Annotated in this window: 59 protein-coding genes and 1 tRNA gene (2 of these 60 only partly in view); 27 read left to right on the top strand and 33 right to left on the bottom strand. The window is 66.7% G+C overall.

Features of this window, described 5'->3' with window-relative positions:
- On the bottom strand, nucleotides 1-822 hold the 5' portion of the coding sequence (locus BLS74_RS10520; protein ID WP_093105392.1) for a LysR family transcriptional regulator. 75 nt of this gene lie to the left of the window's left edge; 822 of the gene's 897 nt are visible here — the first part of the coding sequence; its start codon is at nucleotides 820-822; its stop codon lies beyond the left edge, outside the window.
- A 96-nt stretch (nucleotides 823-918) separates the two neighbouring features.
- On the opposite strand from BLS74_RS10520, the gene BLS74_RS10515 reads away from it, so the two are divergent.
- Nucleotides 919-2,379 (top strand): cysteate racemase, encoded by a 1,461-nt coding sequence (locus BLS74_RS10515; RefSeq protein ID WP_170855564.1) that lies wholly within the window; start codon nucleotides 919-921, stop codon nucleotides 2,377-2,379.
- A 36-nt stretch (nucleotides 2,380-2,415) separates the two neighbouring features.
- Here the strand turns inward: BLS74_RS10515 and BLS74_RS10510 are convergent, their stop codons facing one another.
- The gene (locus BLS74_RS10510; RefSeq protein ID WP_212733653.1) at nucleotides 2,416-3,384 is read right to left on the bottom strand and encodes a 2-hydroxyacid dehydrogenase; all 969 of its coding nucleotides are present in this window, start codon (nucleotides 3,382-3,384) and stop codon (nucleotides 2,416-2,418) included.
- Nucleotides 3,385-3,505: 121 nt separating this feature from the next.
- Here BLS74_RS10510 and speB point away from each other — a divergent pair, with 121 nt between their 5' ends.
- Nucleotides 3,506-4,483, top strand: a complete 978-nt coding sequence (speB, locus tag BLS74_RS10505; protein ID WP_093105386.1) for an agmatinase — start codon at nucleotides 3,506-3,508, stop codon at nucleotides 4,481-4,483.
- An 18-nt stretch (nucleotides 4,484-4,501) separates the two neighbouring features.
- Here speB and gcvA read toward each other — a convergent pair whose 3' ends face one another.
- Nucleotides 4,502-5,443, bottom strand: a complete 942-nt coding sequence (gcvA, locus tag BLS74_RS10500; RefSeq protein WP_244503824.1) for a transcriptional regulator GcvA — start codon at nucleotides 5,441-5,443, stop codon at nucleotides 4,502-4,504.
- Between the two features lie 175 nt (nucleotides 5,444-5,618).
- On the opposite strand from gcvA, the gene argH reads away from it, so the two are divergent.
- The 10 genes from argH to BLS74_RS10450 are packed head-to-tail and all read left to right on the top strand — an operon-like array spanning nucleotide 5,619 to nucleotide 15,454.
- A complete protein-coding gene (argH, locus tag BLS74_RS10495; RefSeq protein WP_093105384.1) occupies nucleotides 5,619-7,058 on the top strand; it encodes an argininosuccinate lyase in 1,440 nt (479 codons plus the stop codon).
- A complete protein-coding gene (locus BLS74_RS10490; RefSeq protein WP_093105382.1) occupies nucleotides 7,052-7,927 on the top strand; it encodes an amino acid ABC transporter permease in 876 nt (291 codons plus the stop codon). The genes argH and BLS74_RS10490 overlap by 7 nt, the downstream gene beginning before the upstream one ends.
- A gap of 2 nt (nucleotides 7,928-7,929) precedes the next feature.
- Nucleotides 7,930-8,703 (top strand): amino acid ABC transporter ATP-binding protein, encoded by a 774-nt coding sequence (locus BLS74_RS10485; RefSeq protein ID WP_093105380.1) that lies wholly within the window; start codon nucleotides 7,930-7,932, stop codon nucleotides 8,701-8,703.
- Between the two features lie 33 nt (nucleotides 8,704-8,736).
- Nucleotides 8,737-9,567 (top strand): ABC transporter substrate-binding protein, encoded by an 831-nt coding sequence (locus tag BLS74_RS10480; RefSeq protein ID WP_093105378.1) that lies wholly within the window; start codon nucleotides 8,737-8,739, stop codon nucleotides 9,565-9,567.
- Nucleotides 9,568-9,572: 5 nt separating this feature from the next.
- On the top strand, nucleotides 9,573-10,451 hold the full coding sequence (locus BLS74_RS10475; RefSeq protein ID WP_093105375.1) for a polysaccharide deacetylase family protein: 879 nt from the start codon (nucleotides 9,573-9,575) through the stop codon (nucleotides 10,449-10,451).
- A complete protein-coding gene (locus BLS74_RS10470) occupies nucleotides 10,448-11,356 on the top strand; it encodes a polysaccharide deacetylase family protein (protein WP_093105374.1) in 909 nt (302 codons plus the stop codon). The genes BLS74_RS10475 and BLS74_RS10470 overlap by 4 nt, the downstream gene beginning before the upstream one ends.
- Nucleotides 11,353-12,756 (top strand): MmgE/PrpD family protein, encoded by a 1,404-nt coding sequence (locus BLS74_RS10465; protein WP_093105371.1) that lies wholly within the window; start codon nucleotides 11,353-11,355, stop codon nucleotides 12,754-12,756. The genes BLS74_RS10470 and BLS74_RS10465 overlap by 4 nt, the downstream gene beginning before the upstream one ends.
- A 12-nt stretch (nucleotides 12,757-12,768) precedes the next feature.
- The gene (locus tag BLS74_RS10460) at nucleotides 12,769-13,542 is read left to right on the top strand and encodes a class II aldolase/adducin family protein (protein ID WP_093105369.1); all 774 of its coding nucleotides are present in this window, start codon (nucleotides 12,769-12,771) and stop codon (nucleotides 13,540-13,542) included.
- A 36-nt stretch (nucleotides 13,543-13,578) separates the two neighbouring features.
- Nucleotides 13,579-14,448, top strand: a complete 870-nt coding sequence (locus BLS74_RS10455) for a transporter substrate-binding domain-containing protein (protein WP_093105366.1) — start codon at nucleotides 13,579-13,581, stop codon at nucleotides 14,446-14,448.
- Between the two features lie 22 nt (nucleotides 14,449-14,470).
- The gene (locus tag BLS74_RS10450) at nucleotides 14,471-15,454 is read left to right on the top strand and encodes an NAD(P)H-quinone oxidoreductase (RefSeq protein ID WP_093105363.1); all 984 of its coding nucleotides are present in this window, start codon (nucleotides 14,471-14,473) and stop codon (nucleotides 15,452-15,454) included.
- A 1-nt stretch (nucleotide 15,455) separates the two neighbouring features.
- Here BLS74_RS10450 and BLS74_RS10445 read toward each other — a convergent pair whose 3' ends face one another.
- Nucleotides 15,456-16,916, bottom strand: a complete 1,461-nt coding sequence (locus BLS74_RS10445; RefSeq protein ID WP_093105361.1) for an NAD-dependent succinate-semialdehyde dehydrogenase — start codon at nucleotides 16,914-16,916, stop codon at nucleotides 15,456-15,458.
- Nucleotides 16,917-17,077: 161 nt separating this feature from the next.
- Between BLS74_RS10445 and BLS74_RS10440 the strand changes: the two genes are divergently transcribed.
- Nucleotides 17,078-18,055 carry a tripartite tricarboxylate transporter substrate-binding protein gene (locus tag BLS74_RS10440; RefSeq protein WP_093105484.1) on the top strand — a complete coding sequence of 326 codons (978 nt, stop codon included), beginning with the start codon at nucleotides 17,078-17,080 and terminating at the stop codon, nucleotides 18,053-18,055.
- On the opposite strand, the gene BLS74_RS10435 is transcribed toward BLS74_RS10440, so the two are convergent.
- From BLS74_RS10435 to BLS74_RS10415, 5 genes are all read right to left on the bottom strand, one after another.
- Nucleotides 18,043-19,206, bottom strand: a complete 1,164-nt coding sequence (locus tag BLS74_RS10435; RefSeq protein WP_093105358.1) for an ROK family transcriptional regulator — start codon at nucleotides 19,204-19,206, stop codon at nucleotides 18,043-18,045. The two genes, BLS74_RS10440 and BLS74_RS10435, sit on opposite strands and share 13 nt — an antisense overlap.
- 61 nt (nucleotides 19,207-19,267) lie before the next feature.
- Complete coding sequence (locus BLS74_RS10430; RefSeq protein WP_093105355.1) at nucleotides 19,268-20,044, bottom strand: ATP-binding cassette domain-containing protein; 777 nt, start codon at nucleotides 20,042-20,044, stop codon at nucleotides 19,268-19,270.
- Nucleotides 20,044-21,231, bottom strand: a complete 1,188-nt coding sequence (locus BLS74_RS10425; protein WP_093105352.1) for a sugar ABC transporter permease — start codon at nucleotides 21,229-21,231, stop codon at nucleotides 20,044-20,046. The genes BLS74_RS10430 and BLS74_RS10425 overlap by 1 nt, the downstream gene beginning before the upstream one ends.
- 4 nt (nucleotides 21,232-21,235) lie before the next feature.
- Nucleotides 21,236-22,258: a D-xylose ABC transporter substrate-binding protein gene (gene xylF / locus BLS74_RS10420; protein ID WP_093105349.1), complete on the bottom strand. Its 1,023-nt coding sequence runs from the start codon at nucleotides 22,256-22,258 to the stop codon at nucleotides 21,236-21,238.
- 102 nt (nucleotides 22,259-22,360) lie between these two features.
- Nucleotides 22,361-24,466: a PQQ-dependent dehydrogenase, methanol/ethanol family gene (locus BLS74_RS10415; RefSeq protein ID WP_093105346.1), complete on the bottom strand. Its 2,106-nt coding sequence runs from the start codon at nucleotides 24,464-24,466 to the stop codon at nucleotides 22,361-22,363.
- 129 nt (nucleotides 24,467-24,595) lie between these two features.
- On the opposite strand from BLS74_RS10415, the gene BLS74_RS10410 reads away from it, so the two are divergent.
- The 4 genes from BLS74_RS10410 (at nucleotide 24,596) to BLS74_RS10395 (ending at nucleotide 28,407) form a co-directional block, all read left to right on the top strand.
- Nucleotides 24,596-25,783 carry a helix-turn-helix domain-containing protein gene (locus BLS74_RS10410; RefSeq protein ID WP_093105343.1) on the top strand — a complete coding sequence of 396 codons (1,188 nt, stop codon included), beginning with the start codon at nucleotides 24,596-24,598 and terminating at the stop codon, nucleotides 25,781-25,783.
- A 97-nt stretch (nucleotides 25,784-25,880) separates the two neighbouring features.
- Nucleotides 25,881-26,900, top strand: coding sequence for a thiamine pyrophosphate-dependent dehydrogenase E1 component subunit alpha (locus BLS74_RS10405; RefSeq protein WP_093105340.1), 1,020 nt, complete (start codon nucleotides 25,881-25,883; stop codon nucleotides 26,898-26,900).
- A complete protein-coding gene (locus BLS74_RS10400; protein WP_244503823.1) occupies nucleotides 26,891-27,895 on the top strand; it encodes an alpha-ketoacid dehydrogenase subunit beta in 1,005 nt (334 codons plus the stop codon). Before BLS74_RS10405 ends, BLS74_RS10400 begins: the two co-directional genes overlap by 10 nt.
- Nucleotides 27,892-28,407, top strand: coding sequence for a MarR family winged helix-turn-helix transcriptional regulator (locus tag BLS74_RS10395; RefSeq protein ID WP_093105337.1), 516 nt, complete (start codon nucleotides 27,892-27,894; stop codon nucleotides 28,405-28,407). Before BLS74_RS10400 ends, BLS74_RS10395 begins: the two co-directional genes overlap by 4 nt.
- Here BLS74_RS10395 and BLS74_RS10390 read toward each other — a convergent pair.
- Nucleotides 28,335-29,096, bottom strand: a complete 762-nt coding sequence (locus BLS74_RS10390) for an SDR family oxidoreductase (protein WP_093105334.1) — start codon at nucleotides 29,094-29,096, stop codon at nucleotides 28,335-28,337. The two genes, BLS74_RS10395 and BLS74_RS10390, sit on opposite strands and share 73 nt — an antisense overlap.
- Before the next feature lie 110 nt (nucleotides 29,097-29,206).
- On the opposite strand from BLS74_RS10390, the gene BLS74_RS10385 reads away from it, so the two are divergent.
- Together BLS74_RS10385 and BLS74_RS10380 are read left to right on the top strand one after the other, a co-directional pair.
- Entirely contained in the window at nucleotides 29,207-30,130 is a 924-nt protein-coding gene (locus BLS74_RS10385; protein WP_093105333.1) for a LysR family transcriptional regulator, read from the top strand.
- A 77-nt stretch (nucleotides 30,131-30,207) separates the two neighbouring features.
- On the top strand, nucleotides 30,208-31,224 hold the full coding sequence (locus BLS74_RS10380) for a Bug family tripartite tricarboxylate transporter substrate binding protein (RefSeq protein WP_093105330.1): 1,017 nt from the start codon (nucleotides 30,208-30,210) through the stop codon (nucleotides 31,222-31,224).
- 175 nt (nucleotides 31,225-31,399) lie between these two features.
- Here BLS74_RS10380 and BLS74_RS10375 read toward each other — a convergent pair whose 3' ends face one another.
- Nucleotides 31,400-31,723 carry a DUF1840 domain-containing protein gene (locus tag BLS74_RS10375; protein ID WP_093105327.1) on the bottom strand — a complete coding sequence of 108 codons (324 nt, stop codon included), beginning with the start codon at nucleotides 31,721-31,723 and terminating at the stop codon, nucleotides 31,400-31,402.
- 14 nt (nucleotides 31,724-31,737) lie between these two features.
- Nucleotides 31,738-33,006: an SAM-dependent methyltransferase gene (locus tag BLS74_RS10370; RefSeq protein WP_093105325.1), complete on the bottom strand. Its 1,269-nt coding sequence runs from the start codon at nucleotides 33,004-33,006 to the stop codon at nucleotides 31,738-31,740.
- Nucleotides 33,007-33,104: 98 nt separating this feature from the next.
- Here BLS74_RS10370 and BLS74_RS10365 point away from each other — a divergent pair, with 98 nt between their 5' ends.
- Genes BLS74_RS10365 through BLS74_RS10340 form a run of 6 tightly spaced genes read left to right on the top strand, consistent with a single transcriptional unit; the run spans nucleotide 33,105 to nucleotide 40,003 of the window.
- Nucleotides 33,105-35,468 (top strand): bifunctional salicylyl-CoA 5-hydroxylase/oxidoreductase, encoded by a 2,364-nt coding sequence (locus BLS74_RS10365; protein ID WP_093105322.1) that lies wholly within the window; start codon nucleotides 33,105-33,107, stop codon nucleotides 35,466-35,468.
- 1 nt (nucleotide 35,469) lies between these two features.
- Nucleotides 35,470-35,946: a MarR family winged helix-turn-helix transcriptional regulator gene (locus BLS74_RS10360; RefSeq protein WP_093105319.1), complete on the top strand. Its 477-nt coding sequence runs from the start codon at nucleotides 35,470-35,472 to the stop codon at nucleotides 35,944-35,946.
- A complete protein-coding gene (locus BLS74_RS10355) occupies nucleotides 35,943-36,797 on the top strand; it encodes an enoyl-CoA hydratase family protein (RefSeq protein WP_093105316.1) in 855 nt (284 codons plus the stop codon). Before BLS74_RS10360 ends, BLS74_RS10355 begins: the two co-directional genes overlap by 4 nt.
- Nucleotides 36,798-36,801: 4 nt before the next feature.
- Nucleotides 36,802-37,998: an acyl-CoA dehydrogenase family protein gene (locus BLS74_RS10350; RefSeq protein ID WP_093105313.1), complete on the top strand. Its 1,197-nt coding sequence runs from the start codon at nucleotides 36,802-36,804 to the stop codon at nucleotides 37,996-37,998.
- Nucleotides 37,995-39,611, top strand: coding sequence for an AMP-binding protein (locus BLS74_RS10345; RefSeq protein ID WP_093105310.1), 1,617 nt, complete (start codon nucleotides 37,995-37,997; stop codon nucleotides 39,609-39,611). Before BLS74_RS10350 ends, BLS74_RS10345 begins: the two co-directional genes overlap by 4 nt.
- Complete coding sequence (locus BLS74_RS10340; RefSeq protein ID WP_093105307.1) at nucleotides 39,608-40,003, top strand: RidA family protein; 396 nt, start codon at nucleotides 39,608-39,610, stop codon at nucleotides 40,001-40,003. The genes BLS74_RS10345 and BLS74_RS10340 overlap by 4 nt, the downstream gene beginning before the upstream one ends.
- A gap of 26 nt (nucleotides 40,004-40,029) precedes the next feature.
- Here BLS74_RS10340 and BLS74_RS10335 read toward each other — a convergent pair whose 3' ends face one another.
- From BLS74_RS10335 to rplN, 20 genes are all read right to left on the bottom strand, one after another.
- The gene (locus BLS74_RS10335; RefSeq protein ID WP_139191665.1) at nucleotides 40,030-40,440 is read right to left on the bottom strand and encodes a hypothetical protein; all 411 of its coding nucleotides are present in this window, start codon (nucleotides 40,438-40,440) and stop codon (nucleotides 40,030-40,032) included.
- Between the two features lie 303 nt (nucleotides 40,441-40,743).
- Nucleotides 40,744-40,820: transfer RNA gene (locus tag BLS74_RS10330), tRNA-Met, on the bottom strand.
- An 18-nt stretch (nucleotides 40,821-40,838) separates the two neighbouring features.
- The gene (gene rplQ, locus BLS74_RS10325) at nucleotides 40,839-41,240 is read right to left on the bottom strand and encodes a 50S ribosomal protein L17 (RefSeq protein WP_093105301.1); all 402 of its coding nucleotides are present in this window, start codon (nucleotides 41,238-41,240) and stop codon (nucleotides 40,839-40,841) included.
- 77 nt (nucleotides 41,241-41,317) lie between these two features.
- A complete protein-coding gene (gene rpoA, locus BLS74_RS10320) occupies nucleotides 41,318-42,307 on the bottom strand; it encodes a DNA-directed RNA polymerase subunit alpha (RefSeq protein ID WP_028250818.1) in 990 nt (329 codons plus the stop codon).
- Nucleotides 42,308-42,436: 129 nt separating this feature from the next.
- Nucleotides 42,437-43,060 (bottom strand): 30S ribosomal protein S4, encoded by a 624-nt coding sequence (rpsD, locus tag BLS74_RS10315; RefSeq protein WP_093105298.1) that lies wholly within the window; start codon nucleotides 43,058-43,060, stop codon nucleotides 42,437-42,439.
- A 134-nt stretch (nucleotides 43,061-43,194) separates the two neighbouring features.
- A complete protein-coding gene (rpsK, locus tag BLS74_RS10310; protein WP_068674563.1) occupies nucleotides 43,195-43,599 on the bottom strand; it encodes a 30S ribosomal protein S11 in 405 nt (134 codons plus the stop codon).
- 12 nt (nucleotides 43,600-43,611) lie between these two features.
- On the bottom strand, nucleotides 43,612-43,977 hold the full coding sequence (gene rpsM, locus BLS74_RS10305) for a 30S ribosomal protein S13 (RefSeq protein WP_019653977.1): 366 nt from the start codon (nucleotides 43,975-43,977) through the stop codon (nucleotides 43,612-43,614).
- A gap of 24 nt (nucleotides 43,978-44,001) precedes the next feature.
- Complete coding sequence (gene rpmJ, locus BLS74_RS10300) at nucleotides 44,002-44,115, bottom strand: 50S ribosomal protein L36 (RefSeq protein WP_038201958.1); 114 nt, start codon at nucleotides 44,113-44,115, stop codon at nucleotides 44,002-44,004.
- A gap of 34 nt (nucleotides 44,116-44,149) precedes the next feature.
- Nucleotides 44,150-44,368: a translation initiation factor IF-1 gene (gene infA / locus BLS74_RS10295; RefSeq protein ID WP_093105295.1), complete on the bottom strand. Its 219-nt coding sequence runs from the start codon at nucleotides 44,366-44,368 to the stop codon at nucleotides 44,150-44,152.
- Between the two features lie 9 nt (nucleotides 44,369-44,377).
- On the bottom strand, nucleotides 44,378-45,688 hold the full coding sequence (secY, locus tag BLS74_RS10290; RefSeq protein WP_093105292.1) for a preprotein translocase subunit SecY: 1,311 nt from the start codon (nucleotides 45,686-45,688) through the stop codon (nucleotides 44,378-44,380).
- 20 nt (nucleotides 45,689-45,708) lie between these two features.
- Nucleotides 45,709-46,140, bottom strand: coding sequence for a 50S ribosomal protein L15 (gene rplO / locus BLS74_RS10285; protein ID WP_093105289.1), 432 nt, complete (start codon nucleotides 46,138-46,140; stop codon nucleotides 45,709-45,711).
- 24 nt (nucleotides 46,141-46,164) lie between these two features.
- Nucleotides 46,165-46,350, bottom strand: a complete 186-nt coding sequence (rpmD, locus tag BLS74_RS10280) for a 50S ribosomal protein L30 (RefSeq protein ID WP_009124818.1) — start codon at nucleotides 46,348-46,350, stop codon at nucleotides 46,165-46,167.
- A gap of 14 nt (nucleotides 46,351-46,364) precedes the next feature.
- Complete coding sequence (rpsE, locus tag BLS74_RS10275; protein WP_093105288.1) at nucleotides 46,365-46,883, bottom strand: 30S ribosomal protein S5; 519 nt, start codon at nucleotides 46,881-46,883, stop codon at nucleotides 46,365-46,367.
- An 18-nt stretch (nucleotides 46,884-46,901) separates the two neighbouring features.
- The gene (gene rplR, locus BLS74_RS10270) at nucleotides 46,902-47,267 is read right to left on the bottom strand and encodes a 50S ribosomal protein L18 (RefSeq protein ID WP_093105479.1); all 366 of its coding nucleotides are present in this window, start codon (nucleotides 47,265-47,267) and stop codon (nucleotides 46,902-46,904) included.
- A gap of 14 nt (nucleotides 47,268-47,281) precedes the next feature.
- Nucleotides 47,282-47,815 (bottom strand): 50S ribosomal protein L6, encoded by a 534-nt coding sequence (gene rplF, locus BLS74_RS10265; RefSeq protein WP_093105285.1) that lies wholly within the window; start codon nucleotides 47,813-47,815, stop codon nucleotides 47,282-47,284.
- A gap of 24 nt (nucleotides 47,816-47,839) precedes the next feature.
- Nucleotides 47,840-48,235 (bottom strand): 30S ribosomal protein S8, encoded by a 396-nt coding sequence (rpsH, locus tag BLS74_RS10260; RefSeq protein ID WP_093105283.1) that lies wholly within the window; start codon nucleotides 48,233-48,235, stop codon nucleotides 47,840-47,842.
- A 20-nt stretch (nucleotides 48,236-48,255) separates the two neighbouring features.
- A complete protein-coding gene (gene rpsN, locus BLS74_RS10255; protein ID WP_093105280.1) occupies nucleotides 48,256-48,561 on the bottom strand; it encodes a 30S ribosomal protein S14 in 306 nt (101 codons plus the stop codon).
- Nucleotides 48,562-48,569: 8 nt separating this feature from the next.
- The gene (rplE, locus tag BLS74_RS10250; protein ID WP_093105278.1) at nucleotides 48,570-49,109 is read right to left on the bottom strand and encodes a 50S ribosomal protein L5; all 540 of its coding nucleotides are present in this window, start codon (nucleotides 49,107-49,109) and stop codon (nucleotides 48,570-48,572) included.
- 11 nt (nucleotides 49,110-49,120) lie between these two features.
- Entirely contained in the window at nucleotides 49,121-49,438 is a 318-nt protein-coding gene (rplX, locus tag BLS74_RS10245; protein WP_093105275.1) for a 50S ribosomal protein L24, read from the bottom strand.
- A 13-nt stretch (nucleotides 49,439-49,451) separates the two neighbouring features.
- Nucleotides 49,452-49,820, bottom strand: coding sequence for a 50S ribosomal protein L14 (gene rplN / locus BLS74_RS10240; RefSeq protein WP_093105273.1), 369 nt, complete (start codon nucleotides 49,818-49,820; stop codon nucleotides 49,452-49,454).
- Nucleotides 49,821-50,171: 351 nt separating this feature from the next.
- Between rplN and proC the strand changes: the two genes are divergently transcribed.
- Nucleotides 50,172-51,029 (top strand): pyrroline-5-carboxylate reductase, encoded by an 858-nt coding sequence (gene proC / locus BLS74_RS10235; protein ID WP_093105270.1) that lies wholly within the window; start codon nucleotides 50,172-50,174, stop codon nucleotides 51,027-51,029.
- A 12-nt stretch (nucleotides 51,030-51,041) separates the two neighbouring features.
- Here the strand turns inward: proC and ubiA are convergent, their stop codons facing one another.
- Nucleotides 51,042-51,923: a 4-hydroxybenzoate octaprenyltransferase gene (gene ubiA, locus BLS74_RS10230; RefSeq protein WP_093105268.1), complete on the bottom strand. Its 882-nt coding sequence runs from the start codon at nucleotides 51,921-51,923 to the stop codon at nucleotides 51,042-51,044.
- Nucleotides 51,924-52,148: 225 nt separating this feature from the next.
- On the opposite strand from ubiA, the gene BLS74_RS10225 reads away from it, so the two are divergent.
- Nucleotides 52,149-53,406, top strand: the 5' portion of a protein-coding gene (locus tag BLS74_RS10225) for a TonB-dependent receptor (protein WP_093105266.1). The gene runs 896 nt beyond the window's last position; 1,258 of the gene's 2,154 nt are visible here — the first part of the coding sequence; its start codon is at nucleotides 52,149-52,151; its stop codon lies off the right edge, out of view.

Raw genomic sequence — 53,406 nt, 5'->3', positions numbered from 1 at the left:
CCCCTGCGGCAACAGCGCCTGAACGCTGACCGGTACTTCCGGCAGCAGCGTGCGCACCTGCAAGGCATCACTGGTGGTGGCGGCTGCCGTGAACGAGTCGACGATGGCCGGCCCGAGCCCCTGTTCGGCAAACACCATGGCAATGTGATGCGTCTGCGCGGTCAGGCCGCCTTCGGGCTCCCCGCCATGGTGGGCACACTGCTCGGCCAGCATGGCGCCGATCGGATCGCGCTCGTCGATGCGGATGAAGCCGCTGCGCATGAGCTCGGTCAATTCCACCGTGGTACGCCGGTCGCTCGCGCGCCCGGACCGGAGGGACACGCAGACCAGACGGCCCGCGGCGATGGGGACCTGCTGGACGCCGGGATGCTGGATGGCGCCATAGACGATGCCCACATCGCCTTCGCGCAGCGCAATCGCCTGGGTCACCTCGTGCGAGTGCAGCATTCGTATCGCCACGGCCAGGTCGGGGTAGCGCTTGCGAAACAGCTTCAAGGCATCCGGCAGCGCGCGAACGGCCAGGGAGGGAACGATCAGCAGGCGCAACTCGGTGCGGCCGCCCCGGCGCAGGCTGGTGGAAAGCCGCCGCACGGATTCGAGCCGCGACACGAGCAACTGCACTTCCGGATAGAGCGCCTGGGCCTCGCTGGTGGGCACCAGCCTGTTGCGCTGGCGAGTGAACAGTGCATAGCCCAGCTGCAACTCGGCGTGCTGCAGCGTCAAGGTGACGGCGGGCTGTGTGACGTGAAGCAGGCGAGCCGCGCCGCTCACCGTTCCGGTCAGCATGATCGCGTTGAAGACCTCGATGTGCTTGAGCCGCATGATCAATCTTGTGCAGTCAGGGTATTAGATCACTTAATGGTTTGCAGCCATCTTTCAATGCGACAAAGGGCGTCTCGCCAACCAGAATCTCCATCCATGACACCGAGGCTCCGATCACTTCTCGTCGTCGGTCCGCCCGAGCATCTCGGGGCGGCCGATATCGCCGCGAAGATGGAAGCGATCTGCGCTGCCCAGGCGCCCCGGAAGTACCGAGTCGTGCTCGATCCGGATTCGGCATTCGAGGATGCACCTGCGACCTGCGAAGCCGAGATCGAGCGCGGCAAGATCGCCCTCTTCGACTCGATCTGGCGGATGGACGATACCGATCTCGCGGGCGTGTTGCTGCCGACGATCGAATCCCATCGATTCGCGTCCGAGCTGGCACCGGTCTCCGAAACGCCGATCGTGAGCATGCTTGACGCCTTGGCGAGGCATGTGTCGAGCCGGTACCCGCGCGTGCGAAGAATCGGCGTGCTCGCATCGGCTTCGGTCAAGTCGCTGGGCCTGTTCGAAAGCCGTTTCGACGGCGGAGCCCTGGAATTGATCTACCCGCGCGCCACGGCGTTGCGGGAGCTCACCGCAACGATCGAAACACTGAGTGCCTCATCCCTCGGGGAATATGCAGTGTCGGCGGCGGATCTTCAGGCTGTCGAGCGCGCGTACGACGACCTTGCGGATCAGGGCGCTGAACTGGTTCTGGTCGGAAGTACCGTGCTGTGCGTCGCAATGGACAGCTTGCACAGCAAGGCCGCGGCGGCCGGCCTTGCGGTCGTCGACTCGAACCAGGTCTACGCCGAGTTCGCCGCAGAAGCCAACCATGCCTCCGGAACGCGGCCGTTCAAGATCGGTGTGCTGGGCGGCGTCGGGCCGGCCGCCACGGTCAGCTTTCTTGACAACCTGGTTCGGGCGACACCCGCGGCACGGGATCAGGACCACCTCAAGTTCGTGGTGGAGCAGAACCCTCAGATTCCAGACCGCACCGAATACCTGATTCGGGATGGTCTCGATCCGACGCTGGCGTTGTATGCCACGTGCAAGAAGCTGCAGGATGCCGACGCCGACATCATCGCGATTCCCTGCAATACAGCCCATGCGTTCGTGAAATACATCCAGCCGATGCTGGACATCCCGATCGTCCACATGCTGCGGGAGACGGTCGAATTCATCACGAGGGAGTACGCGGGCCTCAGGAACATCGGCCTGCTCGCGACCACCGGGACCGTTGCGAGCCGCGTCTATCACGACGAGATCGAACGCGCGATGCGGCAAGTGACAACGCCTGAGCCTGTCGTCCAGCAGCAGATCATGGAGGTCATCTACGGACCCGGAGGCGTCAAGGCAGGCTTCCTGGACGATCACTGCCGGGCCGCGGTAGAGGACGCGATCGGGCACCTGGTGCGTAGCGGTGCAGAGGTGGTGATTCTGGGATGCACCGAGCTTCCGCTGCTGATTCAGCAGAACCTCGACTACGAGGTCCAGGGCAAGCGGGTCCCCGTCATTGACCCGGCCCAAGTGCTGGCCCGGCGATGCATCGAATTCAGTCAATCCGCACGTTAAAACTCTCATGCGCCCGCGCGCGCGGGTCGACCTGTTCTAGTAGCCTCGCGCCCAGTCGACCTGATTCAGCAAGCCTTGGCCTCGCATCGCACGGCGTATGTTCTCCGCAATCTGCGGCGCGGCCGATTCTGGCGAGGTGATGCCGGCGATGTGCGGCGTGATCAGGATGCCGGGGTGGGCCCAGAACGGATGCCTCTCGGGCAAGGGTTCGACCTGGACGACATCGAGCGTGGCCGCGGCGATGCGGCCCTCGTCGAGGGCGCTCAGAAGATCCTGTTCGACAAGGTGCCCGCCTCGCCCCATGTTGATGAGGAAGGCGCCCTGCCTGAAGCTCGCGAACAAGCGCCCCGAGAGGATGCCCTCGGTGGCATCGGTCAGCGGCAGGACATTGATGACGATGTCCACGCCGGCTGCCATCGCGTGCAGGCCGGCGTCGCCGGCGTGGGTCCGGATGCCCGGCAGATCTCTCGCCCTGCGGCTCCAGCCCTGAACGCCGAAACCATCGGCGGCCAGCGCGCTGGCGACGGCGCTACCGAGTTCGCCCAGGCCCAGGACGCCCACGGTGGTCTCGGCATTCGACTTCGGCAGCTCGAAGCGCCATGCGCTTTCCCGCGAATTGCGCTCGAACACGTGGAACCTTCGGTGATAGCGGTACACGGCGGCCTTCGCATACGCGATCATGTGCTGCGTGAGCGTCGAATCGATCGACCGCGACAAGGGCACGCCCGCAGGCAGCATCGCGGGGGAGAACTGGTTGATGCCGGCCGACAGCGAAACCACGGCACGCAGGTTCCTGAACGCCAGCAGGCCCTCCTTCGGCGGCTTGTAGACCAATGCGACATCGATCGCGGCCGGATCCGCGCAATGCGGCCCGACCGTGAAGCTGAAGTCGCCGAGGTGCCGCGCCAAGGCTTCGCGCCAGGCTTGCGGTGAATCGAGGTTGCTGCTGAAGAAGATATGGGGTGCGGTGGCGGTCATCCGGTAGGGAGCGTCGGGCGAATCCACCAATGCTAGGCAGCAGGGAACCAAGCCGGCGCAATAAATCTAAGCCGAGATGCTGAGATTTTTGAAGTCCGCTGCACGCGCGTCTTCCTATGATCGTTCGATCCCATCGCCCGGTTCGCTCATGCCATCCTCGCACCTCCATCCTGAACGCACAGGCTTCAACCAGCCGCTCAGCGGCGACGCCGTGCCGCGTTTCGCGGGCATCGCGACGATGATGCGACTGCCCTTCCAGGAAACGACCGAAGGCCTCGACGCCTGCTTCGTCGGCGTGCCCTTCGACCTCGGCACCTCCAACCGTTCGGGCGCCCGCTTCGGCCCGCGCCAGGTACGCAGCGAGTCCGTATTGCTGCGGCCCTACAACATGGCAACGCGCGCCGCGCCCTTCGACTCGCTGCAGGTCGCCGACATCGGCGACGTGGCCACCAACGCCTACAACATCTTCGACTCGATCGACCGCATCGCCACGGCCTACGACGCCATCATCGCCAACGGCTGTCGCCCCATCAGCATCGGCGGCGACCACACCATCGCGCTTCCTATCCTGCGTGCGATGCACAAGCGCCACGGCCCGATCGGCGTGGTCCACGTCGACGCGCATGCCGACGTGAACGACACCATGGGCGGGGAGAAGATCGCCCACGGCACGCCCTTCCGCCGCGCGGTGGAAGAGGGCCTGCTCGACTGCCGGCGCGTGGTGCAGATCGGCCTGCGCGGCACCGGCTACCACGCCGACGATTTCGACTGGTGCCGCGAGCAGGGCTTTCGCGTGGTGCAGGCCGAGGAGTGCTGGCACAAGAGCCTGGTCCCGCTGATGAAGGAAGTGGTGGAGCGTGTGGGCAAGGGGCCGGTCTACCTCAGCTTCGACATCGACGGCCTCGACCCCGCCTTCGCGCCGGGCACGGGGACGCCGGAGATCGGCGGACTGACGGTGCACCAGGGCCTGGAGATCATCCGCGGCCTGCGTGGCCTCGACCTGGTGGGCGCCGACCTGGTCGAGATCTCGCCGCCCTACGATCCGCACGGAACGACGGCGCTGGTCGGCGCCAACCTCGCGTTCGAGATGCTGTGCGTGCTGCCCGGCGTCGTGTACCGCGACTGAAGCCGAGGCGTGGCGCGCCTATTCGCCGGTTCGCACCTTGCCGAGGATCCAATCGGTGAAGCCCGCGACCAGCGGGTTCTCGCACACTTCGTGGCGGCACACGAGGTAGTACGCGTGCTTGGCCGGAATGCGGTTCTCGAACAGCCGCACGAGCCGGCCTTCGGCCAGGTCGTCGCCCACCAGAAGGCTGTCGCCCAGGGCCGCGCCCTGGCCATGAAGTGCCGCCTCGATCGCGATGTGCGCGTTGCCCATCTCGGTCATGCGAAAGCCGCTGGCCGGCATGCCGGCCGCGAGCAGCCAGCGCGTCCACTCGGTGCCGCCGTCCTCGCACAACAGCATGTGATGCTTCAGGTCGTCGAGCGCGCGCACTCCCAGCGGCCCGTTGATCATCGCGGGGCTGCAGACGGGGAACAACTCGACATGGCTCAGCAGCCGCACCTGCCGCTCGGGCCAGATGCCCGTGCCGTAGCGGATGCACAGGTCGACCGAGGGCAGGTAGACCTCCTTGTCCTCGTTGGAGGCGATCAGCTTGAGCCGCACCTCCGGATGCGCCACCATGAATTCGCCGATGTGACGCGTCAGCAGGCGCGAGGCGAGCCCGACCGGCACCGACACCACCAGGTCGCCCATCATCACGCTGTCGCCCAGCCTGGCGGCCGCGGAAGCAATCATCTGGAAGGCCGCACGGATCGAGGGCAGCAACGCCTCGCCGTGGGGAGTGAGTTTCAGGCGCGTCTTGTTGCGCGTGAACAGCTGCACGCCGAGTGCGTCTTCCAAAGTGCGCAGCTGATGGCTGACAGCGCTCGGCGTCACGCTCAATTCGTCGGCAGCCTTGACCACGGTCAGGTGGCGGGCAGTGGCATCGAAGGCTCGCAAGGCATTGAGCGGAGGCAGCCGGCTGCGCACCGCCAGGCGCTTCGCGATGTCGTGCACGGAGTGTTCTTCTGTGGGTTTGTCCATGGGGGGATGGGATGCCAGCAAGGTTCAGGCCACAACCCTCGTTTCCCCGCAGTTTCGGCAGGGCCGTGTCCTCCGGATGCTGAGATTTTTTGCAGGCAACCCGGTTCTTAATCTCGTTTTCCAGTGCTGGTCATTCTTACTACGATGCAGCCCATTGTCACTTTGTGGTAACGATATGGAAGCGCAAGAAGCGAGTGCCACGCAGCGTCTTTGGGGAGCCCGTTTCAGGTCGGAACCGTCGGCGGCACTGAAGGCGCTGTCGCGATCGGAGCCGAGTTTCTTCAGGCTCGTGCCGTACGACCTGGCCGGCTCCCGCGCCCATGCTCGCGAGCTGCAGCGCGCGGGCGTGCTGAAGGCCGACGAACTGGCCCAGCTCCTCGCGGCCATCGATGCCGTCGAGCGCGAGTACGCCGCCGGCGACCTGCATCCCTCCGAAGCCGACGAAGACGTGCACACCTTCCTCGAGCGCGTGCTGACCCTGCGGCTCGGCGCCATCGGCGGCAAGCTGCGCGCCGGCCGCTCGCGCAACGACCAGGCCGCCAACGACCTGAAGCTGTACCTGCGCGACCGGGCGCGCACCCTCGCCAGCGCCGTGCTCGAGCTGCAGCACGCGCTCGTGGCGCAGGCCGAGCTGCACATCGGCACGCTGTCGACCGGCTTCACCCATCTGCAGCCCGCGCAGCCCATCGTGTTCGCGCATCACCTGATGGCGCATGCCCAGGCCGTCGGCCGCAACATCGACCGGCTGATCGACTGGGACCGCCGCAGCGCACGTTCGCCGCTCGGTGCCGCCGCGCTGGCCGGCTCGGCGATCTGCCGCTCGCCGGAGCTGTCGGCGATGGAGCTCGGCTACGACGCACCGTGCGAGAACTCGATCGACGCGGTCGCGGCGCGCGACCACGTGTGCGAGTTCCTGTTCGTCGCCAGCATGCTCACGGTCGAGCTGTCGCGCCTGTCCGAAGAGGTGGTCCTGTGGTCATCGCGGCAGTTCCGGTGGGTGGAGCTGGACGACGGCTACTGCACCGGCAGTTCGATCATGCCGCAGAAGAAGAACCCCGACATCGCCGAACTGAGCCGCGGCAAGGCCGGCCGCCTGATCGGCAACCTGACGGGAATGCTCTCTGCCCTGAAGTCGCTGCCGCTGGCCTACAACCGCGACCTGGCCGAAGACAAGAGCGCGGCCTTCGACAGCATCGACACCCTGTCGCTGGTGCTGCCGGCCATGGCCGGAATGATCCGGACGATGCGCGTCGATGTCGAGCAGCTGAAGCGCCAGGCGCCGCTGGGCTTCACGCTCGCCACCGAGGTGGCGGATTGGCTGGCGGTGAACGGCGTGCCTTTCAGCGAAGCGCACGAGATCACCGGCGCGCTGGTCAAGGCCTGCGAAGCGAAGCAGATCGAACTGAGCGATGTCTCCGCCCTGCTGCTGGCCGAGGTCGACCCGCGGCTCAAGGCCGCAGTGCTCGAGCACCTGACGCTCGAAGCCGCCGTGTCGGCGCGCCACGGCCAGGGCGGCACCGCGCCGGAGCGCGTGCGCGAGCAGATCGCACGCCTGAAGACCCGGCTCGCGGAACATGGCGCGTGGATCGCCGACTACACGGGGCCGCGATGCTGACGGCCGCAGCAACCGCGCCGCCGGATGCGTCCACGCCGGCCGGCATTTCCCATCTGAAGCATGTGCCGCGCCGCTACTGGGGGCGCTACATCGCCACCACGCTCATCGTGGTGGCGCTGCTGTTCGTGCTCAACGCCTTTGCGCGCGGCAAGATCGAATGGCAGTACGTCGGCAAGTTCCTCACGGCGCAATCGATACTCACCGGCCTGGTCAACACCATCGTGATGAGCGTGCTGGCGATGGGGCTGGGCATCGTGCTGGGCGTGATCACCGCGGTGATGCGCGTGTCGGCCAATCCGGTGCTGAGCTGGGTGGCACGCGGCTACACATGGCTGTTTCGCGGCACGCCCGTGATCCTGCAGCTGCTCCTGTGGTTCAACCTGGCGCTGGTGTTCCCGACCATCGGGATCCCGGGCCTGTGGGAGATGCGCACGGTCGACCTGATGACGCCTTTCCTCGCCGCGCTGCTGGGTCTCGGCATCAACCAGGGCGCCTACACCTCCGAGGTGGTGCGCGCGGGCCTGCTGTCGGTCGACGTCGGCCAGTACGAGGCCGCCAAGTCGATCGGCATGCCGCGCCTGCTCGCGCTGCGCCGCGTGATCCTGCCCCAGGCGATGCGCGTGATCATCCCGCCGATCGGCAACGAGTTCGTCGGCATGATCAAGCTGACCTCGCTGGCCAGCGTGATCCAGTACGCCGAGATGCTGCACAACGCGCAGAACATCTACTACGCCAACGCCCGCGTGATCGAGCTGCTGATCGTGGCCGGCATCTGGTACATCGTGGTGGTCACGGTGCTCTCGCTGCTGCAGTCGCGCGTCGAGTCCTACTACGCACGCGGCGCAGGGCGCGCCGCGGCAAGGCAGTGAGCATGCGCCATACCGATCCCATCGTGCGCGCGGTCGACGTGCGCAAGAGCTTCGGCGACTTCCAGGCGCTGCAGGGCATCACGCTCGACATCGCCGCCGGCGAGGTGCTCTGCGTCATCGGCCCGTCCGGCTCCGGCAAGAGCACCTTCCTGCGCTGCATCAACCAGCTCGAAACCGTGACCGACGGCGCGCTCTGGGTGAACGGCGAGCTGGTCGGCTTTCGCCAGGTGGGCAACAAGCTCTACGCGCTGTCCGAAACCGAGATCGCCCGCCAGCGCCTGAAGACCGGCATGGTGTTCCAGCGCTTCAACCTGTTCCCGCACATGACGGCGCTGGAGAACGTGATCGAGGGCCCGCTGCGCGTGCAGCGCCGCCCGCGCGAGGAGGTGCTCGCCGAAGCGCGCGCGCTGCTCGATCGCGTCGGCCTCGCCCACAAGAGCGAGGCCTTCCCGATCGATCTCTCGGGCGGCCAGCAACAGCGCGTGGCGATCGCCCGCTCGCTGGCGATGCGGCCGCAGCTGATGCTGTTCGACGAGCCCACCTCGGCGCTCGACCCCGAGCTGGTCGGCGAGGTTCTGTCGGTCATGCGCGACCTGGCGACCAGCGGCATGACCATGGTCGTCGTCACCCACGAACTGGGCTTTGCCCGCGACGTGGCGACGCGCGTGATGTTCATGGACCAGGGGCAGATCGTCGAGACCGGCACGCCCGCACAGGTCCTGTCCGCCCCGCAGCATCCGCGCACCCGCGAGTTCATTTCCGCCGTTCGCGGCTGACTTTTTTTCTTTGACCACCTCTGGAGCTCCCGCATGACTTGCCGCCCACTCACACGTCTCAGCCTCCTCGCCGCATCCTTCGCGCTGGTCCTGCCGCTGGCGCAGGCACAAACCGCACGCGCCAAGGGCGCGCCGATCTCCGCCGCGGTGGTCTCCAACTACCCGCCGCTCGAGTTCAAGGACCCGGCCAGCGGCAAGCTGAGCGGCTTCGACATCGACCTGGGCGAGGCACTCGCGGCCAAGCTCGGCACCACGATCAAATGGGAAGAAACCAGCTTCGACCAGATGATGAGCTCGCTCGCCACCGGCCGCGTCGACATCATTCTTTCCGGCATGACCGACTTGCCGGAGCGTCGCGACGCGGTCAAGTTCATCGACTACCTGAAGACCGGCCCGCAGTTCTACGTGACGAATGCGCGGGCGGCCGAGTTCTCCAGCATGACCGCGCTGTGCGGCAAGAAAGTGGGCGCGAGCCGCCGCACCTCGTTCCCGGTCGAGATCGGCAAGTGGAGCGACGCCCAGTGCGTGAAGGCCGGCAAGCCGGCGATCATCGTGACGGGCACCGACGGCTCGGCCGACGCGCGCACCCAGCTGCGCCAGGGCCGCCTCGACGCGGCGGTGCAAGGCGGCGAAACGCTGCCTTACATCATGGGACAGGAGCCGAACACGTACGCGACGGTCGGCAAGCCCTTCGCCTTCCAGTACGTCGGCCTGGCGATCGGCCGCAAGAACGAGGCGCTCGTGGCCGAGCTGAGCGAGGCCATGACCAAGCTCATCGCCGACGGCAGCTACGCGAAGATCGCCGTCAAGTGGGGCCTCGCCGACTACGCAGTGCCCAAGCTGATCATCGACAGCGCCAACTGAAGCGCATGCCCGTGCAAGCGATCGGCGACGCCGCACCGTCCCGTCTCTGGCCCGAAGGCGTGCAATCGAGCGTTGCGCTCGCCTTCGATGTCGACGGCCCCACCGGCAACGCGATGCTCGACGGCTCGATCTGGCGCAATCCTTCCTTCTTCACGCTCGGCGCCTACGGCCCGTGGCGCGCCGTCGGTTATCTACTGGACATGCTCGACGAGTACCGCATGCCGGCGACCTTCTTCGTGCCGACCTGGGTGCTCGAGAACTGGCCGGCGCAGATCCGCGCCATCGTCGAACGCGGCCACGAGATCGGCTACCACGGCCACCGGCATGAGGCCTTCTGGCAGCTGACGCGCGAGCGCCAGCAGGAAGTGATGGCGCTGTCGCTCGCGCTGTTCCGCAAGCACCTGGCCCTCACGCCCGCCGGCTTTCGCACACCCTCGGGCGACTGGGGCGCGGACACGATCGAGATCCTGCTCGACGCCGGCGTGCGCTATTCGAGTTCCATGCGCGGCGATGACCGGCCCTACTTCATCGAGCATGCGGCCAGCGGCCGCAGCCTGGTGGAGATCCCGGGCCGCTGGGAGCTGGACGACTACGCATCGCTGGCCTACCAGCGCAACCCCGACTATCCCGCCGGCCTCGACCGCATCGCGAGCTACGACGCCACCTTCGACAACTGGCGCCGCGAGTTCGACGGCTCGCACCGCGACGGCCTGTGCATGACGACGCTGTTCCATCCGAAGGTCTCGGGCAAGCCCGGACGCATCCTGCTGCTGGAACGCCTGTGCCAGCACATGCGCAGCCGCGAAGGCGTGTGGTTCGCCCGTTGCGGCGAGGTCGCGCAGTGGTGGCGCGAGCAGCATGCCGGCGCGAGGGTGCTCGCATGAAGCCGCCGGCACGCAGCCACTGGCCCGAGGGCAAGCGGATGGCCTTCGTCGTCACGGTCGACTTCTTCGACACTGCCGGCATCCTTGCGCAGGAGCCGCGGATGACGGGGCGCGAGAAGAGCCTGTCGGTGTGGCAGTACGGCGCCAGGCGCGGCGTGGACCGGCTGCTCGGCGTGCTGGAGGAGTTCAAGCTCGGCGCGAGCTGGTTCGTGCCCGGCAGCGTCGCGCTCGAACATCGCGCGACGGTGCGACGCATTCACGAGGCCGGTCACGAGATCGGCAACGCATCCTTCGGCTGCGAGAACTTCGACGCGCTGAGCCTGGCGCAGCAACGCGACAGCCTGCTGTCCGCGCAGGCCGTGCTGGCCGAGGTCATCGGCGAGGCGCCGGTGGGCTTTCGCTCGCCCTTCGGCAACTGGGCGCCAGGCTTCACGCAGCAGCTGCGCGCGGCGGGCATCCGGTGGTCTTCGTCCTGGCGCGGCGACGACCTGCCCTATCTGCATCCGCCCTCGGGCGATGCCGCGCAGGCGCTGGTTGAGATTCCGCTCCACTACGAACTGGAAGACGAGCCCTACTTCGCCTTCAACCTCTATCCGCCGGTGCCGGTGGGCCAGCCGCGCATCGCGTCGTACCGCGAGGTGCTGGGCAACTGGCAGCAGGACTTCGCGGGCTTCCGCCGCTTCGGCCTGTGCCTTCCCTTGCGCCTGCATCCCGAGATCATCGGCACGGCGGGACGCATCGACCTGCTGCGCGAATTCCTCGCCGGCGTGCTGGCGCACGACGACGTGTGGGTCGCGACGGGACGGGATGTCGCCGCGTGGTGGAGCAGCCGTCACACCGGGAACGAGGCCGGCCATCCGGTCGACGTCTTCTCACCGCTTCACGAAGCTTCCGTCGCACCATGAGCGACAGCATTTCCCTGCAGCTGGCGCACTTCTGCGCCGGCACGCGCTACGACGACCTGCCTGCCGAGGTGGTGGCGCGCGCCAAACGCCACATCCTCGATACCTTCGGCGCGACGCTGGCCGGCGCTGCCGCGTTCGAGCCGCGCCAAGTGCAGCAGATGCTCGGCGCCGAACCCAGTGCCGGAACATCGCCGGTGTGGGGCACGACGCGTTCGCTGGGTGCACGCGACGCGGCCTTCGCCAATGGCGTGGCAGCGCATGCGCTGGAGCTCGACGACACCGGCGGTTGCGACCATTCGGGCGCCGTCGTGCTGCCCGCGGCCATCGCGGCCTTGACCGTGCCGGCCGGGCGCGCGCGGCCCCGGCCTGTCTCCGGCCGCGATCTCATCACCGCCGTCGTGCTGGGATACGACATAGGACGGCGCGTGCTCGAGGCCTGCGGCGGCTATTCGGCGCACAACGGCAAGGGCTGGCATTCGACCGCCACCTGCGGCACCTTCGGCGCTGCTGCAGCAGCAAGTCATCTGCTGGGACTCGACGCGGCAGAGACCGCGGCCGCATTCGGCCATGCCGCCAGCTTCAGCAGCGGGCTGTGGGCTTTCATTCACGACGCATCGCAAACCAAGCGCCTTCATGCCGGGCGGGCGGCGGAAGGCGGGCTCACGGCAGCCTTGCTCGCGGCACAGGGCGTCAGCGGTCCGACGCAGGTGTTCGACGATGTGTGGGGCGGCTTCTTCAACGCCTTCGCGTCCGCGTCGAAGCAACCCGAGGCCTTGCTGGCCGAGGCGGGCAGCGTCTGGAAGCTGATGCGCTGCTCGATCAAACCGCATGCTTCGTGCCGCAGCAATCATTCGACCATCGACGCCGTGCTGCATCTGATGGCGGCGAATCCGGGGCTGGCGCAGCAGGTGGGCCGCATCGACGTGCGCCTCAGCGCGTTCGTGCACGACATGTGCGGCGGGCGCGACCTGGCCTCGCTCTCCAGTGCGCAGATGAGCATGCCGTACGCGATCGCCATCGCCTGGGTGTTCGGCGACGCCGGCCTCGCGCGCTATCTCGCGCCGGCACGCAAGGATGCGCGCCTGAGTGCCGCGATGTCACTGGTCCGCCTGCACGTCGACCCGGAGATGGCCGCGCTGGACGAGCCGGTGGTCAGCGTCACGCCCCAGCGTGGCGCGAGCGTTTCGCATCACGTGCCGATTGCGCTCGGCGCACCCGCCAACCCATTGAGCGATGCCGCGCTGCGCGCGAAGTTCAGTGAACTGGCCGCCATTGCGCTGCCGGCCGAGCAAGCCGATGCGCTGGCCGATCGCGTCCTTCACCTCGACGAGCTCGACGATGCCCGCGCGCTGCTGCCTCTCCTGGCCGGCCAGTCCGAACGGCACGAGTTGATTCGCTGAGAGGAACACCCCATGAATAACCCTCCCGAAGGAATCGGCCACGAGGAATGGGCGACGCGCTGCGAACTCGCGGCGCTGTACCGGCTGGTCGCGCACTTTCGCATGACCGACCTGATCGACACGCACATCTCTGCGCGCGTGCCGGGCCCGGAGGCGCACTTTCTCATCAACCGCTACGGCCTGCTGTTCGAGGAGATGCGCGCCTCCGATCTCGTGAAGATCGATCTCGACGGCAACGTGGTCGACGGGCGTGCGCACGGTGCGCCCGATGCGCGCTTCCGCATCAACAGGGCCGGCTTCACGATCCACTCGGCCGTGCACGCGGCGCGCGCCGACCTGCACTGGGTGATCCACACCCATACCGCTGCGGGCGCGGCGGTGTCGGCACAGGAAGCGGGGCTGCTGCCCATCAGTCAGCACGCGCTGAAGTTCCACGGGCGGCTGGCCTACCACGACTACGAGGGCATCGCGCTCGAGCTCGGAGAACGCGAGCGCCTGGTCGCAGACCTGGGGCGCTGCAACGCAATGATCCTGCGCAACCACGGCTTGCTGGTCGGCGGCGCCACCGTGGCCGACGCCTTCCATGAACTCTGGTTCCTGGAGCGGGCGTGCCAGATCCAGGTGAACGCGCTCGCGGGTGGCATGCCGATTCGCACACCGCCCGTCGAAGTGCAGGCCTTGACGGCCGAGCAGTTCGAAAGCGGGGAGTCCGCCGAGATCGTGCAGTTGACCTGGCAGGCGGCGCGCCGGCTCATCGAGGCCCAGGCGGGCCAGTACCAGGCCTGAAGAAACGAACCCATCCACAAAAAGGAAATCGCAGCAATGAAGCACTCCTCCCTTGTCCACGCGCTTCGGGCGTGCACGCTGTGCGCAGGCATCGGCCTGGCGCTGTCGGGACCGCCGGCCGCCCTGGCGCAGATCGCAGCAACGCCTCTGTCGGAAAAGATCAAGGCCACGCGCACCCTCGTCGTCGGCATCGAGTCGACCTATCCGCCGATGGCTTACAAGGATCCCCAGTCCAACAAGCGCATCGGCGTGAATGTCGAGCTGGTGGAAATCATCGCCAAGGAACTGGGCGTCTCGGTGCAATGGGAGGAGATGAGTTTCGAACAGCTCTCGCCCTCGCTGGCGACCGGCCGCATCCACATGATCGGCACGGCGTTCACGGACCTGCCTTCGCGGCGCGAGAAACTCACATTCGTCGACTACCTCGCCACCGGCGCGCAGCCTTTCACGACCAGCGGCAAGAAGGATTCGCTCAAGGCCGCCGGCGATCTTTGCGGCAAGACCGTGGGCGTGCCGCGGACCACCAGCTACTACCCGGTGACCATCGCCTGGAGCGACAAGAACTGCGTCGGCGCGGGCAAGGCCGCCTCCACGGTCAACGGAACCGCCGGCGCCACGGCGACGCGTCTCGACCTCAAGCAGGGCCGGCTGGACGCGGCGGTTCTCGGCCCGGAGTACGTCTCCTATCTGATGAATGAGGAGCCCGGCGTCTACGCCCTGGTCGGCGAGCCCCTGAACAAGACGCTGTTCGGCTTTGCCTTCGACAAGAACGAGCCTGCCCTGCGGGACGCGGTCGCGACAGCCGTGACTGCTGCCATCAAGAACGGGAGCTACAAGCAGGTGCTGCAGAAGTACGGCATCGGGCGGCAGGCGCTCGCGGAAGTCACGATCGACGCGGGCAATTGATGGTATTGCAGCAGGAGCGAAGATGCGTGCGGTAGTTCTTGATCGCACCGGCGAGCCGGAAGTCCTGTCGCTTGCCGGGCTTGCGGATCCTCGTCCGCGCGCAGGGGAGGTCGTCATCGATGTCCATGCGACGGCGTTGAACTTCGCCGACCTGCTGCAGCGGCGCGGAAGCTACGGCACGCCGACGACCTTGCCGGCAGTTCTGGGCATCGAGTGCTCCGGAACGATTCTCGAGATCGGCCCGGACGTGGCGGATTGGGCGGTCGGAGACCGCGTGTGCGCGCTGGTTGCAGGCGGGGCCTACGCAGAGCGTGTCTGCGCGCCGGCAACCCAGCTGCTGCCCGTCCCGCCGATCGTGGATCTGGTGGATGCGGCGGCATTGCCCGAAGCGGCCTGCACGGTGTGGTCCAACCTGCTCGACATTTCCGGGCTCTGCGCCGCAGAGGTTCTTCTGGTTCATGGCGGGGCGGGAGGCATCGGCACCTTCGCCATTCAAACGGCGCGGGCCTTGAATGCACGCGTGTTCGCCACAGCGGGGAGCGCCGACAAGCTCGAGCGCTGCGTGGCGCTCGGCGCCGAGCGCGCCATCTCGTACCGAACGGAGGACTTCGTCGCCGTGGTGAAGAAGGAAACCGGCGGCCGGGGCGCGGATGTGATCCTCGACAACATGGGCGCCTCGTACCTGCCGAGGAACATAGACGCCCTCGCGCCCGATGGCCGCATCGCCATGATCGGCTTGCAAAGCGGCCGGGATGGACAGATACCGCTCGGCAAGATGATGGGCAAGCGCGGCTCTCTTTTCACCACCTCCTTGCGCGACCGGCCGCTGGCGGCCAAGGCACGGATCGTCTCAGGCGTCCGGCGCGCGCTGTGGCCTCATGTCGCGGCAGGCCGGATCTCTCCCGTCATCGACCGCATGTTTCCCCTGGACCGCATGAGCGATGCCCATCGATACATGGAAGAAGGCCGGCATGTCGGCAAGATCGTCGTGCGCATGAAGGATTGAGCTACTTGTCCAGCCCCGCCAGGCATACATACTTGATCTCGAGGAACTCGTCGAGCCCGTACTTCGAGCCTTCGCGTCCGAGCCCCGACTGCTTGACGCCGCCGAAGGGCGCCTCGGCGGTGGAGATCAGGCCGGTGTTCACGCCCACGATGCCGGCCTCCAGTTGCTCGGCCACGCGCATGATGCGGCCGACGTCGCGGCTGTAGAAGTACGAGGCCAGGCCGAACTCGGTGTCGTTGGCCGCGGCGATCGCATCGGCCTCGGTGTCGAAGGCGAAGATCGGCGCCAGCGGGCCGAAGCTTTCTTCGTGCGCCACCAGCATCCCGGGCGTCGCGCCGCCGATCACGGTGGGCTGGTAGAAGTTGCCGCCGAGTGCGTGGCGTTTTCCGCCGGCCAGGACCTTGCCGCCCTTCTTCACCGCATCGGCCACATGCTCCTCGATCTTGGCCACCGCCTTGTCGTCGATCAGCGGGCCCTGCGTCACGCCGGGCTCGGTGCCGGCGCCGACCTTCAGCGCATGGACCTTGACCACCAGCTTCTCGGTGAAGGCCTCGAGCACGCCGCGCTGCACGTAGATGCGGTTGGCGCAGACGCAGGTCTGGCCGGTGTTGCGGTACTTGGAGACCATCGCGCCTTCGACCGCCGCATCGATGTCGGCATCGTCGAAGACGATGAAGGGCGCGTTGCCGCCGAGCTCGAGCGAGAGCTTCTTGATGGTGTCGGCCGACTGCTTCATCAGCGTGCGGCCGACTTCGGTGGAGCCGGTGAAAGTGAGCTTGCGCACGATAGGGCTTCTCGTCATCTCGCCGCCGATCTGGGAGGCGGAGCCGGTGAGCACCGACAGCAGCCCCTTGGGCAAGCCGGCGCGGTCGGCGAGCTCGGCGAAGGCCAGGGCCGAGAACGGCGTCTGCGTCGCGGGCTTGACCACCATCGAGCAGCCCGCGGCCAGCGCCGGGCCGGCCTTGCGCGTGAGCATGGCGGCCGGGAAGTTCCAGGGCGTGATGGCGGCCGTCACGCCGACCGGCTGCTTCAACGCGAGGATGCGGCGATCGGCCTGCGGGGTGGGGATCGTGTCGCCGTAGACGCGGCGCGCTTCTTCGGCGAACCATTCGATGAAGGAGGCCGCGTAGGCGATCTCGCCCTTGCTCTCGGCCAGCGGCTTGCCCTGCTCGGTGGTCATGATGAGCGCCAGGTCGTCGACATTGGCCAGCATCAGGTCGTTGAGCTTGCGCAGGATGGCCGAGCGTTCCTTGGCGGGGCGCCGGGCCCAGTTGCGCTGGGCCGTTTCCGCGGCGGCGATCGCGCGCACGGTTTCGGCGGTGCCGCACTTCGGCACGGTGCCGATCTGCTCGCCGTTGGCGGGGTTGGTGACGGGGATGGTTTCGCGGCTGTCCGCGTCCGCCCATTCGCCGGCGACGAAAACCTGCTGGCGCAGCAGGGTCGGATCCTTCAGTTTCAGCATGCCTGTGCTCCTAGTCTCGGGTTCCAGGGACCACGATAACCACGGCGGCTGCCTGTAAACAGGTGGACGGCGGTATCCCTTAAGGGCAATCCGGTATTCGTCCGGCCATCCGCACCCGATAAGATCGCGGCCCTTGAACTCGGATTGAACACGGAATGACCATGAAAAAACTGCTAGCCTTCACGGCCATTGCCGCCGCGGTCGTCGGCGTCCACGCCCAGGATTTCCCGGGCAGCAAGCCCATCAGCATCGTGGTGCCCTTCTCCGCCGGTGGCCCGACCGACCGCGTCGCGCGCGACCTGGCCGAGGCGCTGCGCAAGCCCCTGGGCGGCGTCAGCATCGTGGTCGACAACGTGCCCGGCGCCGGCAGCTCGATCGGTGCCGCCAAGGTGGCGCGCGCCAATCCGGACGGCTACACGCTGCTTTTGAACCACATCGGCATGGCGACCGTCCCGACCCTGGTGCGCAACGTGCCCTTCAAGGTGGAGAGCGACTTCGAATACCTGGGCATCGTCAACGACGTGCCGATGACGCTGATCGCCAAGCCCAGCATGAAGGCGAACAACTACAAGGAGCTCACCGCCTGGATTGCGGAGAACAAGGGCAAGATCAACCTCGGCAACGCGGGCGTGGGCTCGGCCTCGCACCTGTGCGGCCTGCTCTTCCAGAGCGCGACCAAGACCGAAATGACGCCGGTGCCCTACAAGGGCACGGCGCCCGCGATCACCGACCTGATCGGCGGCCAGATCGACCTCTTGTGCGACCAGACCACCAACACCTCGCCGCAGATCGAAGCCAAGAAGGTCAAGGCCTACGCCGTGACCACCTCGAAGCGCCTGACGACGCCGCTGCTCAAGGACCTGCCGACGCTGCAGGAATCGGGGCTGAAGGACTTCCAGATCACGATCTGGCACGGCCTCTACGCGCCCAAGGGCACGCCGGCCGCGGTGACCAAGAAGCTCAACGATGCGCTCAAGGTCGCGCTGAAGGATCCGGACTTCATCAAGAAGCAGGAAGGCCTGGGCGCCGTGGTGACCGCCGACAGCCGCGTCGAGCCGGGCGAGCACAAGAAGTTCGTCGCCGCCGAAATCGCCAAGTGGAGCCCGATCATCAAGGCTGCCGGCGTCTACGCCGACTGAAATTGATTCCCTCGCACGGCGCGCTCGCGCCGTGCCTTCGAATCCGGATGGAGCGGCCGCAGGTACTCGTGCAAGGCGAGTGCTGCCGCCCCAACCGCCGGCGCCCATTCCCCATGGCGCGCCCCGCGCACCACCGGTGGCGGCATGCCGGCACTCTCGGCATAGCGCCGCACCACCTCGATCGCCCCGTCCAGCAGTTGCGGATTCGCCTGGCATGACTGGCCGCCAACCACGATCGCGCGCGGCTCGAAGGTGACCCAGAGGTTCTGGAGCAGCACGCCCAGGAAGGCCGCGCCGCGCCGCGCGGCGTCGGCGCCCCTGCCCAGCACGCGCGAGCCGAGGAAGGCCTCGGCGCAGCCGCGCCGGCCGCAGGAGCACAGCGGCCCCTCCACCTGCAGGATGGTGTGGCCGATCTCGCCCGCCATGCCGTGCGCGCCGGTGAAGAGGCGGTCGTTGAGCACCACGCCGGCGCCCACACCCACATCGCAGCTCACGAAGACCAGCGGGTCCTCGCCCTCGCCGCCCGCGAACTCGTACTCGCCCAGCGCCGCCGCGTCGGCATCGTTCTGCAGCTGGACCGGCACATCCGCGATGCCCTCCTGCGCCAGCGCCTCGACCAGGCCCGGCAGCAAGCTGACCTCCCGCCACCCGAGGTTGGGGGCGAAGCGCACCTGGCCGGTCGCATCGTCCACCGCGCCGGGCACGCCGACGCCGATGCCCGAGGGCTGAAGCCCCGCGGCGCTCAGGTGCCGGTGTGCGGCGGCCACCATGCGCGCGACCTGCCGGCATACCGCGCGCGGCGCATGCTCGTGCAAGGGCCAGGCTTCCGAATGGAGCAGTTCGCCCAGAAGCGAGACGCACACCACACGCAAGGTCTCGACCGCGATCTCGACACCGACCAAAGCCCGCACGCCGGCGTGGATCTGCAGGGGGATCGAGGGCCGCCCCAGTCCGTCGGCGACGGCCGCGCCAGCCTCGCGCAGCCAGCCATCCTCGAGCAGCTCGCGCACGAGCAGGCTCACAGTGGACTTGGTGAGCCCGCTCTCGGCCGCCAGCCGCGCACGCGACAGCCCTGGCTTGGCGCGCAGGAGGCGCAGCAGCACGCTGCGGTTGATGCGCCTGACCAGCTGCTGGTCGCCTATCGTGGTCATCAAGTAACCTTCGTGCTTCGCACTGCGGTGCGAGCTTGCTTGGGGCGGCCCGGTGCGACGCTCATCCGGCGTGTTCGGCCTGCACCTTGCCTTCTGGCCGCTTGCCCGCAATGATCATTCCCAGCACCTCGTCCTCGGTCACGTCGGCCGTGCGGTAGGTGCCGACCAGGCGGCCGTTCTTCATCACGGCCAGCCTGTCGCTCAAGCCGAACACATCGGGCATGTCGTGGGTGATCAGGAAGATGCCCACGCCGTCGGCCTTGAGCTGCTTCACCAGCCTGCCGACCATCGCGGTTTCTTCCGGGCCCAGCGCGGCGCAGGGTTCGTCCATGATCAGGATACGGGCGTTGAAGTACAGGGCCCGCGAGATCGCGACCACCTGCCGCTGGCCGCCCGACAGGCGCCGCACCGGCACGCGGATGTTGGTGAAGTTCTTGTTCAGGCGCTGGAACACCTTGCGCGCCTGGTTCTCCATGAAGTGGTCGTCCAGCGTGCGCCAGGGCGTGAGCTTCTCGCGGCCGAGGAAGAGGTTGGAGACCGAGTCGAGGTTGTCGGCCAGCGCGAGCGTCTGGTAGATGGTCTCGATGCCCTGCGCCTGGGCCTCCGAAGGCGTGCGGATGTGGACCTGCTCGCCTGCGATCAGCGTTTCGCCCGAGTCGACCGGGTAGGCGCCGGCGAGCATCTTCATCAGCGTGGACTTGCCGGCGCCGTTGTGGCCCAGGAGCGCGACCACCTCGCCGGCATAGAGGTTGACGCTGACGCCGTCCACCGCTTTAACGCCGCCGAAGGCCTTGTGGATGTCGCGCAGCTCGACCAGGGGTTGTGTCGCGGCGCTCATCAACGCTCTCCAAAGTATTTGCGGTAGAGCACGTCGAAGACGACCGCGACGATCAGCACCTGCCCGATGATCACCATACGCTTGCCGATCTGCACGTCCAGCAGCAGCATGCCGCTGTCGAGCGACTGCATGATCAGCGCGCCCAGCACCGAGCCGAAGATCGAGCCGCTGCCGCCGGCGAGCGCAGCGCCACCGATGACGGCCGCCGCGATCACGTAGAGCTCCATGCCGCTGCCGAGCGAATTGGTGCCGGCGTTGAGCCGCGCGATGGAGACGATCGCGGCCACCGTCACCAGCACCGCGAGCAGGGCGAACAGCAGCATCGTCACGCGCTTGACCGGGATGCCGACCAGCGCGGCCGCGTCCGGGTTGCCGCCCATCGCGAACACGTAGCGCCCGAAGCGCGTGCGATGCACGATGAAGGACAGCACGACCGCGACCACGGCCCAGATCAGCACCGGGATCGGGATGCCCTGCGGCTCGGTCTTCGACGAGATCTGGTAGCTGTTCATCGTTGCGGCGAAGGCGAACACGACGGCCACCGGCACGGCCGTGAGCAGCAGGTCCAGCCACAGCGGCTCGACGGGCATCTCGTGGCGCTGGCGCGCGCGCCGCTGCTGCAGCTTGCGCGCGAACAGCACCACGCCCACGACCGCAGCCAGCACCCAGGTGGCCGTGGTGCCGATGCCGCCGTCGTAGCCGCCGCCCAGGCGCTGGAAGAACTCGTCGTTGACCGGCTGCGTCTTGCCGTCGGCCACCAGGAAGGCGGCGCCGCGGAAGGACATGAGGCCGCCCAAGGTGACCACGAAGGAAGGCACGCCCAGCATCGCGGTGAGCCCGCCCTGGTAGAGCGAGACCAGGAGCGCGACCGCCAGGCCCGCGAGGCAGGCCGCCGGCCAGGACCAGCCCGACGTGTACTGCAGGTAGGCGACCAGCACGCCGACGAAGCCCATCACCGAGCCGACCGAGAGATCGATGTGGCGCGCGACGATGACCAGCACCATCACGGTCGCGACGATGCCCACCACGGCGGTCTGCTGCGCGATGTTGTAGAGGTTCTCGGGCGACAGGAAGACGCCGCCCGAGAGCACGTGGAAGACGATGGCCATCACCACCAGCAGCACGCTCATCAGGAGCAGGCGCAGGTCGATGCCGCTCCTGCGCCACAGCCCCGGGGACTGACTCATAGCCCTATTTGCAGGCGGCCGGGGCTTTGTCGCCAGACACGCCCTTGCAGAGCTCGGCCTTCTTGATCCAGCCTTCCTTGACCACCACGTCGAGGTTGTCGCGCGTGATCGGCACCGGCGTGAGGAGGCGCGACGAGATCGCGACCTTCTTCTCGCCGCCGCTCCAGTTGGCGGCCTTCTCCGGCGTCTTGCCCTGGGTCAGGGCGATCGCGGCGGAGGCGGCCTCGCGGCCGAGCTCGCGCGAGTCCTTCCACACCGTCACGGTCTGGGTGCCGAGCGCGACGCGGTTGAGCGCCGCGAAGTCGGCGTCCTGGCCCGATACCGGAATGCCGCGAATGCCCTTGGCCGTGAGCGCCGCCACCGCGCCGCCGGCGGTGCCGTCGTTGGCCGCCACCACCGCATCGACCTTGTTGCTGACCTTGGTGAGGATCTGCTCCATGTTCTTCTGCGCGACTTCGGGCTTCCAGCCATCGGTGTATTCGTCGCCGACGATCTTGATGTCGCCCTTCTTCACGGCCTCGGCGACGATCTCCTGCTGGCCGGCGCGCAGGAAGTTGGCGTTGGGATCGGTGGGCGAGCCCTTGATGAACACGTAGTTGCCCTTGGGCTGCACCTTGTAGACGGCGCGCGCCTGCATGCGGCCGACCTCGACGTTGTCGAAGGTGATGTAGAAGACGCCGGGCGCTTCGATCAGCCGGTCGTAGGCCACCACCGGCACCTTCTGCCGGGTGGCCTTGTTGACCGCCGGCAGGATGGCGTCCTTGTCCATCGCGAGCACGATCAGCGCCTTGGCGCCCTTGGACATCAGGCCTTCGATGTCGCCGAGCTGCTTCTCGGGCGAACCGCCGGCGTCGGCGCTGATGTACTTGGCGCCCAGCTTCTCCAACTGCGCCTTGATCGCGGCCTCGTCGGTCTTCCAGCGCTCCTCCTGGAAATTGGACCAACTCACGCCGACCACCGTTTGCGCAGAGGCGCCGAAAGCGGACAGGGCGAGAGCCAGGGCGGTCAGGGTGCGGTCGAGCTTCATGTGCAGGGTCTCCGAATTAGTTCGAGGGACGAACTATGTCCACCGCGCCGGACGGCGGCCATCCGGGGAATCCCTGCGGGCAAATGGACTACCGGCCTTGTCCTACTTGGGCCGGATCGCGTCCGCCGTGCCCTGGATGAAGGCCTTGATCTTCTCCACGTCTTCGGCGCTCAGCTTGCCGCTGAAGTCGGGCATGCCGCGCTCGACGGCCGGGCCCTTGTAGACGAACTTGTCAAGGTTCTCGATGTAGCTCGGGTTCATGTAGCCCAGGTTGGGGATGTTGCCGCCGCGGTCCACGCCCGGCACGCCGTGGCAGAAGACGCAGTTGCTCACGTAGAGCAGCGTGCCGTCGGGCACCTTGGCCGGGTCGTACTTCACGCCCTGCAGCAGCTTGTCCATGCGGTACTGCACGAACTCCGGCTTGGGCGCATTGGCGCCGACCACGAAGGTGTAGACCGTGCCCGGCCCCTGGCGCTCGGTGGCGCGCGCGGCCAGGCCGTAGACCCCGCCCCAGCCGACCGCGATCGAGACGTACTGCTTGCCGTCGACCATGTAGGTGGCGGGCGCCGCGACCACGCCGGTGCCGGTGGCGGTCTCCCACAGCTTCTCGCCGGTCTTGGCGTTGTAGGCCGCGAAGCGCCCGTCGGCCGTGCCCTGGAACACCAGGTTGCCGGCCGTGGTCAGCGTGCCGCCGTTCCAGGGCGAGACATGCTCGACGCCCCAGGCTTCCTTCTGCGCCACCGGGTCCCACGCGACGAGGCGGCCCATGGGCTTGCTCTTGGGCGGCTCGGCATTGATGAACATGGCGGTGTTCCAGCCGAGCGCTGCATGCGGCCGGGCCGGCATGTTCTCGTTGAACTTCCAGGCCTTGTCGTCCATCAGGCTCAGCGGGATGTTCTGCGCCGGCAGGTAGACCAGGCCGGTCTGCGGATTGAAGGACATCGAATGCCAGTTGTGCGCGCCGAAGGGGCCGGGGATGCTGTCGCCGGGCTTCTCGTTCTGGCGCGCGGCGGCCACCTCGATCGGCCGGCCTTTCTTGTCGTAGCCGGTGGCCCAGTTCACCTCGACGAAATTCTTGGCCGAGATGAACTTGCCGTTGCTGCGGTCGATGACGAAGAAGAAGCCGTTCTTCGGCGCATGCAGGATCACCTTGCGCGGCTTGCCGTCGATCTTCAGGTCGGCCAGGATCATCGGTTGGGTCGAGGTGTAGTCCCAGTTGTCGCCTGGCGTCTGCTGGTAGTGCCAGACGTATTTGCCGGTGTCGGGGTTGAGCGCGACGATCGAGGCCAAGTAGAGGTTGTCGCCGCCCTTGGGGCTGCGCTTGCTGCGCGCCCATGGCGAGCCGTTGCCGGTGCCCACGTACATGAGGTTGAGCTCGGGGTCGAAGGCGAGCGTGTCCCAGGCGGTGCCGCCGCCGCCCGCCTCCCAGTATTTGGCCGAAGGGTCCCAGGTCTTGGCGGCCTTGGCCATCGAGGCGTCCTCGAAGGGCTTGGACGGGTCGCCCGGCACGGTGAACCAGCGCCACTTCTGCTCGCCGGTGGCCGCGTCGTAGGCCGTGATGTAGCCGCGCACGCCGTACTCGGCGCCGCCGTTGCCGATGACCACCTTGCCCTTGAAGACGCGCGGCGCGCCGGTGATGGTGTAGGACTTCGAACGGTCGACGATGGTGTCCTTCTCCCAGACCGGCTGGCCGGTGGCGGCATCGAGCGCGATCAGGCGCCCGTCGTAGGCCCCCACGAACACCTTGCCCTGGTAGAGCGCGACGCCGCGGTTGACCACGTCGCAGCAGCCCTTGAAGCCCTTGGACTTGTCCACCTTCGGATCGAAGCTCCAGATCTTCTTGCCGGTGCGCACGTCGATGGCGTGCACCACGCTCCAGGAGGCGCTGACGTACATGATGCCGTCGACCACCAGCGGCGTGGCCTCCACGCCGCGCGTGGATTCGAGGTTGTAGGACCAGGCGAGGCCGAGCTCCTTCACGTTGCCGGCGTTGATCTGGTCGAGCTTGCTGAAGCGCGTTTCCGCGTAGTCGAGGCCATGGCTGGGCCAGTCGGCCGTCTTCGCGGCGTTGCTGCGGATGAAGTTGCCGTCCACGCGCTGCGTGACGGCCTTGATGTGCTCGGCGGAGCCCTTGGTCTGGGCCGCGGCGGGTGCTGCGGCCAGGCACAGCAGCGCGCCGAGCGCGAGCGCGGCGTGGGTCTTGTTCATCGTGCGTCTCCGGTCGTTGTGTATCGAAGAATGGTGCGCGCGCACGCTTTGTTCACCCTCGGGATTTCCCTAGACCTCGACTGTTCCATTGCGGAACAAATTCAGCCTCCTCGATCACAGGAGACGGCCATGCCCCTGTCCCCCTTCGCCAATACGCGCGCCGAGCGCGTGGCGCTGGCCCGGCAGCAGTTCTTCGAGGAAGGCGTGCGCCCTTCCGGCCTGGTCGGCGAGGCGGTGCTCCAGTCGTGGATGCGCTGCACGCGCGCCCATGCGAACACGCGCCGCGTCATCGCCTTCGACGCCGTCACGCCGAGCCGCCTGCACGGCACGCTGGGCCGCAACCGCGAGCTGCTCGAGGCCGCGCGCCACGAGCTGGCGAGCATGGAGAGCTCGCTCGCCGGCACCGACTGCCGCGTGCTGCTGACCGATGCGCAGGGCGTGATCATGCACGTCACGCACCATCCGGCCGCGGCGCAGCAGCCGATCCTGCAGAAGACCGCTCGCCTGGGCGTCAACATCGCCGAGAGCGTGGTCGGCACCACGGCGCCGGGCATCGTGGCGACCACCGGCCAGGCCTGCACGGTGCAGGGCGCCGAGCACTACTTCGAGTACCTGCGCGAGATGCAGTGCGCGGCGGCACCGATCCGCGACGTGCACGGCCGGCTGGCCGCGGTGCTCGACATCTCGGTCGAGGCGCGGCGCTTCGGCTTCGATGCCGCGTCGATGGTCGCGCTCTACGCGACGACGATCGAGAACCGCCTGCTGCAGGCGCAGTCGCAGGACCGGCTGGTGCTGCGCTTCCAGGCCAGCCCGGCGCTGCTGGGCACGCCGCTCGAGGCCCTGGCCGGCATCGCGCCCGATGGCACCGTGGCCTGGCTCAACACGGCCGGCATGCGGCTGATCGGCCGGCTGCCAGAGTCTGGGGCCTGCGATGCCGAGCAGTTGTTCGGCCTCGACCTCGAGGGCCTGCTGCGCATGACCCGCCACGAGGCCGCGCAGCCGGTGCGGCTCGCAAGCGGGCTCGGCGTCTGGCTGCAGGCCCGGCTGCAGGCGCACGACGGGGTCGATTTCCGGCATGCGGTGAACGTGCCGGCCGAAGCGCCCAACGACTCGACGCCACTCGACGAGGTACAGCCGGTCGCGCCGACCCAGCCGCCCGCCAGCGACGGCACGCTGCGCGGCCACAGCCGCAAGCTGATCGAGGAGACCCTGGCTACGCACTACGGCAACATCTCGCATGCCGCGCGCCAACTGCGGGTGTCGCGCGGCACGCTCTATCGCCGTCTCAAGAGCTGGCAGCAGAACGCGCCTGAATGAAGGTCGGCCTCGCGGCCGGGTTAGCCCGCTCACGCGCATTGGTCACGCCCGATACGATTTTCGGCAAAGCGCAGATGTGTGCTGCGCTGGAGCCGATATGGATTTGCCGATTCCCGAGCCCGCGCGGCGCGCGCTCTACCGCACGATGCTGCGCATCCGCGCCTTCGAGAATGCCGCCGAGGCGGCCAGCCAGGGTGGCGTGAGCGCCTACGGCCAGGAAGCCGCCGGCGTCGCCAAGGTTCGCGGCCCGCTGCATCTGTCGACCGGCCAGGAGGCGGTGCCAGCCGGCGTCTGCGCCCATCTGCTCCCCGCCGACTACCTGACCTCGACTCACCGCGGCCACGGCCACACGCTGGCCAAGGGCGCCGACCTCGTGCGCATGATGTGCGAGCTGTTCGGCAAGGCCAGCGGCTTCAACGGCGGCAAGGGCGGCTCGATGCACATCGCCGACTTCTCGGTCGGCATGCTGGGCGCCAACGGCGTGGTCGCGGCCGGGCTGCCGATCGCGGTTGGCGCGGCGCATGCCCAGAAGCTGCAGAAGAAGGATGCGATCACGGTCTGCTTCTTCGGCGACGGCGCGATCAACCGCGGCCCCTTTCTCGAGTCGCTGAACTGGGCGCGCGTGTACCGGCTGCCGGTGCTCTTCGTCTGCGAGGACAACCGCTGGAGCGCAACCACCGCCAGCGGCCCGATGACCGCCGGCGAAGGCGCCTCCGCGCGCGCCGAGGCGATGGACATCGCCGCCACCCGGGTCGACGGCAACGACGTGTTCGCGGTGCATGCGGCCGCGGGCAGGCTGGTCGCCGAGGTGCGCGCCGGCGGCGGGCCGCGGCTGCTGCACGCGCTCACCTACCGCGTGAAGGGCCATGTGTCGGTCGACCTCGCCGCCTACCGCGACCCGGCCGAGCTGGCTGCGGCGCTGGAGACCGACCCGGTCGCGCGGGCGCGCGGCCGCCTGATCGCCGACGGCATGGACGCCGCTCTGCTCGATGCGATCGAGGACGAGGCGGAGGCAGAAGTCGCCGCCGCACTCGCCGCCGCCGATGCCGCGCCCTGGCCCGAGCCCGGCGCCGCCTTCACCGATGTGCAGACCACCGGAGCGGGCCAATGGACATGACGAGCGACATCGCGGGCGGCCGCGCCGCCGGCAGCACTGTGCACGAACTCAGCTATGCCGAAGCGGCCGCGCTCGCGGTACAGCGCGAAATGGAAGCCGATTCGCGCGTGGTCGTGCTCGGCGAGGACGTCGGCCGCGGCGGCATCTTCGGCCAGTACAAGGGGCTGCAGCAGCGCTTCGGCGCCGAGCGCGTGATCGACACGCCGATCTCCGAGGCCGCGATCATGGGCGCTGGCGTCGGCATGGCGCTGGCAGGACTCAGGCCGGTGGTCGAGATGCGCGTGGTCGACTTCGCGCTGTGCGGCATGGACGAGCTGGTGAACCAGGCCGCCAAGAACCGCTTCATGTTCGGCGGCCAGGGCCGTGTGCCGATGGTCGCGCGCATGCCGGGCGGCATCTGGGATGCCTCGGCGGCGCAGCATTCGCAGTCGCTCGAAGCCTGGTTCGCGCACCTGCCGGGCGTGGTGGTGGTGTGCCCTTCGACGCCGCAGGACAACCATTCGCTGCTGCGCGCCGCGATGCAGTGCGGCGACCCGGTGGTCTACATCGAGCACAAGAACCTGTGGGCCTCGCGCGGCGAGGTCGACGAAACGCGGGTGGTGCCGCTCGGCAAGGCGGCGCAGCTGCGCCGCGGCAACGCGCTCACGCTGGTGAGCTGGAGCCGGCAGATGCAGGCGTGTGGCGCCGCCTGCGACACGCTGGCGGCCGAAGGCATCGAGGTCGATCTGCTCGACCTGCGCACGCTGTGGCCCTGGGACCGCGAGTCGGTGCTCTCCTCCTGCGAACGCACGGGCCGCCTGCTGGTCGTGCACGAGGCGGTGCAGGCCGCCGGCTTCGGCGCCGAGATCGCGGCCAGTGCGGCGGAGGCCACCGGCTGCCGGGTCGCACGCCTGGGCGCGCCGCGCATCCCGGTCGGCTATTCGCCGGTGCTCGAAGCGCAATCGCGCGTCGGCGCCGAGCGGATCGTTCAAACTGCCAGGGCCTTGTGCGGATGAACACCGAGGCTGGCTTCGAGGACTCGGTCTTCTTCAAGCTGGTCCGGGTCGTCAACCTGACGGCGCGGCCTTTCCAGCAGCGGGTCGGGCGCCAGCACGCGCTCACGCTCAACGAGTGGCGCACGATGGCGGTGCTGGGCACGCAGCCCGGCCTGACGGCCACGCAGCTTTGCGAGCTCACCGGCCTCGACAAGATGGCGGTGAGCCGCGCGCTGGCGGGGCTGAAGCGCCACAAGCGCCTGCACCGCCACGAAGACCCGACCGACCTGCGCCGCAGCCGCCTCCACCTGAGCAGCGCCGGCAAGGCGCTGTTCGAGACGGTCCGCGTGCAGGCGTGGGAACGCGAGGCCGAGCTGTTCGCGGGCGTCGGCGCCGAAGATCTGAAGCACCTGAGTGCCACCCTCGACCGGCTGATCGCGTCGGTGGCCGGCCCGGACGCTCAGGCTGCAAACCCACCGTCGATGTTGAGGCCCGCGCCGGTCACGAAGGCCGCTTCCGGGCTCGAGAGGTAGGCCACCATGCCCGCGATCTCTTCGCCGCGGCCGTGCCGCGGAATGGCCATGAAACCATGCATGGCCGAGGCCATCGGGCCGTCCTTGGGGTTCATGTCGGTATCGACCGGGCCGGGCTGCACGTTGTTGATCGTGATGCCGCGCGGGCCGAGGTCGCGCGCGAAGCCTTGCACGAGCCCGGTGAGTGCGGACTTGCTCATCGCATAGACGCCGCCGCCAGGGAAGGGCATGCGCTCGGCGTTGGTGCTGCCGATGTTGATGATGCGGCCGCCCTCGCCCATGTGGCGCAGCGCCGCCTGGATGGCGACGAAGACGGCGCGCACGTTGACGTTCAGCGTGAGGTCGAAGTCTTCCAGCGAGATCTGGTCGGCGGCGCCCAGCTTGAGAACGCCGGCGTTGTTGACCAGGATGTCGAGCCGGCCGAAGGTGCGCGCGCTTTCGTCGATCGCCGTGCGCAGCGCATCGGCATCGGCGCTGTCGACGCGCAGCGCGATCGCGCGCCCGCCCGCGGCTTCGATGCTGCCGGCAAGTTCCTTGGCCGCAGCCTCGTTGCTGGCATAGCTGAAGGCGACGGCGGCGCCGTCCTTGGCGAGACGCCGCACGATGGCGGCGCCGATGCCTCGCGAGCCGCCGGTGACGAAGGCCGTCTTGCCGGCCAGAACGGGCTTGGAAGAAGTGCTTGGGGACATGGTGCGCTTTCGAAGTGGTTGTGGAATGCCTGTAGTTTGGGGATTGCATTGCATTGCCGGTAGCCGTAAAACTGCCCTAGCAATCTCAACCCGTGGTTGAAAATGCACCCATGCAGCCGCTGAGCCATCTCGAATCCTTCGTCCGCAGCGCCGAGGCCGGCAGCTTCTCCGCCGGCGCCCGACAACTCGGCCTGACGCCTGCCGCGGTGAGCAAGAACGTCGCGCGCCTCGAAGCGGGTCTGGGCGTGCGCCTGTTCCAGCGCAGCACACGCAAGCTGACCCTGACCGAGAGCGGCGAGCGGCTGCTGCTGCAGATCGGCGGTGCGCTCGGCACGCTGGCCGACGCCATGGCAGGCGCCGCCGAAGCCGGGGGCCAGCCGGCCGGCACGCTCAAGGTCAGCATGGGCCAGGCCTTCGGGCGCACGTACGTGGTGCCGCTGGTCGGCGAGTTCCTGGCGCGCTACCCGGCGGTCGTGCCCGACTGGCATTTCGACAACCGGCAGGTCGACCTGGTCGGCGAGGGCTTCGACGCCGCGATCGGCGGCGGCATCGAGCTGACGCCCGGCGTGGTGGCGCGCGAGCTCGCGCGCATCCACATCGTGGCGGTCGCGGCGCCCGCGTACATGGCCGGCAAGCCGGTGCCGGAGCACCCGTCCGACCTGGCCGCCTTCGACGCCATCATGCGGCGCTCCTCACCCACCGGGCGGGTGCGGGCCTGGACGCTGCGCAACGCGGCCGGCGACGAAGGCGCGGCGGATGCAAAGCCGCGCCTGGTCTTCAGCGACCCCGAGGCGATCGCCCACGCCGCGATGATGGGCCTGGGCATCGCGTTGCTGCCGATGGCTTTCGCGCTGCACGGCTTGCAAAGCGGCGAGCTGGTGCGCGTGCTGCCGGGCTGGTATGCCGACTCGGGGCCGATCTCGCTCTACTACCCGAGCAAGAAGCTGCTGCCGGCGAAGACGCGCGTGTTCGTCGACTTCGTGGTCGAGAAGTTTCGCGAGCAGCGCTTCGCGGCCCGCATGCAGGGGATCTGAGCACACGGGGTTTCACCCGCGACGAACGAGGCGCTTCGCCTGTCAAACTCGGTGCCATGCATCAACAGGAAACACGCATGACCCTCTCGTTCCAATCCCGCCGCCGCTCTGCACTGGCGCTGGGCGCGATTGCCGCCCTGGTGCTGGCTGCCGGGCCCGCGGCGGCCCAAGGCAGCTGGCCGACCAAGCCGGTGCGCATCGTGGTGCCCTTCGCGCCCGGCGGTACCACCGACCTCCTTGCGCGCGCCGTGGCGCCGGAGCTCTCCAAGGCCTTCGGCCAGCAGTTCATCGTCGACAACCGCGCAGGCGCCGGCGGCAACGTGGGCGCCGAGATCGTGGCCAAGGCGCCGAACGACGGCTACACGCTGCTGATGGGCACGGTGGGCACGCACGGCATCAACCGCGCGCTGTACCCCAAGCTGCCCTACGACCCGATCAAGGACTTCGCGCCGATCACGCTGGTGGCCGCGGTGCCCAACGTGATGGAGATGAATGCCGACAAGGCGCGCGCGCTCAACATCAACAGCGTGGCCGACTTCGTGAAGTACACGAAGGCGAATCCCGGCAAGCTCAACATGGCTTCGAGCGGCAGCGGCACCTCGATCCACCTGGCGGGCGAGCTCTTCAAGACCATGACCGGCAGCTTCATGACGCACATCCCCTATCGCGGATCGGGCCCGGCGCTGCTGGACCTGGTGGGCGGCAACGCCGACGTGATGTTCGACAACCTGCCCTCGTCGATGCAGCAGATCAAGGGCGGCAAGCTCAAGGCGCTGGCCGTGACCAGCTCGAAGCGCTCGCCGGCCTTGCCCGACGTGCCGACGGTCGAAGAGGCCGGCGGCCCCATGCTCAAGGGCTACGAAGCCAGCTCATGGTTCGGCCTGCTGGCCCCGGCCGGCACCCCGCCCGAGATCGTGAACCGCATTCAGCAGGAAGTGGCCAAGTCGCTCGGCACCGCGGCGATCAAGGAAAAGATGCTGGCCCAGGGCGCGATCCCGAGCGGCAACTCGCCGGCCGAGTTCGCCAAGATGATCGACAGCGAACACGCCAAGTGGGCGAAGGTGGTCAAGGCCTCCGGGGCCAAGGTGGACTAAGCCCCTGGCGTTCCTGATCCATTGGTGCGCGCAGCGCGCCGGACCGTGGGCCGCCGCGGAACCGGCTTCGCCGGGCCGCAGGCGGCGCCCCCGGAGAGGGGGTTGGCCCTTCGACAGGCTCCCTTCGACAGGCTCAGGACAGGCTCTACGCGAAGCGAGCAAGCCTGGGGGGTGATCACACCTCCCACATCACGTCCTTGCGGTCGGCCAGCGACGCCTTGAGCATGTGCAGCAAGGGCACGGCGCGCTGGTGCAGCGTGATGTGCTGCTTCTCGGCCGCCTCGTCATGGCCTTCGACGGCGAAATCGTCGTTGTTGTGGGCGTTGTGGGCTTCACGCGCCATGGCCGCCTCCAGCGCCGCGATGGCGGCCGGCATCTGCTCCACCGTCACGATGCCCTTGCGCTCCGGCGCCTTGCCGATGATGTCGAACAACTGACGCGCGTGGGTTTCGAGCATCACGAAGGGGGGGCTGGCCCGCGATTTGAATCGATACAGCATGGTGCCTCGCTCGGTTATTTGTAGATGTAGTCGCGGACAAAAGGGTACACCGATTGCGCGCCGCGCAGCGCGCCGCCCTCGACCTTTCCGTCGGGCCGGGTGGCGAGCATCTGGTGCAGCGAAATCCAGCCCTGCTCGAAGCACATCGCCGAACCGGCCAGATACAGGCGGTAGGCACGCAGGATGCGCTCGGCATTGCCGCCCTGGTGGCCGCCGGCGCGCTGCAGGACCTCGCGCGCCTCGTCGAGCCGGGACTCGAGCGCGTCCGACCAGGCCCAGAGCGTGCGCGCATAGTGCGGCCGCAGGTTTTCGGTGTCGACCATCTCCAGGCCCGCGGACACCGTCTCGCGCAGCACATGCGTGACGTGCAGCAGTTCGCCGCCCGGGAAGATGTATTTCTCGATGAAATCGCCCATGCCGGCTCCGAGCTGCTTGTAGTCGAGCTGGCCCGAAGTGATGCCATGGTTCATGACCAGGCCGCCCGGCTTGAGCAATGAATGGATCTTGCGAAAGTAAGTCGGCATGTTGACGCTGCCGACGTGTTCGAACATGCCGACCGACGAGATCTTGTCGAAGGGCTTGTCGCTGTCGAGTTTTCGGTAGTCGAGCAGTTCGACTCGTACGCGGCCCTGCAGGCCCTTCTCCTCAATCATGCGCGTCACGTGCGCATGCTGGTTCTTCGACAGCGTGATGCCGGTCGCATCGACGCCGTAGTGCTCGGCCGCCCACAGCAGGAGCGCACCCCAGCCCGAGCCGATGTCGAGGAAGCGCTCACCCGGCTGCAGCATGAGCTTGCGGCAGATGTGGTCGAGCTTGGCCTCCTGGGCCTGCGCCAGCGTCATCCCGGCGTCTCGGAAATAGGCGCACGAATAGACGCGCCGCGGGTCGAGCCACAGCGCATAGAAGTCGTCCGACACATCGTAGTGGAACTCGATCTGCGCCGCATCCTTGCCCAGCGAGTGCGAGCCGCGCGACTTGGTGCGCCGCTGCAGCCGGCTCCACCAGTTGGTGTTGGTTTCCGCCGGATTGCCGGGCAGCAGGCTGACCGCGATATCGATCAGGTCGCGCATCTTCCCTTCGATCTGGACCCGTCCCTCGACGTAGGCCTCGCCGATGGCACCGATCTGCCGAGCGGTGAGCTTGGCGAGCGCCGACCATTCGGAGAAGGCGAGCGTGACGCGTGAGCCTGGCTTTGCGACCTTCCGCCCATCGGGCAATTGCAGCGTGATGGGAACCGGCAGCGTGGAAAGCTGGGACTCGATCTTCGGCAACAGGCTTGACATGGCTGATTTTTGCCAGCAGCGGCGAACTTCGTCAACCGACCTCGGCGAAAACCCTTGCCGGGTTGACAACAGATTGTTTAGGCCTAAACTATTGATCCATGAATAGCTTCGCAACAGATCTGCAGCACGTGCTGTGCATCGGCGGCGGTCCGGCCGGCCTCTACTTCGCGCTCCTGATGAAGGCCCGGCGGCCGGCGCTCGAGGTCACGGTGATCGAACGCAACCGCCCCTTCGACACCTTTGGCTGGGGCGTGGTGCTGAGCGACCAGACGCTCGCCAACCTCGCGGCCGCCGATCCCGAAACGGCCGCGCTGATCGGCCGTGAGTTCCATCACTGGGACGACATTCAGGTGTTCTTCAAGGGACGCCAGGTGCGCTCGGGCGGCCACGGCTTCTGCGGCATCGGCCGCAAGCGCCTCTTGAACATCCTGCAGGAGCGCTGCCTGGCGCTCGGCGTCAAGCTGGTGTTCGAGACCGACGCCACGGATGACCAGGCCCTGGCCGCGCAGTACGGCGCCGACCTGGTGATCGCCAGCGACGGCCTCAACAGCCGCATTCGCCAGCGCTATGCGGACGTCTTCGAGCCCGACATCGATCTGCGCCAGTGCCGCTTCGTCTGGCTCGGCACACACCAGACCTTCGATGCCTTCACCTTCGCCTTCGAGAAGACCGAGCACGGCTGGTTCCAGGCCCACGCCTACCAGTTCGACGACAAGACCTCGACCTTCATCGTCGAAACGCCCGAAGCGGTGTGGCAGGCCCATGGCCTCGACAAGATGGAGCAGCCCGAAGCGATCGCCTTCTGCGAAAAGCTCTTCGCCAAATACCTCGGCGGTCACGAGCTGATCAGCAACGCCACGCATCTGCGCGGCTCGGCCAACTGGATCCGCTTTCCGCGCGTGGTCTGCAAGCACTGGACGCACCGCGTCGAGGTGAATGGCAAGAGCGTGCCGGTGGTGCTGATGGGCGACGCGGCGCACACGGCGCACTTCTCGATCGGCTCGGGTACCAAGCTCGCGCTCGAGGATGCGATCGACCTCAGCGATGAGTTCGCGCGCGGCGGCAGCGTCGACCATGTGCTCGAAGCCTATGAGGCGCGGCGCAGCGTCGAGGTGCTCAAGATCCAGAACGCGGCGCGCAATTCGACCGAATGGTTCGAGAACGTGCACCGCTACACCGGCATGGAGATCGAGCAGTTCGCCTACTCGCTCATGACGCGCTCGCAGCGCATCAGCCACGAGAACCTGCGCCTGCGCGACACGCAATGGCTGGGCGGCTACGAGGCGTGGCTCGCGGGCGGCAAGCCGCTGCCTCCGATGCTGATGCCGCTCACGGTGCGCGGCCTCACGCTCAAGAATCGCATTCTGGTTTCGCCCATGGCGACCTACAGCGCGGTCGACGGCGTGCCGCAGGATTTCCTGCTCGTGCACCTTGGCGCGCGCGCGCTCGGCGGCGCCGCGATGGTGTTCGTCGAGATGACCAGCCCGACGCCCGAGGGCCGCATCACGCCCGGCTGCACGGGTCTCTACAACGATGCGCAGTCGGCCGCCTTCAGGCGCATCGTCGACTTCGTGCACACGCAGACCACGGCGAAGATCGGCATGCAGCTGGGCCACAGCGGGCCGAAGGGCTCGACCCAGCTGGGCTGGGAAGAGATCGACGAACCGCTGCCGCAAGACAACTGGCCGCTGATCGCCGCCAGCGAGCTGGCCTACGGCGAACAGAACCAATTGCCCGCCGCCATGACGCGAGCAGAGATGAACACTTTGCGCGACCAGTTCGTCGCCTCGACGCGTCGCGCGGCCGAAGCCGGCTTCGACTGGCTCGAGCTGCACTGCGCGCACGGCTACCTGCTGGCTTCCTTCATCAGCCCGCTGACCAACCTGCGCACCGACGAGTACGGCGGCAGCCTCGAGAACCGCTGCCGCTATCCGCTGGAAGTGTTCCGCGCGATGCGCGCGGCCTGGCCCACCGAACGGCCAATGAGCGTGCGCATCTCGGCCCATGACTGGGCGCCCGGCGGCAACACCGATGCCGACGCGGTGGTGGTGGCGCGGCTCTTCAAGGAAGCGGGCTGCGACTTCATCGACGTCTCTTCGGGCCAGACCACGCGCACGGCGAAACCGGTGTACGGACGCATGTACCAGACGCCTTTTGCGGACCGCATCCGCAACGAGGTCGGCATCTCGACCATTGCGGTCGGCGCCATCACCGAAGCCGACCAGGCCAACAGCATCATCGCCGCGGGCCGCGCCGACCTGTGCGCGATCGCACGGCCGCACCTGGCCGACCCGGCGTGGACCCTGCACGAAACGGCCAAGCTGCAAAGCCGCGACGTCGACTGGCCCAAGCAATACCTGAGCGGGCGCGACCAGATGTACCGCGAGATCGCCAAGCAGCAACAGCTGGCCGCCGCGGCGGCTGCGACGGCCGTGCCGCGCAACAGCGAGGAGGATCAATAGCATGGACCTCGAAGCAAGAGCCCACAGCGAGCACCCCGACGAGCTGCGCCTCTGGCTGCGGTTGCTGACATGCACCCAGCTTATCGAGAAGCAGGTGCGCAACGAGCTGCGCGAGCAGTTCGCCACCACCCTGCCCCGCTTCGACCTGATGTCGCAACTCGAACGCTCGCCGGACGGGCTGAAGATGAACGAGCTGTCGCGCCGCATGATGGTGACCGGCGGCAACGTCACCGGCATCACCGACCAGCTGGTGGCCGAGGGGCTGGTCGAGCGCGTCGACGTCGAGGGCGATCGCCGCGCCTGGCGCGTGCGCCTCACCACGCGTGGCCGCAAGCTCTTCAACGAGATGGCGCAACAACACGAGGCATGGATCGTCGATGCCTTCGCGGGCCTGAACGCGAAGGAGGTCACGCAGCTCCACAAGCTGCTCGGCAAGGTCAAGCAGCATTCACATCAACAATTGGCGGAGGCCCTATGAAGCACTACATCGGCGCAAGCAGTCCCATGCGCGCGCAATTCGAGCCGAAGGCCGACTACGAGGCCGAGCATTTCAGCTGGTCCTTCGAGGACGGCATCGGCACGGTCACGCTGAACCGGCCGGAGCGCAAGAATCCGCTGACTTTCGACTCCTACGCCGAGCTGCGCGACCTGTTTCGCGCGCTGAATTTCGCGACCGACGTCAAGGCAATCGTCGTGACGGGCGCGGGCGGCAACTTCTGTTCAGGCGGCGACGTGCACGAGATCATCGGGCCGCTCACGCAGATGCACATGCCCGAACTGCTCGAGTTCACGCGCATGACGGGCGACCTGGTGAAGGCGATCCGCCATTGCCCGCAACCCATCGTCGGCGCGATCGACGGGGTCTGTGCCGGCGCCGGCGCGATGATCGCGCTGGCCTGCGACCTGCGATACGGCACGCCCGCAGCGCGCACCGCATTCCTCTTCACGCGCGTCGGACTGGCCGGCGCCGACATGGGTGCCTGCGCGCTGCTGCCGCGCGTGATCGGACAGGGCCGCGCCTCGGAGCTGCTCTTTACCGGCCGCGCGATGACGGCGCAGGAAGGCCACGCCTGGGGCTTCTTCAACGCGCTGCACGAGAGCAGCGCGCTGCTCGGCGCCGCCACCGCCGTGGCGCGCGAGCTCGCCGAAGGCCCGAGCTTCGCGCACGGCATGACCAAGACCATGCTGTCGCAGGAATGGGCGATGACCATCGACCAGGCGATCGAGGCCGAGGCGCAGGCGCAGGCGATCTGCATGCAGACCGAGGACTTCAGGCGCGCCTTCGAAGCCTTTGCGGCCAAGCGCAAGCCGGTGTTCGGCGGAGACTGACGCAATGGCTGCTTCGCCCGTACCTCCTTCCACGGCGCACCTGGCGCTGCCCTTCTTCGACGATGCGCATCGGGCGCTGGCGCGCGATCTGCTGCCCTGGGCAGCCGCCCAGTCGGTGGACGAGCGCGACGATCGCGCCGCGTGCCGCGACTGGGTGAAGCGGCTCGGCCAGGGCGGCTGGCTGCGCTATTGCGTGCCGGCTTCTTCGGGCGGCGCGCTGGAACGCCTCGATTCGCGCGCGCTGGTGCTGCTGCGCGAAACGCTGGCCTTCCATTCGCCGCTGGCCGATTTCGCCTTTGCGATGCAGGGCCTCGGCAGCGGCGCCATCACGCTGGCCGGCAGCGCCTCACAGCAGCGCGACTACCTCGGCGCTGTGGCGCGCGGCGACAAGATCGCGGCCTTTGCGCTCAGCGAACCCGAGGCGGGCTCGGACGTCGGCGCGATGGCGATGCAGGCTGTCGCCATCTCGGACGGCTGGCGGCTCACGGGCGAGAAGACCTGGATCAGCAATGGCGGCATCGCGGACTTCTACTGCGTGTTCGCGAAAACCGATCCGGCCGCCGGCTCGCGCGGCATCACGGCCTTCGTCGTCGATGCGAAGACGGCCGGACTCGACACCTCGGCACACATCGAAGTGATGGCGCCGCACCCGCTTGCCACGCTGCGCTTCGACGGCTGCGTCGTGCCGCGCGAGGCCCAGCTCGGCGAGCTGCATGGCGGCTTCAAGCTCGCGATGCGCACGCTCGACATCTTTCGCGCCTCGGTCGCCGGCGCTGCGCTCGGCATGGCGCGGCGCGCGCTGGCCGAAGCGGTCCACCATGCGAGCCGCCGGCGCATGTTCGGCCAGACACTGGCCGACTTCCAGCTCACGCAGGCCAAGCTCGGCGAGATGGCGGCGCTGATCGACAGCGCGGCGCTGCTCACCTACCGCGCCGCCTGGATGCGAGACGACAGCGAAGCCCGTGGCGGGCCCGCCGTCGGCGACCTCACGGCCGCGGCGGCGATGGCCAAGATGTGCGCGACCGAGAACGCGAGCCGCGTGATCGACATGGCGCTGCAGATGCACGGCGGCCTCGGTGTGAAGGTGGGCACCAAGGTCGAGAGCCTCTACCGCGACATCCGTTCGCTGCGCATCTACGAGGGTGCGACCGAGGTGCAGCAACTGATCATCGGCAAGTCCGTCTTGCGGAGCCAGGCATGAGTGCGCAGACCGATCGCTTCGTTCACGACCGTCTGCCGCCGGCGGAGCAACTGCCCATGTTCCGGTACGACCGGCCCGAATTGCAGTTGCCCGACCAACTCAACCTGGTCGAGGTCCTGTTCGACAAGGCCAGCGCCAATGGCCTGGCGGACAAGCCGATGCTGCGCTCGCCGGCCCGCACGCTGAGCTACGCCGAGGCCGCGACCGAGGTCGACCGCATCGCGCAGGTGCTGGTGGAAGACCTGGGCCTGGTGCCCGGCAACCGCGTGCTGTTGCGCGGAGGCAATTCGATCGCTATGGCGCTGGCCTGGCTGGCCGTGGTCAAGGCCGGCCTGATCGCGGTCGCCACCATGCCGCTGCTGCGCGCGAAAGAGCTGGGCGACATCATCGAGAAATCGCGGCCGGTGGTCGCGCTGTGCGATGGCAAGTTGCTCGACGAGCTGCGGATCGCCCAGCAGGCGCATCCGGTGCTGCAGACCCTCGTGGCCTTCAACCAGCCGGATGCAGCCGATTCGCTGAGCGCGCGCGCTGACGCCAAGAGCGGCGTGTTCAAGGCCTGCCCTACAGCCGCCGACGACATTGCGCTGCTGGCCTTCACCTCCGGCACCACCGGCAAGCCGAAGGCGCCCGTGACCACCCACCGCGACGTGCTCGCGATGTGCGAGACCTGGCCGCGTCACGTGCTGCAGGCGCGCAGCGACGACATCGTGCTGGGCTCGCCGCCGCTGGCCTTCACCTTCGGCCTGGGCGGCTTGCTGGTCTTCCCGATGTGGGCCGGCGCATCCGTGTATTTCCACGATGGCCCCTACACGCCGGAGACGATGGTCAAGGCGATCCGCGAGGTCGGCGCCACCATCTGCTACACGGCCCCCACCTTCTACAGGCAGATGGCGCCTTTCGCCAAGGCTTCCGGCGTGCCGAGCCTGCGCATCAGCGTGAGCGCGGGCGAGGCCCTGCCCGACGCGACCCGCCAGCTGTGGAAGGACGCCACGGGCATCGAGATGCTGGACGGCATCGGCGGCACCGAGGTGTTCCACATCTACATTTCGGCCGCCGGCGACCAGGTTCGGCGCGGCGCGGTCGGCAAGGTCGTGCCGGGATTCACCGCCAAGGTGGTGGACGATGAGGGCAATGAAGTGCCGCGCGGCACCGTCGGCCGGCTGGCGCTCATCGGGCCGGTCGGATGCCGCTACCTCGACGATCCGCGGCAGGCCGACTATGTGAAGAAGGGCTGGAACTATCCCGGCGACGCCTTCGTGCAGGACGAGGACGGCTACTTCTTCTACCAGTCGCGCGCCGACGACATGATCATCACCGCCGGCTACAACGTCGGCGGGCCGGAGGTCGAAGACGCGCTGCTGAAGCATCCGGCGGTCGCCGAATGCGGCGTGGTCGGCAAGCCCGACGAGGAACGCGGAATGATCGTCAAGGCCTTCTGCGTGCTCAAGCCCGGCCAGACCGGCGATGCTGCCCTGGTCAAGGCGCTGCAGGACCACGTCAAGGCCACCATCGCGCCCTTCAAATACCCACGGGAGATCGAGTTCGTCGCTGCGCTGCCGCGCACCGAGACCGGCAAGCTCCAACGATTCAAACTGAGGCAAATCACACCATGATCAAACTTTTGCAACCGCCCGGCTGGGCACCCCCGAAGGGCTATGCGAACGGCGTTGCCGCGCGCGGCACGATGGTGTTCGTCGGCGGCCAGGTCGGCTGGAATGCGCAGCAGCAGTTCGTGTCGGACGATTTCATCGAGCAGACAGGACAGGCCCTGCGCAACATCGCCGACATCCTGCGCGAAGCCGGCGCCGGCCCCGAGCACATGGTGCGCATGACCTGGTACGTGACCGACCGCGACGAATACAACCGGCGCCTGGGCGAGCTCGGGCCGGTTTATCGCGAAACGATGGGCCGGAACTTCCCGGCGATGACTTGCGTGCAGGTCGCAGCGCTGGTGGAGTCGCGCGCCAAGGTGGAGATCGAGGTCACGGCGGTGCTGCCCGACTGAGCCCAGCGGCTACCGCGCCCGCAGCCTCAGAGTACTTCCTCGTGGGTCGCTGCCTCGGCGCCCGGATCCGAGAGGATGAGCGCCGCGCGATAGGCAGCGCGCCCCGCAATCTTGGTTTCCGCGGCCAGCTTTTTCCACAGCTGTTCCCGCTCGACCGGCGACAGGGCTGCGGGCTGATCGATCAATGAATGCGCAATCGCCAGCAGCGAAATAGCCGAAGTCAGGCAAAAACTGAGCGCCGACGTCGTGGGACGGCTGCGGTAATTCGCCTGTTCGCCGCGACGAATCTGGTCTTCCTCGCTCGGACTGAGAGAAAGAAGATCGGTCGTCGGGTGAAATGGAACGGCAGGCTCGTCATTGAAAATATAGTCGACCGCCTGCTCGACAGCGCCCATTGCGTTTTCAATCAGATTCCGCGAAATCGAAGGGTCGATCATGAAAGTCCCTTATTTGCGCAATTCACAGACTTCTCGTCCTTCAACTGTTCTCGAATCGGCCAGATGTTACACATGTCACGCGCACGCATCCGTGATCTTTGTCACACGGCGTGGGCGTTTTAGACTCGTTTCACGGCGAAAAGAGTAATTTGGCACTAACAGAAAACTGGGAGCGAAACGCCCTTGGGGCAGATCCCAAAACCGATGGCGCGCAGTCTTTTCTTTAGCAGCCGGAAAGCAAAACGCCCACTCGAAGTGGGCGTTTTGCTTTTTCAGCAACAACCTTTTGGGTTGCCGGAAATTTGGTTGCGCGAGCAAGATTTGAACTTGCGACCTTTGGGTTATGAGCCCAACGAGCTACCAGGCTGCTCCATCGCGCGGCAAGATGGAATTATAGCTTATTCTTCGCCGGCCTGCTCGTCGGCAGGGGCTTCCGTCACTTCGGGACGATCGACCAGTTCGACCAGCGCCATCGGCGCGTTGTCGCCCACGCGGAAACCCATTTTCAGGATGCGCGTGTAGCCGCCCGGACGTGCCTGGTAGCGCGGGCCGAGTTCGCCGAACAGCTTGACCACGCTGTCGCGGTCGCGCAGGCGATCGAAAGCCAGGCGCTTGTTGGCGACCGTCGGCTTCTTGGCCAGGGTGATCATCGGCTCGATGACGCGGCGCAGTTCCTTGGCCTTGGGGACCGTGGTCTTGATGACCTCATGCTCGATGAGCGAGTTCATCATGTTCTGCAGCATCGCGAGGCGGTGCGAGCTGGTGCGGTTGAGTTTGCGGAGTCCGTGTCCGTGACGCATGGTGCTTTTCCTTTACTTTATAAAAACAGGCAGCCGTGTCAGGTACTGCCCGGTGCAACACACAGGTGTGGTGATTCTTAACGCTTATCGAGGCCGGCCGGTGGCCAGCTTTCGAGCTTCATGCCCAAGGTCAGGCCGCGCGAGGCGAGCACTTCCTTGATTTCGTTGAGCGACTTGCGACCCAGGTTCGGGGTCTTGAGCAGCTCGTTCTCGGTGCGCTGGATCAGGTCACCGATGTAGTAGATGTTTTCGGCCTTCAGGCAGTTGGCCGAACGCACCGTGAGTTCGAGCTCGTCGACCGGGCGCAGCAGGATCGGATCGAACTGCTGGGCGCTGCGCGGCGCGGGTGCATCGAACGCAGCGAGTTCGCCGCCTTCGAGCTGCGCGAACACGGCCAGTTGCTCAACCAGGATCTTGGCCGAGGCGCGAACCGCGTCTTCGGCGGTGATCGCGCCGTTGGTCTCGATCTCGACCAGGAGCTTGTCGAGGTCGGTACGCTGCTCGACGCGGGCGCTTTCGACCGTGTAGCTCACGCGCTTGACCGGCGAGAACGAAGCGTCGAGCACGATACGGCCGATCGACTTGGTCGGCTCGTCCGCGTAGCGGCGCATCGTGCCGGGCACATAGCCGCGGCCCTTCTCGACCTTGATCTGCATGTCGAGCTTGCCGCCCTGCGACAGGTGGGCGATCACGTGGTCGGGGTTGATGATCTCGACGTCGTGCGGCGTCTGGATATCCGACGCGGTCACCGCGCCTTCGCCGTCCTTGCGCAGGCTCAGCGTGACTTCATCGCGGTTGTGGAGCTTGAACACCACGCCCTTGAGGTTCAGCAGGATGTTGACGACGTCTTCCTGCACGCCGTCGATCGACGAGTACTCATGCAGCACGCCGGCGATCGTCACTTCGGTGGCGGAGTAACCGACCATCGACGACAGCAGCACGCGGCGCAGCGCGTTGCCGAGCGTGTGGCCGTAGCCGCGCTCGAAGGGCTCGAGCGTGACCTTGGCCTTGTTGGCGGCAAGTTGCTCGACCTGGATGGTCTTGGGTTTCAGCAGGGTGGTTTGCATGCAGAACTTCCTCTCAATACCCCCGGCTCGTTACACCGGTAAGGCTGGTGAAGTGCCCGGCCGCGGTGTCCGCGGCAGGGAACAAAAAATCAAAGTCCGGGCCGCCGGATGGCGGCACGTTTTCGCCTGTTACCTCGAATACAGTTCGACGATCAGCGATTCGTTGATGTCGGCCGCGAATTCGTCGCGATCGGGCACCTTCTTGAAGGTGCCTTCGCCCTTGTCGGCATTCACTTCGACCCAGGCCGGAATGCCGACCTGCTGGGCGAGCTGCAGCGCTTCGGCGATGCGGGTCTGCTTCTTCGACTTGTCGCGCACGGCAATCACGTCGCCGGTCTTGACCAGGTACGACGGGATGTTGACCGACTGGCCGTTCACCGTGATCGCCTTGTGCGAGACCAGCTGGCGCGCTTCGGCGCGCGTGGAGCCGAAGCCCATGCGGTAGACCACGTTGTCCAGGCGCGATTCGAGGATGAACAGCAGGTTGGCGCCGGTGTTGCCACGGCGGCGATCGGCTTCCTCGAAGTAGCGGCGGAACTGCTTCTCGAGCACGCCGTACATGCGCTTGACCTTCTGCTTCTCGCGCAGCTGCAGACCGAAGTCGGAGGTGCGCTGACCAGAAGTGCGGCCATGCTGGCCGGGCTTGGAGTCGAACTTGGCCTTGTCCTGGATCGAACGGCGGGCGCTCTTCAGGAACAGGTCGGTGCCTTCGCGGCGGGAAAGTTTGGCCTTGGGGCCGAGGTAGCGTGCCACTTGATCTTCCTTTGTGTCATCTGCCGCAGAGGCTGTCTGCGGGAGCCATCAGCGGCGTGCCGATGGCGGTGGGCTTGTTGAAAAAACAAAACGCGCAGCCGGCTCGAAAGCTGACTGCGCCGGGCGTCCTCGCCTTAGATGCGACGGCGCTTTTGCGGGCGGCAGCCGTTGTGCGGAACCGGCGTCACATCGGCGATCGAGTTGATGCGGATGCCGAGCGCGGCGAGCGCGCGCACCGACGATTCGCGTCCCGGGCCCGGGCCCTTGATCTCGACGTCGAGGTTCTTGATGCCTTGTTCCACCGCAGCGCGACCGGCGACTTCCGAAGCGACCTGCGCAGCGAACGGCGTCGACTTGCGCGAGCCCTTGAAGCCCTGGCCACCCGACGACGCCCACGACAGAGCGTTGCCCTGGCGATCGGTGATCGTGATGATCGTGTTGTTGAACGAGGCGTGCACGTGCGCGACGCCGTCCGCCACGTTCTTGCGGACCTTCTTGCGAACGCGTTGCGCTGCGTTGTTGGCAGGAGCTTTAGCCATGCTGATCTATCCTTATTTCTTCAGGGACTGCGCGGCCTTGCGCGGACCCTTGCGGGTGCGGGCGTTGGTGCGCGTGCGCTGGCCGCGCATCGGCAGGCCGCGACGGTGACGGAAGCCGCGGTAGCAGCCGATGTCCATCAAGCGCTTGATGTTCATCGTCGTTTCGCGACGCAGGTCACCTTCGATGGTGAAGAGCGCGATCTGGTCGCGGATCTTCTCGAGATCGGCGTCGGTCAGATCCTTGATCTTCTTCGAATATTCGATGCCGCTCGCTTCGCAGATCTTGCGGGCGCGGGTGCGACCGATGCCGAAGATGGCGGTCAGGCCGATCTCAGCGTGCTTGTGCGGCGGAATGTTGATGCCAGCAATACGTGCCATGTGCGTCCTCTAATACTCTTTCAATCAACCCTGGCGCTGCTTGTGGCGCGGGTCGGTACAGATCACGCGCACCACACCCTTGCGGCGGATGATCTTGCAATTACGGCAAATGGTTTTGACCGAAGCCGAAACTCTCATTTCATTCTCCTAAAACTCTGTCCAACCCGGCGACTCATTTCGCCCGAAACACAATGCGCGCCCGGCTCAAGTCATAGGGCGTCAACTCGACGGTGACCTTGTCACCTGGAAGGATGCGGATGTAGTGCATCCGCATCTTTCCGGAAATATGCCCCAGCACGATGTGTCCATTTTCCAGCTTCACGCGGAAGGTCGCATTCGGCAGGTTCTCCTGAACCTCGCCTTGCATCTGGATGACATCGTCCTTCGACATCTCAATCGCCTAGGAAGTCTTGAAATTGGCCTTCTTTAGTAGCGATTCGTACTGCTGCGACATCATGTAGTTCTGCACTTGGGCCATGAAGTCCATCGTGACAACCACGATGATCAGCAGAGAGGTGCCGCCAAAATAGAACGGCACGTTGTATTTCAGGATCAGGAACTCGGGCAGCAGGCAGACGAAGGTGATGTACACCGCGCCGGCCAGCGTCAGACGAACCAGGATCTTGTCGATATAGCGCGCGGTCTGGTCACCTGGGCGAATGCCTGGAATGAACGCACCGCTCTTCTTCAGGTTGTCGGCCGTCTCGCGGCTGTTGAACACGAGCGCCGTGTAGAAGAAGCAGAAGAACACGATCGCGGTGGCATAGAGCAGCACGTAGATCGGCTGCCCCGGCGTCAGCGCGCTCGCGATGTCCTTGATCCAGCGCATGCTCTCGCCGGTGCTGAACCAGCCCACGACCGTGGTCGGCAGCAGAATGATCGACGACGCGAAGATCGGCGGGATCACGCCGGCCATGTTCAGCTTCAGCGGCAGGTGCGAGGACTGACCGCCGTAGACCTTGTTGCCGACCTGGCGCCGCGCGTAGTTCACGAGGATCTTGCGCTGACCGCGTTCGACGAACACGACGAAGTAGGTCACCAGGATGACCACCGCGACGATGAACAGCGCGACGATCACGTTCATGGCGCCGGTGCGCACCAGTTCGAGCAATCCGCCGATCGCGCTCGGCAGGCCGGCCGCGATGCCCGCAAAGATCAGGATCGAAATCCCGTTGCCGAGGCCGCGCTCGGTGATCTGCTCGCCGAGCCACATCAGGAACATCGAGCCGGCCGTGAGGCTGACCATCGCCGTGATGCGGAAGCCGAAGCCGGGCGAAATCACGAGGCCTGCCGACGATTCCAGAGCGACCGCGATGCTGAAGGACTGGAACAGCGCCAGGCCCAGCGTGCCGTAGCGCGTGTACTGGGTGATCTTGCGCCGGCCGGCTTCGCCTTCCTTCTTCAATTGCTCGAAGGTCGGCACCACGTAGGTCATCAACTGCATGATGATCGACGCGGAGATGTACGGCATGATGCCCAGCGCGAACACGGTGAAGCGCGACAGCGCCCCGCCCGAGAACATGTTGAACAGGCTCAGGATGCCGCCCTGCTGGCCCTGGAACAGCTGCGCGAGTTGGTCCGGGTTGATGCCCGGCACCGGAATGTGAGCTCCGATGCGATAGACCACGAGCGCGAGCAGCAAAAAGACGAGCCGGCGACGCAGGTCGCCGAACTTGCCTGTTTTTGCGAGCGTTGCCGCGTTGGTTGCCACGAAGACTTCTTTCAGTCCGATCAGGCCACGCTGCCGCCGGCTGCTTCGATCGCAGCCTTGGCGCCGGCGCTCGCACCGATGCCGGTCAGCTTGACGGCCTTGGTGAGTTCACCCGACTTGATGACCTTGACGACCTTGGCGATCTGACCGACCAGGCCGGCTTGCTTGAGCGCCAGCACGTCGACTTCGGCCAGGCCGAGCTTCTCGAGCGAGGTCAGCGTTACTTCGGCGTTGTACTTGAGCAGCTGCGACTTGAAGCCGCGCTTGGGCAGGCGACGCTGCAGCGGCATCTGGCCGCCTTCGAAGCCGACCTTGTGGAAACCGCCCGCACGCGACTTCTGACCCTTGTGACCGCGACCCGCGGTCTTGCCCAGGCCGGAGCCGATGCCGCGGCCAACACGGCGCTTGGCGTGCTTGGAGCCGTCAGCCGGCTTGATGCCATTGAGTTCCATATACGTCTCTCTCAGCGACTCTGTTTAGAGCACTTTGACCAGATAACTGATCTTGTTGATCATGCCGCGCACCGCGGGCGTGTCCTGCAGCTCGCTCACGCTGTTGAGCTTGCGCAGGCCGAGGCCACGCACGGTGGCGCGATGCGATTCCTTGGTGCCGATCGGGCTCTTGACCAATTGCACCTTGAGGGTTTGTTGTTGCGTCGTCATGTCGATACTCCCGTTCAGGCGAAGAGTTGTTCGACGGTCAGGCCGCGCTTGGCAGCGACTTCGGACGCCGTCGTCGAATTCTTCAGGCCGTCCAGCGTGGCACGGACCATGTTGTAGGGGTTCGAGGAACCATGGCTCTTGGCCACGATGTCGGTGATGCCCATGACTTCGAACACGGCGCGCATCGGGCCGCCGGCGATGATGCCGGTACCCTTCGGGGCCGGGATCATGACCACCGAGGCAGCGCCCCAATGGCCCGTCACGCGGTGATGCAGCGTGCCGTTCTTGATCGAGATCTTCGCGAGGTTGCGACGCGCTTCTTCCATCGCCTTCTGCACGGCGGCCGGCACTTCCTTCGACTTGCCCTTGCCCATGCCGACGCGGCCGTCGCCGTCACCCACCACGGTGAGTGCCGCGAAACCGAGGATACGACCGCCCTTCACCACCTTGGTGACGCGGTTGATCGCGATCATCTTCTCGCGCAGACCGTCTTCGGGGCCTTCGCTCTGCGTTCTTGCCTGAATCTTTGCCATTTTGAATCTCGTGTCCGGTTAGAACTGCAGGCCGGCTTCGCGAGCCGCATCGGCCAGCGCCTTGACGCGGCCGTGGTAGGCGAAACCTGCGCGGTCGAAAGCGACCTTCTCGATGCCGGCGGCCTTCGCCTTTTCAGCGATGCGCTTGCCGACCACGGTGGCCGCAGCGGCGTTGCCGCCCTTGCCGGAACCACCCAGCGAGGTACGCACTTCGGCTTCGGCCGTCGATGCAGTGGCAATCACCTTGGTGCCGTCGTCGGAGATGACGGTGGCGTAGATGTGCAGATTGGTGCGGTTCACCGTCAGGCGCGCCACGCCTTGCGTCGCAATGCGGATGCGGGTCTGGCGCGAACGGCGAAGACGCTGTGCTTTTTTGGTCAACATCATTTTGCTGCCCCTTACTTCTTCTTGGTCTCTTTGATCACGATCTTCTCGTCCGCATAGCGGATGCCCTTGCCCTTGTAAGGCTCGGGCGGACGAATCGCGCGGATCTCAGCGGCCACTTGGCCGACGCGTTGGCGGTCGGCGCCCTTGATCACGATTTCGGTCGGCGTCGCCGTCGCCACCGTGATGCCTTGCGGCATGTCGATGTTGACCGGATGCGAGTAACCGACTTGCAGGTTCAGCTTGGCGCCCTGCGCCTGGGCCTTGTAGCCCACGCCGATCAGGCTCAGCTTCTTCTCGAAGCCCTTGGTCACACCGACCACCATGTTGTTCACCAGCTGGCGAACCGTGCCGCTCATCGCGTTGGCTTCACGCGATTCGTTGGCGGGTTCGAAGCTCAGCTTGCCGTCCTTGCTGACGACATTGACCAGCGCGTTCAACGCCAGGTTGAGCGTGCCGCCCGTGCCCTTGACGCTGATCTGGTCTTCCTTGATCGACACATCCACGCCTGCGGGGATGGCGACCGGCATTTTTCCTACTCGGGACATTTCAGTTTCTCCTCGATGTCTCGTTTAGGCGACGTAGCACAGCACTTCGCCACCGACACCGGTAGCGCGGGCCTTGCGGTCGGTCATCACGCCCTTGGGGGTCGTGACGATGGCAACGCCGAGGCCGTTCTGGACTTGCGGAATTGCGGCGCTGGCCTTGTAGACGCGCAGGCCGGGACGGCTCACGCGCTCGATGCGCTCGATGACCGGGCGGCCAGCGTAGTACTTCAGTGCAATTTCGAGTTCGGTCTTGCCGGCTTCGGTCTTGACCTGGAAGCCGTCGATGTAGCCCTCGTCCTTCAGCACCTGTGCGATCGCGATCTTCACCTTGGAAGACGGGACCGACACGGTGGGCTTCGCCACCATCTGCGCGTTGCGGATACGCGTCAGCAGGTCGGCAATGGGATCACTCATGCTCATATTGTTTGCTCCTGCCTGGCTTACCAGCTGGCCTTGGTGACACCGGGGATGTCGCCAGCGAAAGCCAGTTCACGGATCTTGGCGCGGGCCAGACCGAATTGGCGGAAGGTGCCGCGCGGGCGGCCGGTGATTTCGCAGCGGTTGCGCTGGCGCGTCGGGTTGGCGTTGCGCGGGAGCTTCTGCAGGCCCAGGCGGGCGGCTGCGCGCTCTTCGTCGCTCTTCTTCGCGTCGTTGGCGATCGCCTTCAGTTCCGCGTGCTTGGCGGCGTACTTTGCGACCAGTTTGTCGCGCTTGAGTTCGCGCTCGATCAAAGCTACTTTAGCCACAAATCACCTCAGTTCTTGAACGGGAAACGGAAGCCCGCGAGAAGCGCCTTGGCCTCTTCGTCGGTCTTGGCCGTCGTCGTGATGCTGATATTGAGACCGCGCAGGGCATCGACCTTGTCGTATTCGATCTCGGGGAAAATGATCTGCTCTTTCACGCCGATGTTGTAGTTGCCGCGGCCGTCGAACGCACGGCCGGAAATGCCGCGGAAGTCGCGCACGCGCGGCAGGGCCACGGTCACGAAACGGTCCAGGAACTCATACATCTGCACGCCGCGCAGCGTGACCATGCAGCCGATCGGCTGGTTCTCGCGAATCTTGAAGCCGGCGATCGCCTTCTTCGACTTGGTCACGACCGGCTTCTGGCCGGCGATCTTGGTCAGGTCGGCGACGGCGTTGTCGAGGACCTTCTTGTCGGCGACCGCTTCGCCCACACCCATGTTGAGCGTGATCTTGGTCAGACGCGGAACCTGCATCGGCGACTTGTAGCCGAACTTTTCGGTCAGGTCTTTCGCGACTTTTTCGCGATAGTGTTGTTGGAGACGTGCCATGTAAGTACCCCTTAGGCGGTCTTGATTTCGTCGCCGCTGGACTTGAAGACGCGCACGCGCTTGCCGTCCGTGACCTTGATGCCCACGCGATCGGCCTTGCCGGTCGCGGCATTGAAGATCGCCACGTTGGATTGGTGAATCGGCATGGCCTTCTCGACGATGCCACCGGTCGTGCCCTTGAGCGGGTTCGGCTTGGTGTGCTTCTTGACCAGATTGATGCCGTCGACGATCAGGTGCGAGTCGTCCTTGCGCAGCGACACCGTGCCGCGCTTGCCCTTGTCGCGCCCGGCCAACACGATGACCTGGTCGCCTTTGCGAATCTTGTTCATGGCGTTGTTGTCCTTACAGAACTTCGGGGGCCAGCGACACGATCTTCATGAACTTCTCGGTGCGCAGTTCGCGCGTGACCGGTCCGAAGATGCGGGTGCCGATGGGCTCCAGCTTGGCGTTGAGCAGAACGGCGGCATTGCCGTCGAACTTGACGAGCGAACCGTCGCTGCGACGGATGCCCTTGGCGGTACGGACCACCACTGCGCTGTAGATCTCGCCCTTCTTGACGCGACCACGCGGAGCGGCTTCCTTGATGCTGACCTTGATGACGTCGCCCACGCTGGCATAACGCCGCTTGGAGCCGCCGAGCACCTTGATACACAGGACGGATTTCGCGCCCGTGTTGTCGGCCACATCGAGCCGGGATTCAGTTTGGATCATGTCTAGTAGTTCCCAACTTGTACCGCTCATCTCCCCAGGATTTCCCTGCGAAGGCTCTGCGGTCAGTCTTGGGCCCGTCGTCCGCGCATCAAAACCACTTTGATGCGCCTCCGTTGGGCAGAAGCTTCGCCTTTTGAAAAGCGAAGCCCGCGATTGTTGCACGGCCTACGAGTACTGTCAACCGGCCAATCCGTGACGCCGCACAACACTCAGCGATTATTTTTAGATGTGAGCGCGCGCTTTCAAAAACTGCCTGCTTCTGCATTGCCGGGCACTGGCGAGCGGCGACAATTTCGGTCCGGCCGCTGCCGCGAGAGCGCTGGGCCATCGTTGAGTGTCACGGAACAAGTCATGAACATCGCAGTCACCTTCCTGCCCCGCCGGGAACCGACCCCTTTGCCGCCGATCGGATTCATCGGCGGCGGCAACATGGCCAGCGCCATCATCGGCGGGCTCATCAAGCGGGATGTCCCTGCAGAGACCTTCGAAGTGGTCGAACCTTTTGCCGAAGCCCGCGCACGGCTCCTGCACGACTTCGGCATCACCGCCCAACCCGAGGCCGGTGCCGCTCTCGCGCGTTGCGCCGTCGTGGTCTGGGCCGTCAAGCCGCAGAGCTTTGCGGAGGCCGCGCGACCGGTCCGCGCTCTGGCGAGCGAGGCGCTGCATCTCAGCGTCGCGGCGGGCATCCCCTCCGACAGCATCGCGCGCTGGCTGGCCACGGAGCGCGTGGTGCGTGCCATGCCCAATACGCCGGCCCTGGTCGGCCAGGGCATGACCGGCCTGTTCGCGCGCCCGGCGGTCGATGCCGCCGGCCGCAAGCTGGCCGAACAGGTGCTGGATGCCACCGGCGACCTGCTGTGGGTCGATGCCGAAGGCGCGCTCGATGCCGTGACCGCGGTCTCGGGCTCGGGCCCCGCTTATGTCTTCTATTTCATCGAGGCCATGACGGAGGCCGGCGTCGAGCTGGGCCTCTCGCCCGAGCAGGCGCATCGCCTCGCCGTGGGCACCTTCAGCGGCGCATCGGCCCTGGCCGGCAATGCGAGCGAGCCGCCCGCGGTGCTGCGCGAGCGCGTGACCTCCAAGGGCGGCACCACCTATGCAGCGATCAGCTCGCTCGAGAGCGCGGACGTCAAGGCGAAGTTCAAGGCCGCGATCCGCGCCGCACACCAGCGCGCCGGCGAACTCGCCAAGGAATTCGGCCGCGATTGAGGCAGCGCGGCTTCAGCGCAGCGCGTAGCCGGCCACGACACCGGCAAACACGGTGAAGCCCAGCCAGTGGTTGAGCCGGAAGGCCTTGAAGCAGCCGTCACGCGTGCGGTCGCGAATCAGCCGCCAATGCCACAGCGCCTGCGCCGCCGCGATGCCAATGGCGGCGAAGAAGGCGGGGCCCAGGGCCTCGCTCGCGCCGGCCGCGGCCCACACCGCCAGAAAGATCGCGTAGCTCGCCATCACGGCCGCAACATCGAAGCGGCCGAAGGTGATGGCCGAGGTCTTCATGCCGATCTTCAGGTCGTCGTCGCGATCAACCATCGCGTACTCGGTGTCGTAGGCCAGCACCCAGAACAGGTTGCCCGCCAGCAGCCACCACGCGAAAGCCGGCACGCTGGACTGCACGGCCGCGAAGGCCATCGGGATGCCGAAGCTGAATGCGATGCCCAGCACCGCCTGCGGAATCGACACGAAGCGCTTGGCATACGGATAGATCAGGGTCACAGCCAAGGCCGCGAACGACCACAGCACGGTGACGCGGTTGGTCGTGAGCACCAGCGCAAAGGCGGCCAGCGCGAGCACCGCCCCCACGGCGAGCGCCTCCTTGACCGAGATGGCTCCGCTGGTGACGGGCCGCTGGGCGGTGCGCTTGACATGGCGGTCGAAATCGCGATCGGCCACGTCGTTGACGCAGCAGCCGGCGCTGCGCATGAGGATGGTGCCCAGCACGAACACGGTGAGCAGGTGCCAGCCCGGCCAGCCTCCGGCGGCAAACCACAGGGCGCCGAGCGACGGCCACAGCAGCAGCAGCCAACCGGCGGGACGATTCCAGCGGATCAGGTCCAGGTAGAGCGAGAGGCGGCCGCGCGGCGCGGCAGCAGTGGATGCGGACATGGGCCGATTTTGCGTCACGCCAAATAGACGCCCTCGTTTGCCACACTAGAATCCGGCGGTTCGCGCGACGCGATCACCCTTTGCATCGAGCCCGGCCCAGCGCCAGGACCGCGCAAAAGGCACCCAACCCAGACATTTCCAGGCAGGGCACATCCGGTTTAGTCATCGCTTCGATGGCGAGCCGCGTGGCGCTTCGCGATCCGGTTCTTGCCCTGAAGGAAATCCATGTCTCTACGCCCACGCGCGCTGCGCCCACGCCTGCGCCATCTGCCCCTGACCGCTGCCGCGCTCGCCTTGCTGCATTGCACGGCGCAGGCCCAGAACAACACGCTGAAGGAAATCACGGTCAGCACGGAGCAGGACGCCGGGTACGCCCCGGCCGCCAGCAGCACCGCCACCAAGGGCAGCGCACCGCTGCGCGACATACCGCAAGCCGTCAACGTGCTGCCGGCGCAATTGCTGCGCGATCAAGGCGTCACCTCGATGCAGGATGCGTTGCGCAATGCGCCGGGCGTCTCCTTCAGCAGCGGCGACGGCCAGCGCGACCAAGTGGTCATCCGCGGCTTCACCGCCATCGCCGACTGGTTCGTGGATGGTGTGCGCGACGACGCGCTGTACTTCCGCGACCTGTCGGATACCGAGCGCATCGAGGTGCTCAAGGGGCCGGCCGCAGTGCTCTACGGCCGCGGGTCGTCGGGCGGCCTGATCAACCGCGTCACGAAGAAGCCGGTATTCGGAGAGTCCTTCGGCGAGGTGTCGCTCGGCCTGGGAAGCCACGACTTCAAGCGCGCGACCGCGGACCTCAACACGCCCATCGGCGAGAACATGGCGTTCCGACTCAACGTCGCCCGCGAGAAGTCGGGCAGCTACCGCGACCAGCAGTTCATCGACCGCTACAGCATCGCGCCCTCGCTCGCGATGAAGTTCAGCCCGCAGACCGACCTGCTGCTGCAATACACCAACGCCCACGACCAGCGACTGACGGATTTCGGCATCCCGGCGCTCAACGGCCGGCCGGTCGACGTGCCGATCGGCACCTACTACGGCTCCGCCCTGGCCAAGCGCGACGACACGAGCACCTCCAAGGTCCAGTCTTTCACCGGCACGCTGAACCATCGTTTCAGCGATGAACTGAACCTGCGCAACACGACGCGCTACTCCAGCTACCACCTGGATCGCTACAACACGCTGCCCAGCGGCACCACCGACCCCGTGCGCCTGACCGTGGGCCGCACCCGCGGCTTCGTCGATCGGGACGAGAGCGGCTGGTTCAACCAGACCGACTTGACGTGGCGCAACGACATCGGCGGCTTCAAGCAGGAATGGCTCGTCGGCACGGAGTTCGGCGTGCAGGACAAGCGCGCCTATTCCGTGTCCTCGGGCGTCGGTTTTCAGCGCGTCAGCATCTTCAATCCTGTCGCTGTTCCGCCACCCATCCCGCTCGCCAATTATCTGGCGACGAGCGCGATTCCCAGCAACTCCA

Source organism: Variovorax sp. CF079 (assembly GCF_900101545.1).
Lineage (GTDB): Bacteria > Pseudomonadota > Gammaproteobacteria > Burkholderiales > Burkholderiaceae_C > Variovorax.
This window is presented reverse-complemented; position numbering and strand designations above follow the sequence as displayed.

What these genes read in the sequence shown, in the direction of transcription:
- BLS74_RS10345 (WP_093105310.1), top strand. Translation starts at nt 37,995, where the DNA reads ATGAGTGCGCAGACCGATCGCTTCGTTCACGACCGTCTGCCGCCGGCG.
- BLS74_RS10485 (WP_093105380.1), top strand. Translation starts at nt 7,930, where the DNA reads ATGCGCCATACCGATCCCATCGTGCGCGCGGTCGACGTGCGCAAGAGC.
- rplR (WP_093105479.1), bottom strand. Translation starts at nt 47,267, where the DNA reads ATGTTGACCAAAAAAGCACAGCGTCTTCGCCGTTCGCGCCAGACCCGC.
- BLS74_RS10360 (WP_093105319.1), top strand. Translation starts at nt 35,470, where the DNA reads ATGGACCTCGAAGCAAGAGCCCACAGCGAGCACCCCGACGAGCTGCGC.
- rpmD (WP_009124818.1), bottom strand. Translation starts at nt 46,350, where the DNA reads ATGACGACGCAACAACAAACCCTCAAGGTGCAATTGGTCAAGAGCCCG.
- rpoA (WP_028250818.1), bottom strand. Translation starts at nt 42,307, where the DNA reads ATGCAAACCACCCTGCTGAAACCCAAGACCATCCAGGTCGAGCAACTT.
- proC (WP_093105270.1), top strand. Translation starts at nt 50,172, where the DNA reads ATGAACATCGCAGTCACCTTCCTGCCCCGCCGGGAACCGACCCCTTTG.
- BLS74_RS10480 (WP_093105378.1), top strand. Translation starts at nt 8,737, where the DNA reads ATGACTTGCCGCCCACTCACACGTCTCAGCCTCCTCGCCGCATCCTTC.
- BLS74_RS10490 (WP_093105382.1), top strand. Translation starts at nt 7,052, where the DNA reads ATGCTGACGGCCGCAGCAACCGCGCCGCCGGATGCGTCCACGCCGGCC.
- BLS74_RS10355 (WP_093105316.1), top strand. Translation starts at nt 35,943, where the DNA reads ATGAAGCACTACATCGGCGCAAGCAGTCCCATGCGCGCGCAATTCGAG.
- BLS74_RS10390 (WP_093105334.1), bottom strand. Translation starts at nt 29,096, where the DNA reads ATGTCCCCAAGCACTTCTTCCAAGCCCGTTCTGGCCGGCAAGACGGCC.
- BLS74_RS10365 (WP_093105322.1), top strand. Translation starts at nt 33,105, where the DNA reads ATGAATAGCTTCGCAACAGATCTGCAGCACGTGCTGTGCATCGGCGGC.
- BLS74_RS10425 (WP_093105352.1), bottom strand. Translation starts at nt 21,231, where the DNA reads ATGAGTCAGTCCCCGGGGCTGTGGCGCAGGAGCGGCATCGACCTGCGC.
- BLS74_RS10405 (WP_093105340.1), top strand. Translation starts at nt 25,881, where the DNA reads ATGGATTTGCCGATTCCCGAGCCCGCGCGGCGCGCGCTCTACCGCACG.
- BLS74_RS10350 (WP_093105313.1), top strand. Translation starts at nt 36,802, where the DNA reads ATGGCTGCTTCGCCCGTACCTCCTTCCACGGCGCACCTGGCGCTGCCC.
- BLS74_RS10385 (WP_093105333.1), top strand. Translation starts at nt 29,207, where the DNA reads ATGCAGCCGCTGAGCCATCTCGAATCCTTCGTCCGCAGCGCCGAGGCC.
- BLS74_RS10370 (WP_093105325.1), bottom strand. Translation starts at nt 33,006, where the DNA reads ATGTCAAGCCTGTTGCCGAAGATCGAGTCCCAGCTTTCCACGCTGCCG.
- rpmJ (WP_038201958.1), bottom strand. Translation starts at nt 44,115, where the DNA reads ATGAGAGTTTCGGCTTCGGTCAAAACCATTTGCCGTAATTGCAAGATC.
- BLS74_RS10430 (WP_093105355.1), bottom strand. Translation starts at nt 20,044, where the DNA reads ATGAGCGCCGCGACACAACCCCTGGTCGAGCTGCGCGACATCCACAAG.
- BLS74_RS10450 (WP_093105363.1), top strand. Translation starts at nt 14,471, where the DNA reads ATGCGTGCGGTAGTTCTTGATCGCACCGGCGAGCCGGAAGTCCTGTCG.
- rplN (WP_093105273.1), bottom strand. Translation starts at nt 49,820, where the DNA reads ATGATCCAAACTGAATCCCGGCTCGATGTGGCCGACAACACGGGCGCG.
- ubiA (WP_093105268.1), bottom strand. Translation starts at nt 51,923, where the DNA reads ATGTCCGCATCCACTGCTGCCGCGCCGCGCGGCCGCCTCTCGCTCTAC.
- xylF (WP_093105349.1), bottom strand. Translation starts at nt 22,258, where the DNA reads ATGAAGCTCGACCGCACCCTGACCGCCCTGGCTCTCGCCCTGTCCGCT.
- infA (WP_093105295.1), bottom strand. Translation starts at nt 44,368, where the DNA reads ATGTCGAAGGACGATGTCATCCAGATGCAAGGCGAGGTTCAGGAGAAC.
- BLS74_RS10400 (WP_244503823.1), top strand. Translation starts at nt 26,891, where the DNA reads ATGGACATGACGAGCGACATCGCGGGCGGCCGCGCCGCCGGCAGCACT.
- BLS74_RS10460 (WP_093105369.1), top strand. Translation starts at nt 12,769, where the DNA reads ATGAATAACCCTCCCGAAGGAATCGGCCACGAGGAATGGGCGACGCGC.
- rplO (WP_093105289.1), bottom strand. Translation starts at nt 46,140, where the DNA reads ATGGAACTCAATGGCATCAAGCCGGCTGACGGCTCCAAGCACGCCAAG.
- BLS74_RS10415 (WP_093105346.1), bottom strand. Translation starts at nt 24,466, where the DNA reads ATGAACAAGACCCACGCCGCGCTCGCGCTCGGCGCGCTGCTGTGCCTG.
- gcvA (WP_244503824.1), bottom strand. Translation starts at nt 5,443, where the DNA reads ATGGACAAACCCACAGAAGAACACTCCGTGCACGACATCGCGAAGCGC.
- BLS74_RS10455 (WP_093105366.1), top strand. Translation starts at nt 13,579, where the DNA reads ATGAAGCACTCCTCCCTTGTCCACGCGCTTCGGGCGTGCACGCTGTGC.
- rplF (WP_093105285.1), bottom strand. Translation starts at nt 47,815, where the DNA reads ATGTCCCGAGTAGGAAAAATGCCGGTCGCCATCCCCGCAGGCGTGGAT.
- BLS74_RS10435 (WP_093105358.1), bottom strand. Translation starts at nt 19,206, where the DNA reads ATGACCACGATAGGCGACCAGCAGCTGGTCAGGCGCATCAACCGCAGC.
- BLS74_RS10440 (WP_093105484.1), top strand. Translation starts at nt 17,078, where the DNA reads ATGAAAAAACTGCTAGCCTTCACGGCCATTGCCGCCGCGGTCGTCGGC.
- rpsE (WP_093105288.1), bottom strand. Translation starts at nt 46,883, where the DNA reads ATGGCAAAGATTCAGGCAAGAACGCAGAGCGAAGGCCCCGAAGACGGT.
- BLS74_RS10515 (WP_170855564.1), top strand. Translation starts at nt 919, where the DNA reads ATGACACCGAGGCTCCGATCACTTCTCGTCGTCGGTCCGCCCGAGCAT.
- BLS74_RS10470 (WP_093105374.1), top strand. Translation starts at nt 10,448, where the DNA reads ATGAAGCCGCCGGCACGCAGCCACTGGCCCGAGGGCAAGCGGATGGCC.
- BLS74_RS10410 (WP_093105343.1), top strand. Translation starts at nt 24,596, where the DNA reads ATGCCCCTGTCCCCCTTCGCCAATACGCGCGCCGAGCGCGTGGCGCTG.
- rpsM (WP_019653977.1), bottom strand. Translation starts at nt 43,977, where the DNA reads ATGGCACGTATTGCTGGCATCAACATTCCGCCGCACAAGCACGCTGAG.
- BLS74_RS10335 (WP_139191665.1), bottom strand. Translation starts at nt 40,440, where the DNA reads ATGATCGACCCTTCGATTTCGCGGAATCTGATTGAAAACGCAATGGGC.
- BLS74_RS10380 (WP_093105330.1), top strand. Translation starts at nt 30,208, where the DNA reads ATGACCCTCTCGTTCCAATCCCGCCGCCGCTCTGCACTGGCGCTGGGC.
- BLS74_RS10340 (WP_093105307.1), top strand. Translation starts at nt 39,608, where the DNA reads ATGATCAAACTTTTGCAACCGCCCGGCTGGGCACCCCCGAAGGGCTAT.
- BLS74_RS10475 (WP_093105375.1), top strand. Translation starts at nt 9,573, where the DNA reads ATGCCCGTGCAAGCGATCGGCGACGCCGCACCGTCCCGTCTCTGGCCC.
- BLS74_RS10395 (WP_093105337.1), top strand. Translation starts at nt 27,892, where the DNA reads ATGAACACCGAGGCTGGCTTCGAGGACTCGGTCTTCTTCAAGCTGGTC.
- BLS74_RS10375 (WP_093105327.1), bottom strand. Translation starts at nt 31,723, where the DNA reads ATGCTGTATCGATTCAAATCGCGGGCCAGCCCCCCCTTCGTGATGCTC.
- rpsH (WP_093105283.1), bottom strand. Translation starts at nt 48,235, where the DNA reads ATGAGCATGAGTGATCCCATTGCCGACCTGCTGACGCGTATCCGCAAC.
- argH (WP_093105384.1), top strand. Translation starts at nt 5,619, where the DNA reads ATGGAAGCGCAAGAAGCGAGTGCCACGCAGCGTCTTTGGGGAGCCCGT.
- BLS74_RS10445 (WP_093105361.1), bottom strand. Translation starts at nt 16,916, where the DNA reads ATGCTGAAACTGAAGGATCCGACCCTGCTGCGCCAGCAGGTTTTCGTC.
- rpsK (WP_068674563.1), bottom strand. Translation starts at nt 43,599, where the DNA reads ATGGCTAAAGCTCCTGCCAACAACGCAGCGCAACGCGTTCGCAAGAAG.
- speB (WP_093105386.1), top strand. Translation starts at nt 3,506, where the DNA reads ATGCCATCCTCGCACCTCCATCCTGAACGCACAGGCTTCAACCAGCCG.
- rplQ (WP_093105301.1), bottom strand. Translation starts at nt 41,240, where the DNA reads ATGCGTCACGGACACGGACTCCGCAAACTCAACCGCACCAGCTCGCAC.
- BLS74_RS10465 (WP_093105371.1), top strand. Translation starts at nt 11,353, where the DNA reads ATGAGCGACAGCATTTCCCTGCAGCTGGCGCACTTCTGCGCCGGCACG.
- rplE (WP_093105278.1), bottom strand. Translation starts at nt 49,109, where the DNA reads ATGGCACGTCTCCAACAACACTATCGCGAAAAAGTCGCGAAAGACCTG.
- rplX (WP_093105275.1), bottom strand. Translation starts at nt 49,438, where the DNA reads ATGAACAAGATTCGCAAAGGCGACCAGGTCATCGTGTTGGCCGGGCGC.